General features: G+C 63.0%; 51 protein-coding genes and 1 pseudogene (2 of these 52 running past the window's edge). 21 read left to right on the forward strand and 31 right to left on the reverse strand.

What is annotated here, in order from left to right; genetic code table 11:
- The 4 genes in view from P9228_RS20140 to P9228_RS20155 are tightly spaced (each overlapping or abutting the next) and all read right to left on the reverse strand, a layout consistent with a single transcriptional unit that may run on beyond the window.
- Positions 1-44 carry the beginning of a hypothetical protein gene (locus tag P9228_RS20140; RefSeq protein ID WP_278055163.1) on the reverse strand. 190 nt of this gene lie to the left of the window's left edge, so 44 of the gene's 234 nt are visible here — the first part of the coding sequence; it begins with the start codon at positions 42-44; the stop codon falls past the left edge of the window.
- Positions 34-321, reverse strand: a complete 288-nt coding sequence (locus tag P9228_RS20145; protein ID WP_278055165.1) for a hypothetical protein — start codon at positions 319-321, stop codon at positions 34-36. Before P9228_RS20145 ends, P9228_RS20140 begins: the two co-directional genes overlap by 11 nt.
- Positions 299-586, reverse strand: a complete 288-nt coding sequence (locus tag P9228_RS20150) for a hypothetical protein (protein WP_278055166.1) — start codon at positions 584-586, stop codon at positions 299-301. The genes P9228_RS20145 and P9228_RS20150 overlap by 23 nt, the downstream gene beginning before the upstream one ends.
- Positions 583-831: a YdaS family helix-turn-helix protein gene (locus tag P9228_RS20155; protein WP_127216364.1), complete on the reverse strand. Its 249-nt coding sequence runs from the start codon at positions 829-831 to the stop codon at positions 583-585. The genes P9228_RS20150 and P9228_RS20155 overlap by 4 nt, the downstream gene beginning before the upstream one ends.
- Before the next feature lie 83 nt (positions 832-914).
- Here P9228_RS20155 and P9228_RS20160 point away from each other — a divergent pair, with 83 nt between their 5' ends.
- Complete coding sequence (locus P9228_RS20160) at positions 915-1,619, forward strand: helix-turn-helix domain-containing protein (RefSeq protein WP_127216365.1); 705 nt, start codon at positions 915-917, stop codon at positions 1,617-1,619.
- A 184-nt stretch (positions 1,620-1,803) separates the two neighbouring features.
- On the opposite strand, the gene P9228_RS20165 is transcribed toward P9228_RS20160, so the two are convergent.
- Genes P9228_RS20165 through P9228_RS20175 form a run of 3 tightly spaced genes read right to left on the reverse strand, consistent with a single transcriptional unit; the run spans position 1,804 to position 4,836 of the window.
- Positions 1,804-3,243 (reverse strand): P-loop NTPase fold protein, encoded by a 1,440-nt coding sequence (locus tag P9228_RS20165; protein WP_278055171.1) that lies wholly within the window; start codon positions 3,241-3,243, stop codon positions 1,804-1,806.
- A gap of 49 nt (positions 3,244-3,292) precedes the next feature.
- Positions 3,293-4,150 (reverse strand): thermonuclease family protein, encoded by an 858-nt coding sequence (locus P9228_RS20170; protein ID WP_278055173.1) that lies wholly within the window; start codon positions 4,148-4,150, stop codon positions 3,293-3,295.
- Positions 4,147-4,836, reverse strand: coding sequence for a hypothetical protein (locus P9228_RS20175; RefSeq protein ID WP_278055174.1), 690 nt, complete (start codon positions 4,834-4,836; stop codon positions 4,147-4,149). The genes P9228_RS20170 and P9228_RS20175 overlap by 4 nt, the downstream gene beginning before the upstream one ends.
- A 69-nt stretch (positions 4,837-4,905) precedes the next feature.
- On the opposite strand from P9228_RS20175, the gene P9228_RS20180 reads away from it, so the two are divergent.
- Entirely contained in the window at positions 4,906-5,625 is a 720-nt protein-coding gene (locus tag P9228_RS20180; protein WP_278055176.1) for an HNH endonuclease, read from the forward strand.
- 217 nt (positions 5,626-5,842) lie between these two features.
- Positions 5,843-6,490 carry an outer membrane beta-barrel protein gene (locus P9228_RS20185; RefSeq protein ID WP_278055178.1) on the forward strand — a complete coding sequence of 216 codons (648 nt, stop codon included), beginning with the start codon at positions 5,843-5,845 and terminating at the stop codon, positions 6,488-6,490.
- Between the two features lie 325 nt (positions 6,491-6,815).
- Here the strand turns inward: P9228_RS20185 and P9228_RS20190 are convergent, their stop codons facing one another.
- Both P9228_RS20190 and P9228_RS20195 read right to left on the reverse strand, forming a co-directional pair.
- A complete protein-coding gene (locus tag P9228_RS20190) occupies positions 6,816-7,673 on the reverse strand; it encodes a plasmid partitioning protein RepB C-terminal domain-containing protein (RefSeq protein ID WP_278055180.1) in 858 nt (285 codons plus the stop codon).
- Positions 7,670-9,235 (reverse strand): recombinase family protein, encoded by a 1,566-nt coding sequence (locus P9228_RS20195; protein ID WP_278055183.1) that lies wholly within the window; start codon positions 9,233-9,235, stop codon positions 7,670-7,672. Before P9228_RS20195 ends, P9228_RS20190 begins: the two co-directional genes overlap by 4 nt.
- Before the next feature lie 64 nt (positions 9,236-9,299).
- Here P9228_RS20195 and P9228_RS20200 point away from each other — a divergent pair.
- The 8 genes and pseudogenes from P9228_RS20200 to P9228_RS20235 form a co-directional block, all read left to right on the forward strand.
- A pseudogene (locus P9228_RS20200) lies at positions 9,300-9,495 on the forward strand (type II toxin-antitoxin system HicB family antitoxin); the annotation flags it as partial.
- A gap of 534 nt (positions 9,496-10,029) precedes the next feature.
- Positions 10,030-10,176, forward strand: a complete 147-nt coding sequence (locus tag P9228_RS20205) for a hypothetical protein (protein WP_278055184.1) — start codon at positions 10,030-10,032, stop codon at positions 10,174-10,176.
- A gap of 162 nt (positions 10,177-10,338) precedes the next feature.
- Positions 10,339-10,656, forward strand: coding sequence for a YMGG-like glycine zipper-containing protein (locus P9228_RS20210; protein ID WP_127246343.1), 318 nt, complete (start codon positions 10,339-10,341; stop codon positions 10,654-10,656).
- A gap of 112 nt (positions 10,657-10,768) precedes the next feature.
- Entirely contained in the window at positions 10,769-11,383 is a 615-nt protein-coding gene (locus tag P9228_RS20215; protein WP_278055186.1) for a methyltransferase domain-containing protein, read from the forward strand.
- 155 nt (positions 11,384-11,538) lie between these two features.
- Positions 11,539-12,783, forward strand: coding sequence for a diguanylate cyclase (locus tag P9228_RS20220; protein WP_278055471.1), 1,245 nt, complete (start codon positions 11,539-11,541; stop codon positions 12,781-12,783).
- Between the two features lie 622 nt (positions 12,784-13,405).
- Positions 13,406-14,941, forward strand: coding sequence for an ATPase domain-containing protein (locus tag P9228_RS20225; RefSeq protein WP_278055472.1), 1,536 nt, complete (start codon positions 13,406-13,408; stop codon positions 14,939-14,941).
- Between the two features lies 1 nt (position 14,942).
- On the forward strand, positions 14,943-16,397 hold the full coding sequence (locus tag P9228_RS20230) for a PAS domain S-box protein (RefSeq protein WP_164757255.1): 1,455 nt from the start codon (positions 14,943-14,945) through the stop codon (positions 16,395-16,397).
- On the forward strand, positions 16,394-16,762 hold the full coding sequence (locus tag P9228_RS20235) for a response regulator (protein WP_278055188.1): 369 nt from the start codon (positions 16,394-16,396) through the stop codon (positions 16,760-16,762). Before P9228_RS20230 ends, P9228_RS20235 begins: the two co-directional genes overlap by 4 nt.
- 11 nt (positions 16,763-16,773) lie before the next feature.
- Here the strand turns inward: P9228_RS20235 and P9228_RS20240 are convergent, their stop codons facing one another.
- Positions 16,774-17,025, reverse strand: a complete 252-nt coding sequence (locus P9228_RS20240; RefSeq protein WP_245459665.1) for a hypothetical protein — start codon at positions 17,023-17,025, stop codon at positions 16,774-16,776.
- A gap of 178 nt (positions 17,026-17,203) precedes the next feature.
- A complete protein-coding gene (locus P9228_RS20245) occupies positions 17,204-17,545 on the reverse strand; it encodes a hypothetical protein (RefSeq protein ID WP_278055192.1) in 342 nt (113 codons plus the stop codon).
- A gap of 154 nt (positions 17,546-17,699) precedes the next feature.
- Between P9228_RS20245 and P9228_RS20250 the strand changes: the two genes are divergently transcribed.
- The 3 genes from P9228_RS20250 (at position 17,700) to P9228_RS20260 (ending at position 20,427) form a co-directional block, all read left to right on the forward strand.
- Complete coding sequence (locus P9228_RS20250; protein WP_278055194.1) at positions 17,700-18,215, forward strand: hypothetical protein; 516 nt, start codon at positions 17,700-17,702, stop codon at positions 18,213-18,215.
- A 35-nt stretch (positions 18,216-18,250) separates the two neighbouring features.
- Complete coding sequence (locus tag P9228_RS20255; RefSeq protein WP_127403302.1) at positions 18,251-18,898, forward strand: hypothetical protein; 648 nt, start codon at positions 18,251-18,253, stop codon at positions 18,896-18,898.
- 233 nt (positions 18,899-19,131) lie between these two features.
- Positions 19,132-20,427 (forward strand): tyrosine-type recombinase/integrase, encoded by a 1,296-nt coding sequence (locus P9228_RS20260; RefSeq protein ID WP_278055195.1) that lies wholly within the window; start codon positions 19,132-19,134, stop codon positions 20,425-20,427.
- A 281-nt stretch (positions 20,428-20,708) separates the two neighbouring features.
- Here the strand turns inward: P9228_RS20260 and P9228_RS20265 are convergent, their stop codons facing one another.
- The 6 genes from P9228_RS20265 to P9228_RS20290 form a co-directional block, all read right to left on the reverse strand.
- Positions 20,709-22,499 carry an alpha/beta fold hydrolase gene (locus P9228_RS20265; RefSeq protein ID WP_127847777.1) on the reverse strand — a complete coding sequence of 597 codons (1,791 nt, stop codon included), beginning with the start codon at positions 22,497-22,499 and terminating at the stop codon, positions 20,709-20,711.
- Positions 22,500-22,548: 49 nt separating this feature from the next.
- Positions 22,549-25,032, reverse strand: coding sequence for a glycoside hydrolase family 2 protein (locus tag P9228_RS20270; protein ID WP_278055198.1), 2,484 nt, complete (start codon positions 25,030-25,032; stop codon positions 22,549-22,551).
- A gap of 37 nt (positions 25,033-25,069) precedes the next feature.
- Positions 25,070-26,068 (reverse strand): DUF1839 family protein, encoded by a 999-nt coding sequence (locus tag P9228_RS20275; protein WP_127246352.1) that lies wholly within the window; start codon positions 26,066-26,068, stop codon positions 25,070-25,072.
- A gap of 1 nt (position 26,069) precedes the next feature.
- Positions 26,070-26,993, reverse strand: coding sequence for an amino acid--[acyl-carrier-protein] ligase (locus tag P9228_RS20280; RefSeq protein WP_127246353.1), 924 nt, complete (start codon positions 26,991-26,993; stop codon positions 26,070-26,072).
- Position 26,994: 1 nt separating this feature from the next.
- Entirely contained in the window at positions 26,995-28,134 is a 1,140-nt protein-coding gene (locus P9228_RS20285) for an acyl-CoA dehydrogenase family protein (RefSeq protein WP_278055474.1), read from the reverse strand.
- Between the two features lie 68 nt (positions 28,135-28,202).
- On the reverse strand, positions 28,203-28,448 hold the full coding sequence (locus P9228_RS20290; RefSeq protein ID WP_066997751.1) for an acyl carrier protein: 246 nt from the start codon (positions 28,446-28,448) through the stop codon (positions 28,203-28,205).
- A gap of 351 nt (positions 28,449-28,799) precedes the next feature.
- Here P9228_RS20290 and P9228_RS20295 point away from each other — a divergent pair, with 351 nt between their 5' ends.
- A complete protein-coding gene (locus P9228_RS20295; RefSeq protein WP_066997754.1) occupies positions 28,800-29,123 on the forward strand; it encodes a hypothetical protein in 324 nt (107 codons plus the stop codon).
- A 27-nt stretch (positions 29,124-29,150) separates the two neighbouring features.
- On the opposite strand, the gene P9228_RS20300 is transcribed toward P9228_RS20295, so the two are convergent.
- The 4 genes from P9228_RS20300 to P9228_RS20315 form a co-directional block, all read right to left on the reverse strand.
- Positions 29,151-30,767 (reverse strand): ABC transporter ATP-binding protein, encoded by a 1,617-nt coding sequence (locus P9228_RS20300; RefSeq protein ID WP_278055203.1) that lies wholly within the window; start codon positions 30,765-30,767, stop codon positions 29,151-29,153.
- Positions 30,768-30,784: 17 nt separating this feature from the next.
- Positions 30,785-31,909, reverse strand: coding sequence for an ABC transporter permease subunit (locus tag P9228_RS20305; protein ID WP_067327929.1), 1,125 nt, complete (start codon positions 31,907-31,909; stop codon positions 30,785-30,787).
- A complete protein-coding gene (locus P9228_RS20310) occupies positions 31,902-32,825 on the reverse strand; it encodes an ABC transporter permease subunit (protein ID WP_066997760.1) in 924 nt (307 codons plus the stop codon). The genes P9228_RS20305 and P9228_RS20310 overlap by 8 nt, the downstream gene beginning before the upstream one ends.
- Positions 32,826-32,999: 174 nt before the next feature.
- Positions 33,000-34,592 carry a peptide ABC transporter substrate-binding protein gene (locus P9228_RS20315; protein WP_095800238.1) on the reverse strand — a complete coding sequence of 531 codons (1,593 nt, stop codon included), beginning with the start codon at positions 34,590-34,592 and terminating at the stop codon, positions 33,000-33,002.
- Positions 34,593-34,882: 290 nt separating this feature from the next.
- Between P9228_RS20315 and P9228_RS20320 the strand changes: the two genes are divergently transcribed.
- Together P9228_RS20320 and P9228_RS20325 are read left to right on the forward strand one after the other, a co-directional pair.
- The gene (locus tag P9228_RS20320) at positions 34,883-35,329 is read left to right on the forward strand and encodes a TadE/TadG family type IV pilus assembly protein (protein WP_082980554.1); all 447 of its coding nucleotides are present in this window, start codon (positions 34,883-34,885) and stop codon (positions 35,327-35,329) included.
- 23 nt (positions 35,330-35,352) lie between these two features.
- A complete protein-coding gene (locus tag P9228_RS20325) occupies positions 35,353-37,146 on the forward strand; it encodes a pilus assembly protein TadG-related protein (protein ID WP_245322290.1) in 1,794 nt (597 codons plus the stop codon).
- A gap of 6 nt (positions 37,147-37,152) precedes the next feature.
- Here P9228_RS20325 and P9228_RS20330 read toward each other — a convergent pair whose 3' ends face one another.
- From P9228_RS20330 to P9228_RS20375, 10 genes are all read right to left on the reverse strand, one after another.
- Entirely contained in the window at positions 37,153-38,796 is a 1,644-nt protein-coding gene (locus tag P9228_RS20330; RefSeq protein WP_095800239.1) for an alpha-glucosidase family protein, read from the reverse strand.
- The gene (gene glgX / locus P9228_RS20335; protein ID WP_278055207.1) at positions 38,796-40,796 is read right to left on the reverse strand and encodes a glycogen debranching protein GlgX; all 2,001 of its coding nucleotides are present in this window, start codon (positions 40,794-40,796) and stop codon (positions 38,796-38,798) included. The genes P9228_RS20330 and glgX overlap by 1 nt, the downstream gene beginning before the upstream one ends.
- A 196-nt stretch (positions 40,797-40,992) precedes the next feature.
- Positions 40,993-42,621: an alpha-D-glucose phosphate-specific phosphoglucomutase gene (locus tag P9228_RS20340; protein WP_278055208.1), complete on the reverse strand. Its 1,629-nt coding sequence runs from the start codon at positions 42,619-42,621 to the stop codon at positions 40,993-40,995.
- Between the two features lie 3 nt (positions 42,622-42,624).
- Positions 42,625-44,070 (reverse strand): glycogen synthase GlgA, encoded by a 1,446-nt coding sequence (gene glgA, locus P9228_RS20345; protein ID WP_067327923.1) that lies wholly within the window; start codon positions 44,068-44,070, stop codon positions 42,625-42,627.
- A 66-nt stretch (positions 44,071-44,136) separates the two neighbouring features.
- Positions 44,137-45,402, reverse strand: coding sequence for a glucose-1-phosphate adenylyltransferase (glgC, locus tag P9228_RS20350; protein WP_067327922.1), 1,266 nt, complete (start codon positions 45,400-45,402; stop codon positions 44,137-44,139).
- 14 nt (positions 45,403-45,416) lie between these two features.
- Positions 45,417-47,651, reverse strand: coding sequence for a 1,4-alpha-glucan branching protein GlgB (gene glgB, locus P9228_RS20355; protein ID WP_278055211.1), 2,235 nt, complete (start codon positions 47,649-47,651; stop codon positions 45,417-45,419).
- A 115-nt stretch (positions 47,652-47,766) separates the two neighbouring features.
- Positions 47,767-50,229 (reverse strand): glycogen/starch/alpha-glucan phosphorylase, encoded by a 2,463-nt coding sequence (locus P9228_RS20360; protein WP_278055213.1) that lies wholly within the window; start codon positions 50,227-50,229, stop codon positions 47,767-47,769.
- Between the two features lie 148 nt (positions 50,230-50,377).
- On the reverse strand, positions 50,378-51,160 hold the full coding sequence (locus tag P9228_RS20365; RefSeq protein WP_066997791.1) for an ATP-binding cassette domain-containing protein: 783 nt from the start codon (positions 51,158-51,160) through the stop codon (positions 50,378-50,380).
- Positions 51,161-51,162: 2 nt separating this feature from the next.
- Positions 51,163-52,227, reverse strand: coding sequence for an ABC transporter permease (locus P9228_RS20370; RefSeq protein ID WP_066997793.1), 1,065 nt, complete (start codon positions 52,225-52,227; stop codon positions 51,163-51,165).
- A gap of 161 nt (positions 52,228-52,388) precedes the next feature.
- Positions 52,389-53,423: a sugar ABC transporter substrate-binding protein gene (locus tag P9228_RS20375; RefSeq protein WP_066998169.1), complete on the reverse strand. Its 1,035-nt coding sequence runs from the start codon at positions 53,421-53,423 to the stop codon at positions 52,389-52,391.
- Between the two features lie 212 nt (positions 53,424-53,635).
- Here P9228_RS20375 and P9228_RS20380 point away from each other — a divergent pair, with 212 nt between their 5' ends.
- The 4 genes from P9228_RS20380 to P9228_RS20395 form a co-directional block, all read left to right on the forward strand.
- Positions 53,636-54,862 carry an ROK family transcriptional regulator gene (locus P9228_RS20380; protein WP_095781659.1) on the forward strand — a complete coding sequence of 409 codons (1,227 nt, stop codon included), beginning with the start codon at positions 53,636-53,638 and terminating at the stop codon, positions 54,860-54,862.
- Between the two features lie 2 nt (positions 54,863-54,864).
- A complete protein-coding gene (locus P9228_RS20385) occupies positions 54,865-55,311 on the forward strand; it encodes an RbsD/FucU domain-containing protein (RefSeq protein ID WP_067327918.1) in 447 nt (148 codons plus the stop codon).
- Positions 55,308-56,231, forward strand: coding sequence for a carbohydrate kinase (locus tag P9228_RS20390; RefSeq protein ID WP_278055217.1), 924 nt, complete (start codon positions 55,308-55,310; stop codon positions 56,229-56,231). The genes P9228_RS20385 and P9228_RS20390 overlap by 4 nt, the downstream gene beginning before the upstream one ends.
- Before the next feature lie 252 nt (positions 56,232-56,483).
- On the forward strand, positions 56,484-57,174 hold the 5' portion of the coding sequence (locus P9228_RS20395; RefSeq protein ID WP_095823761.1) for a DegT/DnrJ/EryC1/StrS aminotransferase family protein. The gene runs 452 nt beyond the window's last position; 691 of the gene's 1,143 nt are visible here — the first part of the coding sequence; the start codon lies at positions 56,484-56,486; its stop codon lies beyond the right edge, outside the window.

The raw sequence follows: 57,174 nt of genomic DNA on the forward strand, positions 1-57,174 counted from the left end.
CTGCCGGGCGTTCCGAAGATCGCTTTTGCAGGTCTATCCAGCATCGCAGGTGCTCCCCGTTTCAGTGCTCGTCCCGTGAAACATCGCGCCGGCATAACGTCGCGGCGGCAGATAGAAGGCGCGGAAGGAAAGCCTCAGCCAGTCGCACACCGCGATGACCTTGGGTGCCGAGACGCTCTGGCCGTTGCAGATGCGCGAAAGGTCGGAAGCGCTTACCCCGATGTCTGCGGCGCAGACGCGCCAGCCGCGGCCGTCCTCATTGAGCTTCGCCCGCAACAGCTTGCCGAGTTCGCGATAGTCATAGGCAGCGAGCCTGACCATGCCTGACCTCCTTTTTCAGAAACAGCGCCGGCTCCTCGCCGATCCAGGCGCAGAGCGCGAGGAACTCGTCGAGGCCAGGATCTCGGCCGCGCGCGGCGCGAAACACCGCATCGACCTCGACGTCGGCTTCCTTCGCCACACGCGTCGGCGACTTGCCGCGATGGATGCGCCGGGCTTCTAGGAACGCGAAGAGCGTGAAATCCACCGGCGCATTCCGGCTTTTGCGGCCATTCGCCGCCGCTTTGATCGAGGAGGCGCGGCTCATCGCGGCACCTCCTCGCCACTGCCGGTCCCGGCTTGGGAGGATGCGGGATCGGCAAGGATCTCGGGACCGAAGAGGTCCGGCCGCTGCGCATGGCGCGAGATGCCGGTGGCGCGCTCGATGTCAAGTACGCGTTCGGCCGGCACCCGCTTCCACGAGTAGAAAGCCTGGTGACGGATGCCGAGATGCAAGGCAAGCGCACCCAATCCGCCAACCTTGGCGGCTGCGATTCTGACGATTTCGATCATGGCCTGATGGTAGGTATTACCTACCTACTATGTCAACAGGCAATTGCTTGCAAAAAAGTAAGTAATAATTACTATGCTGCGGCATGATCGCGACCATACGCACCGACTCGACAACCCTCGGCCAGCGCCTGCGCCAGGCGCGGGAGGCTGCCGGCCTGACGCAGAACGACGTCGCTGACCATTTCGGCATCAAGCGGGTCTCGGTCACCCAATGGGAGGCGGACACCACCCGCCCCTCCATGGAGCGGCTGCCCGAGCTTGCCGCGCTGCTCAAGACCGATGTCGCCTGGCTGCTCGACGCCTCCGGCGCCGCACCTGTGCCGATTGTGCGCGAGCCGAAGCCGAGAGCGGCGCGAACGCCGATCATTCCCGGGGACGAGCTGGTCGGCGGTCGCGACCTGCCGATCTACGCCGCGGCGATGGGCGGCGAAGGCCACATGATCGTCACCTTCGAGGCGATCGACTGGGTGAAGCGGCCGGCGGTGCTGCAGAATGTTCGCGGCGGCTACGGCATCCTGGTGCGCGGCGAATCCATGATCCCGGCCTATTGGCCCGGCGACACCGCGCTGGTGAACCCTCATCTGCAGCCGGCGCGGGATTCCGACGCGGTGTTCTTCCACACGCCGCCCAAGGAGCGCGGCGATGAGGAAGCGATCATCAAACGCCTGCTCGGCATGAACGATCGCGAATGGACGCTGGAGCAATACCGGCCGGCGAAGACGTTTACCGAGAGCCGCGTCGACTGGCCGATCTGCCATCGGGTAGTCGGGAAGTACAATGCTCGGTGACGTGCGTCTGGCTTGCCGAGCAGGAAATACCCGAACAGACGCTGGCCGAGGCAAATAGCGGCCCAACCCCCAAAAATGCAACGATCAACGATCCCGCAATGCTGCAGCTATGGCTAGGGTAATCGTGCAGGGGTGATTTCGGTTTGATTGACGGAGAGCCCTCCATTGTGCTTACCGGCGCAACTCACTCACTAGGCGGTTTAATGCTGCCCGCATGCGCTACAAGCGCCACGAGCTCATCGTGAACTGTTCGCCAGCCCTGATTCATGACGCGATCCCAGTCATTATTAACAATACTTAGAACGTACCTGTCTTCCATACTGTTATTTTCTCTATCCATAAATGACTTGAAAGCGACTTTATCGCTGTTTATGTCGACAAATCTCGAAAATATATTTTCAACATTCAAAGTGTATGGTCGATTTCCATATCTGCGGTCACCGTCGATGTCGATCGACAGGTTGTCAGGAATGTTCGCCAGAGCGTCACGCCAACTAGGGTCACCGTCCTTGTAATATGAGATAGCTAGCGGCAGCAATATTGATAGGTCAATTGCCTGCTTGTGAGGCCAAGCGATAGCGGCATTTTCAACTAAGGTCAGAACTCTCTTGATATCTCTTGCTTTCAATTTGTAGGCGTCAAAGGTTAAATGCAAAAATCTTGCAACGTCGTCGCCTGGAGCGCGCAAATGATAATCCGTTATTGTCCGCGCATTGACCGCCACAAATTGCGAAATATCGGGATCCGACAACTGGTAAGTAATTTCAAAGAACCTCTTCAGGTATTTGAAGCCGTTGAATCCGGCACCATACATCCCCGCTATACTGTGCCTGAGTTGGTCGGAATTGGTGGCAAAAACGAAAGCGATGTTCGGCGCGCCGAACAAATGTTTCACCCGTTCCAGTAGTGCCACAGCGTATGATGGTCGGCACCGATCGAGCTCGTCAACGATGACATAGAAGGGCAAGGGCCTCTCGCTGCCGATTGCCGCGACAGCATTGGTCAAACGCGTCTGGAAGTCATCGGCGGCTTTGCGCTTTTCGTTAAATTGGTCGATCACCTTTTGCGTGCCTTGATCAATCACGCTCTCGATTTCGATTGTAACCTTCTCGGTGCCCGACCTAACGAGCTCTCCGATTAAATTTGGGGCGTCTGCATCTCCCCCAATCTCCGGATCGCTCTTCAAAAGTTCATCGATTTCTTCGCCGACGTATTTCCGGACGACCGTCTTTGCTACCCCCGATACAACTCGGCCAAGAACGGGAACAGCACCTCGTTTAACCCCCTTCCACGCGCTCTGAATCTCACTGTCTTTCTTGACGAAAGGGGCAATCGCCTCGTCGATTGCGGCTAGCACCGCGACGAAAGGATCATCAAGGTAATCATCCCGCCATGCATTGACCCTCGCAACCACGTGGCCGGAATTATGAAGTTGTTGCGCAAGGCGTTCCACGAAGAACGTCTTGCCCGCTCCCCAGTCGGCATCAATGTTGATCGCAAATGACCCGCGTGCACCTTCCTGCAATCTAGTTCGCACCTGCCCTGCTATGAACTTTTCCAAGAAATCAGCATCGCCTCGCCGATTAAGAAGATCCCGACTCCAGATCTCGTCCAGCTTGCTCAAAATCGTCCCCTTGTTGTTTGTATTGACTGACTTACCGACTTCGCTGTCGTTAGCGCTTCGATCTCCGCCATCCGGCTGCAGCAGCCTCCGCTTCCGAGCAGAACCACCTCTCGCCTTTCGCCTGGTTGATGATCGTCACGCTGTAATATTTCTGCCCGGGCAGATGGTAGATCCGCTCGCCTTCCGCCGAAATGTTACCCTTAATGGTGCAACCGGCGCTGCCGCTGCCGAGCGCGAATGTTGGCGTCGCCGGCGCCTGCGGGTCATCGCTGTGCTGCGCCCGCCAGTCCCAAGGCGACTGGAAGTTACCGACCCATAGGCCCAGCTTTGCAGCCTGTGCCTTGGCCTGCTGTGCCGCATAGGCGCCGTCGCTGTATTTCGGCCAGTCCAGCGACTGCCCGTGCTCGACCATCCAGGCAGCGACATCGGTCCCGTCAGCCCGTGTGCAATTGCCTACGAAGCGCCCATAGCGGTCCCAGGTCACAAATGCGCATTGCACCGGCCTGGAGGCCGCCAGGAATTTGTCCAGCGCCTCGGCGGAGCGGCGGCCGCAGGGATATTCAAAGCCTTTGGCATCGTCGCAATATTGCCGGCTCTCGGGCGCGTCGACGCCGTTGAGGCGTACGCGCTGGCCGTGGATCTCGATCGTGTCGCCGTCGATCACCGAGGCGATGCCGGCGACTGACACCGGCCGCGGCTTGAAGATGTTCTGCAGGTTGATTTCCGGCAGCGATCCGCTGTTGTGCATGACGAATTGCGTGACCAACGCAGAAAACGCAGCCACAGTCACGAGCACAAGACAAAGCGGCACGCTTGCCCATCGCCTGGCGCGCGAGCGCTTGGAGCCTGCGCGCCCTCGCCACTGGCTGGAGCGATTGTCGTGACGAGACTTGTCAATGCCGATCACGGCGCGCCGCCCGGGCGGCTCTCGGCCGAGCGGCCGCCGCAGCGCGACCCATCCGCCGCCCTGCTTTCGTCCGTCGGACAATTGCCAGTGTAGCCGCCTCCGCCTGATGCAGACGATCTATAGCGTTGGATCAGAGCCACGCTGCGTTGCCCGTCGCCTTCAATATGGGTGTTGTTGCTGTTCGGATTGAACGGATCGACCGTTTGCAGAAGCGAATTGGTGTTGTTTGCGTCGCCGGACGCAAGCGTCATCGTATCGTAATTGTTCAAATAGTCGGCAGCACAGCCTGACAACAGCACCACACTCGCTGCGGCAAAATACGATAGCAAATCCACTGAGGCATCCCCCGACACCGGCTGGCATAATGCTCCATGTGCATTTTGTTGTCGAATCCCGCTTTGACGGCTTGCCATTCGCGCCAGGCTAAGCAACGTTGGCAGCGGGTCGGACATATTGGGGGGACTATGAAGCGGTTTGCTTTGACCGTCGCTGCTTTCGTTTGCATCGCGGGCTGCGCCACGCCACCGGACAAAATAGCAGGCGTGCCGAATGCTGGCCCTTGCACTCAGGCGGACAAAGAGCGTCTGGCGGTTCTGACCAATCAGCAGAACAAGGCAGCAACCGGCGATGCTCTGGGTGTGTTCCTTATCGGCGTCCCGGTCTCGTCTATGTCTGGTGGCGACCACGAAACCGAAATAGCCGTTCTGAAGGGACGCTGCGGACCGCCTAAGACGTGATTGCGATGGAGCACCGAAATGCCTGTGACCAGCGGTTCAGGTAATCCGAAATGGACCCGTGACGAGACTTTGCTGGCCCTGGACTTGCTCTATCGCCACGGGAAGCCAATCGACAAAAACCATGCCGACGCTGCCGAGCTATCGCGGCTTCTGCGGGCGGCGCGCATCTACCCCGAAACAAATCGAAAGGAGAGTTTTCGCAACGCCGATGGCGTAGCGTTGAAAACTCAGAACTTGTTTTCTGCGCTCAATCCCGAGCGGAGGCTAAGTTCGTCCGATATGGATAGAAAAGTCGTTGTCGAGTTTCCAACTGTACGAAAGTTGGACCTAGCGCAGATAGCCAATGCAATTCGACAAGCGTTATCTGACGAGGCGGCGACTGTGCTCGTTCGAGATGACGAGTTTGAAGTTACTGAGGGTAAGGTGCTGGCCGCCCGCCATCGGCAGAGAGATGGAAGATTGCGAGAAAAGCTAATCGAAGCGCGCCGCGCAAACGGACTCAGATGCGAAATCTGCGACTTCGCCGTGAACGCAAATGCTCCTCGGGCCGCCGAAAGTCTTTTTGAGGGCCACCACACCATCCCACTGGCCGCGGCCGAGGGGGAGCGAACCACCCGCCTCTCGGACATGGCGCTTTTGTGCGCCTGCTGTCATCGCTTCATTCATCGGCTGATCGTAGATAACAAGCGTTGGGTGGGAATTCCGGAGGCGGCAGAGGCACGGAAAGCCTTGGTTTAGGTAACAAGGGAGTGCTGGTGAACTCCAAGGTGATCGGCAACGCGGCGCCTCCTTTGAGACAGGATAAAGGAGACATCGGGTCTAGAGACCGCCAGTTAACCTCCTCGGTTATCCACCGGCCGACTTCAGAACCACTGCACCGTGATGTTTTCGCAACAGCAATCCGGCGCGCTGTGCGGTATATATCGAGTCAACGTTAAATAGCGGTGGGACAAACATGAAATCTCTTTTGCTTGCTTGCGTATTCGGCCTTGCTGTCTGCGGCCCTGTTATGGCGGCCGATATCGTAGAACCGGCTGTGACAAGCGAATGGACATGGCAGGGCGCCTATGCCGGTGCCTTCGGAGCCGGAACGCTCGAGCACTATAACATCCGCGAGCCCGACATCGGCAGCGTGACGCACAACGTAGGCTCGCCGACGATCGGCGGTTTTGTCGGCTACAACTTCCAGTCGGGCAACATCGTCTACGGCGTTGAAGGCGAGTTGGGCTACCGGTTCAAGAAGGGCCACTTCCACGACGTGCCAGGCCCTGGCGACCTCGACGAGTCGCTCGGTCTCTTCGGCTCGCTCAAGGGCCGCGTGGGCATGGACCTGGGCGGATACCTGCCCTATCTGACGGCGGGTGTAACGGTGTCGGACTTGAAAACCGACGCGGTCGGCTTTGCGGAACGGGACGGAACGATCGTTGGCGGGATTGTCGGGGCCGGCATCGACGTGCCGCTGACCAACAACGTCTTCCTGCGCGGCGAGTACGACTTTTCCTTCTTCGGCAAGAAGAGCTTCGATTATTGCGGCGGCGGTTGCGTGCTGGAGCACAAGGTACAGGCTCACGACTTCCGCGTCGGCATCGGCCTGAAGTTCTAGCCGTAGCAAGCGAGTTGAGTTTAGAACGCCGGCATCGCCCGGCGTTCTTCGTTTTAACGGCCCGGGCTCAAGTGGCTTGGCCGTCGCGGCCGCTAATCGATCAGCTTCACAAGGCTCGCCGGACAACGTGAAATACGAATACACGGTCATCGACAATCGGATCGTGGTCGTGGACCTCGAAAGCTATACGATCGTCAAAGTTCTCGACTGACGGGTGCATCCTGGCGGGAGCGCCGCTCCGGTGCCCCGTCAGCGCAAGAGGACGGTTCTCAGCGAGCTGAAAACGTCTGACAAGAGAAGCGGGTCCTCGCGGGGATTGGAGAGCTCAAATCCACGCGCTTTGTTCAGCGATAGGTGCACGTTTCTGAAACCCACTTTCGCGAAAGTCGAGCAATTCCTGATACACCTCAAGGTGCCCGGCAAAATTGCGCGCCATAAACCGCACTAGCGCGGGGTTGTTCAGCAATTTGTCAATATAACCGATAACGGCGATCAGGTTGAGCACTGTTGCGCCATGGGTGCTGGCGGCGCTCAGATATTCATGGCTGACCTTGGCCAGGTCAGTTTGCATGTCAGCCAATTGCGTCGGGGAGATGCCCTCATATTGCTTTCTGGGCGCAAAGGGATCGGTGAGCTGCGATCGTGGTGTGAGCGCGATCAACACTCTCGCCACCCGAAATTGCACCCGGTCCAACGCTAGCATGAGACGCACGATTTCAACCTGCCGGCTCGGCACGACCTCTCGCAACAAGGGGAAAATCTTCAAGGGGGCGCCGAAATCGTTCAGGAGGTCGAGAGCCTCGAGACAGACACCGCCGACAAGCTGCGGCTCGGCTGTGCACAACGAGGCTTGCTGATCCTCAGAACGGGAATTCGGTCCGCCGCTTGGCGAACCGTGCGTCAAGATAGAAGGCAGCGTTGCGAGATCATGCGCCTGCAGCAAGGCGCGGAACGACGCGTTGGCCAGGATCTGACCGGTGGCATTGACGACGACTTGCAGTTGATGCCGCGCTGCGACGGCTTCTCTGATGAAATCCTGCATCCGATCGAATTGGCGTTCATAGGTCCGCAAGAATGCCGGGCCACGCAATGGATTCTGCGGCGCCTGCAAATTGCTCGTCAGACGGGTGGCATGCCGGTTGTTCTCGACGACGCGATGAAGCTCGGCCCTGGTTACTGTCACGGGATCGCCGAGATCGATTTTCGTCTCGCCATCTCCACGACAGGATCGAGCGAAGCGAAGAGGAAGGCATCAAGGCGCACGCCGTTGTTCGCGTTGAGCATGCGAAGGGCGGATTGCGCTTGATGCGCGGGCGCAATGAGGAAGTCACGAACAGTTTGATGATCAGGCTCCATTCTGATCAAAATCGTCACATCTGGCCCCACGAGACCGCGATTCCAAAATATCCAGCGTGGATAACCGGTGACGATAATCCGATAGCGCGCGATCCATATCGCGATGGAGAATTCGTCATTGACGCGCAAAAGCTTTGTTTTGGGATCGTACAGTGCCGAACCACCGACCTTGTCAATGTTCGACATCAATTCCTCGACGACTTGCTGCCGGATCTGTTTGAGCCGGTTGCTGACATCGAGTTTCCGATAGTTCGCCGAGGCGTCGTATCCGATCAACTGGTAGGCGGCCTTCATGCTTCCAAATCGGTGCGCGTAGATGGAGGCTGAATGACAGAAGGGGGCGGCGTCGATGATTGGGCTCGACAGCTTCCCCCGCTCTTTCAAGAGCTTGGTCAGATCGGCAAGCAGCTCCTCATCGGGCTTAAGGTAAGCGCGCGCGCGCCTGATAGCTTGCGCACGATCGAAAAGCGCCCGGGTCACGAGCGGCTCGATGACAGCGTCGGCGCGAACAAATGCGCTTGGCCGATTTCTTACCCGGTCGTGTAGAAGCCTATGGGATATTCGATTCCAGACATTGTTGCCGATGTACTTCTCGCTCGTCAGTATCGTGCCCACGCATGCTTTGGTCCATGGTCGGCCGCGTTCAGTAACCAGGCCGCGAGCGTTCAATGCGGTCGCAATTTCGGCTTCCGTTTTTCCCTTCGTCACGAATTGATTGAACATCCATCGTACGGTGGAGACCTCCTCTTTCGGCCCCGGCACTAGAATGACGCGATCGCTTGCCAGCCCTTTTCGCTCGTTGCGATGAAGCATCGCCTTGGGATTTCCGGAGCCATCAACAAGAAGGCGCCTGAAGCCATAGCCGGCGGGGCCACCGCCGCTGAAACCCAGTTTGACGATGCGGCTTTGACCGGCGAAGACCCTGTTCGACAGCATGCGGCTGTACTCCGCGGCCATGCTGCGTTTGATCGCCTTCAGAACGTCGGACCCGATGCTCCCATCGTTGATGAATAGCTCGGCGCAGAACTCGATCCGCACTCCGGCTATCTGGCACCGGTACTCATAGGTGGCGCTTTCATCGGTATTCTGGAAGCGCCCCCAACGGCTCACATCGTAGACAACGACGGTTTCGAAGTCGGCTCGCCGGCTTTCCACATCTTCCAACAGTTGCTGCAAGCCTGGGCGTCCCACGAGGCTGAGGCCACTTCGCCCGGGATCTTCATAGGTCGCAACAATGTCATAACCCATGACGCTCGCATAATTGCGGATCGCATCTCTCTGGTTGTCGATCGAGTAGATCTGCCTGTCTGTGGACATGCGCAGATACTGGGCCGCACGGATCCTTGGCCTCCCTGCAGGAGGCCTGTCAGTGGCCGGAAACTTGTCCATCGCCTTGCACCGTCGTGCGGGTGTTCTAAGCTAGGGGCCGGCCGCCGCGCGGCAAGAGGAAACGATGCGCCAGTACATCGGGTTGATCCACAAAGAAGACGCCAGCGATTACGGAGTGTCCTTTCCTGACTTCCCCGGCGTCGTCACCGGCCGGCAGGACAATTGCCGGAGTGCGTCGGCTCGCCGAGGAGGCGCTCGCCTTTCACATCGAGGGGCTCATAGAAGACGGCGTATCGATTCCGGAGCCGACGCCGCTCGAACAGGTAGCGAAAACCGACGTACTCGCCACTTTCTCGGTGCCTCTGAAGCCTGCGACACGGTCAGCAGGTCGGCCGAGAAGAAGGTCGCATGTCTCTCGGCTTCGCTGAGCCCGTCCCGTCGCACTGCACGCAACGCACGCTCACGCCGGGACATCTGTGTTGATGCGTTCCTGCCGGGCAGCAATGGCCGTTCGAGCTGCGCCATCTCGGACATTCGAACATCGTGCCGGTGCCGCCGCACCCTTGGCACTCGCCTTCGCAAAACGCCAGTTCCATGTTACCCGACCCACCGGCGTTGCAACGCCGCAAACCCAGTCGGCTGGCCCCCGCTAGCCGTCTGCAAACATTACGATAGGGCAATTAAGGTTTTTCTAAAGCAGGGGTGGCTTACAGCCATTGTCTGCCCGCTGGGTTGACCGACACTGGCACGTCGCCCGACGCGCGGATGCAAATGTCACCGCGGCCTTGCCATTATCTTAGTGATTGCTAAATTCATCACGGCTAAACTTCCATTTCTCTGTCCGGGATCGTCGGATGAATTTCCTGAGTCATGTTTTCTCCGGCCTGTGGGCAGCCGGAGTGTCGGCGATGGTCTGGCAGGTATGGAAGCGCCCGTCGCCGCCGCTTTCCGAAACCGAGCAGGAACGCGATTTGCGGGAATGGCTGGAAGGGCAAATGTAGCTCCCGCATCTTTCCTGTTTGGAAAGCATCCTGTTCAACAGCCGGGAAACCATGACTCAGTTCGTGAGCGGGCTCCGCCGCGGTTCCGCCGCAATGCGAGCCCACTTCGGCCAGGTACGCCCCTGTTTTAGTTGGTCTTTGGGGCTTGAAGGAGTTCTGGAGATGATGATCAAGAAGGTTTTTGTGGCGGTGCTGATGACCGCGGCACTTGCCGGATGCGAGACCCAAACGGAGGGCCAGCAGCGTGCCACCACCGGCGCGCTGATCGGCGGCGCCGGCGGCGCGCTCGTCGGCCAGGCAATCGGCGGCAACACCAAGTCGACGGTGATCGGTGCGGCGAGCGGAGCGCTGCTCGGCGCCGTCGTCGGCAGCGCCACGACCCCGCAGCGCCGCGGCGAGCAGCTCTGCCGCTATCGGGACCGCTACGGCCAGATCTACACCGCGCCCTGCGACGATCGCTATTACAACGGCGACTATTGATCCTTTGAGTGACTGGGAGACGGCGTTTTCTGCGCCGGCTCCCCCCCCGTCATCCTTTTGTACGCTTCTCGATGTAAAATCGTCTCTGCGGCGGGCTGCAGAGGAGGTCGAGATGACGACGACCCTTGCCGGCGCGCTGAAGGACCGTGGCAAGCGCGCGGTGAAACGGCTGATCGGCTACGATTCCCGCAACTGGTTGCGCATTCGCCAAATCGAGGCTTTTACCGCCTTCCTCGAAGCGGCCAATCGCAAATCCCGCGACGTCATCGAAATCTCACCGGGCTGGAACCGCTACTGGCGGGCGATGTGCCCGAACTACCGCTCGGTCGATTTTCCCGAGTTCGACATCTGCCGCGACCGCACCGACGAGCAATTTTCGATTGTCATTGCCGACCAGGTGCTCGAGCACGTGCGGCGGCCGCTCGCGGCCGCCGCCAACATCCATTCAATGACCAAACAGGGCGGCTGGGCAATGGTGGCGACACCGTTCCTGTTCCGGGTGCATGCACGCCCGCATGACTACAACCGCTGGACGCCAGCGGGATTGAAGCAGGTCATGATCGAGGGCGGCTTCGCAGAAGACGACGTGCAGGCCTTCGGCTGGGGCAACAAGGCCTGTGCGAGGGCGCATATCGGCGGGCCGGTGCGGGCCTACGGCCTGTGGCGGGATCTCAGCAACGACGAGGAATACCCGCTGATGGTGTGGGCATTCGCGAAGAAGGCATGAGCAGATCGCGGCTCAGGAGCTGATTGCAGTGCTATCGCCGCTGGAAATCAAATCTTCATCTTAACCAGGCATGCTAACGGGTTCTTAGCGACCCAATGGGTCAGACGAGTTCGACGAGGAAGGCTGTCTAGAGCATAGCGACCGTGTCAGATCCGATGCACCTCGAGGGACTTGAAAACCCTGCCCTCGCCGCCGAAGTCGACCGGCTTCTGGCACGCCGCACGCGCGACATCCGCCTAAACGGGGAGATAAGGAACCGCTTTCGGGCACGTGTCTGGCCGCAAACGGCGAAAATCATTCGCGCTTGGATGACCTGGGTCGCCTTGCTGGACGTGCTAACCCTGGCACTCAACATGCTGATGCTGCCTAGGTCTGTCGCGCACTCCATGCTGCTGCCGGGCGCCATCGTCCCGCCCGTGGCAGTGGCGGTTGTTTTCGCGTGGCGAAAACCGCAGTCGGCCTGGCTGCAAGGAACCTCCCTGATTGCGGGCATGTTCCTCATCCTGCTGTCCGTCGCATTGGTCGGCGTAAGCGCCGGTGGCGAGTTCTATGAACGGCAATTGAATGTCATGCTGTTCGTTGCCATTACCGCCATCATCATCTTCGGTATCCCGCTGGCCTGGACGGTTGCCGTCGCCGGGCTGGCGCTCGGGCTGTATCTTGTGTTTCAGCTGCAGAACCCGGCCATCGGCTTGGGGAGCGCCGTCGCTGCGACACTGTTCTTCGCCAGTGGTATCTTCGCAACCGTCGCCGCGCGACGCATCATGACAATTCTGGCTCAGAAGACCTTCCTGTTTGAACTTCGCGATCGGCGCCGGGTCGCCGAACTGGCCAAAGCGAACCATCGGTTGGAAATGCTGGCAAGGACCGATCCGCTCACCGGCATCGCCAACCGGCGCTGGATGACGGAAACGCTCGGCCGCATCTGGGGAAGCGACAAACGCTGCCTGGACGGTGCCGCAATGCTCATGTGCGACATCGACCACTTCAAGAAACTCAACGATCACCTCGGCCATGCAGAAGGCGACCGCTGTCTGGTCGAGGTCGCCCGCATTATCCAGGAAAACGTCAGGCGCGATCACGATCTCCTGGCCCGCTACGGCGGCGAAGAGTTCCTCGTGCTTTTGCCCGGGGTGACCGAGGAAGAGGCGACCTCGGTGGCCGATCGCATTCGAAAGAGCATTGAGGCCGCAGCCATTCCTAACCCAGGCTCTCGCGTTCGCCGCGTTACCCTCAGCATTGGAGTAGCGGTTCAGAGCGCGGACCAGGCCATCTCACCGGAGCAGCTACAGCGTCACGCCGACGCAGCGCTCTATCTGGCCAAGCAAGCGGGCCGTAACCAGGTGCAACTCCACACGACGGAGTCAACCGGGCACCATACCATTCGGGTCGCACGCTAATTGGCTGCCGCCACGGTCGCCCAAGTGCCGTAGGGCAGTACTGAGGCGCAAGATCATCTGGACGGGGGGAAACGTGATCACGCCCGCTCCGGCGTTGTACGCGCTGCTGGCGTTAGCGACAGCAGCTTTCTGGATCGCTCGATTTGTCTGGCGCTGTTGGCAATAGTGCCCGCGTTCGGTCGATAAGATCTCCGTTGCGCACCTCCCTATGGCGCTTCAGTGAACGCCGGGTATCGTTCCCCTTCATTGTCTTCCCTTGTCGGTTTCCCTTCCTGGTCATCCGGGGTCGACATCATCTCGAGAAGAACGGACCTTTGCCTTCTGCATTGTGAGCGGCAAGAAACACGGCTGCATTTACCTTTGAGGTTCGCGCCTCCAGGAACGACGTGATTTTGGGCTCATCCGGCTCGGGCCAAGCCGCTGTTCTTGAGCTGGTCAGCCGCCAATGTCTGTTCTTGAGCTGGTCAGCCGCCAATGTCCCAAGATAAGCTTCATTGGCTGACGCGACCACTTGGCGGACCCGGCCGCTCTTTCGCCCGGGCGGTGGACAGAGGAGCGTCGGGAACCCGAGCTCCGTTTTGCCGTTATTTCCGGTTCGGCGGGCCAGCTTTTCCCGCTTGCATTGAGGGACGAAGTCGCTGAGGGGGACTTCTTCCGGGCGGAGGAGACAGGCACCGAGCGGGTATCCACGGGCAGCGAAGGCCTCGACGACATCTTAGGGGGCGGACTCGATCCCGATAGGATGTATCTCTACGAAGGCCGCCCCGGCACCGGCAAAACGACAATCGCGCTACAATTCCTTCTCCAGGGCGTACGGCTTGGCGAGCGCGTCCTCTACGTCACCCTGTCAGAGACGCGGCGCGAGTTGGCGCTGGTCGCCAAGAGGCATGGCTGGAACCTGGACGGAATCGAGGTTTTCGAGCTGGTCCCGCCCGAGACGTCTCTCGATCCCGAACGGGAACTGACGATTCTCCATCCGGCCGAAGTCGAGCTTAGCGAAACGACAAACCTTGTGTTCGAGAAGGTTGCGGCGCTGAATCCCTCGCGGGTAGTCTTTGACAGCCTTTCGGAGTTGCGTCTGCTGGCACAGAACTCGTTGCGGTATCGACGCCAGGTTCTTGCCCTCAAACACTTTTTCACCGCGCGACGCTGCACGGTAGTGCTGCTGGACGACCTATCATCGGCGGACACCGATCTGCAGCTTCACTCGATCTGCCATGGCGTGATCAACCTTGAGCAGCTCGCCTTGGATTATGGGGCCGAGCGCCGTCGCATCCGCGTTATGAAAATGCGCGGTATTCAGTTCCGCGGCGGCTTCCATGACTTCACGATCGTCAAGGGCGGACTCAGAATCTTCCCGCGGCTCATTGCAGCCGAGCACCACAGCAAGTTTGCGGGAGATGCTACTCCGAGCGGCAACGCCGAACTCGACAACCTGCTTGGCGGTGGAATTGAGCGGGGAACCAATGCCCTGTTCATCGGCGCCGCCGGGGTGGGGAAATCGTCACTGGCTTTGACATTCGCGCTGGCTGCGGCGGGCCGTGGCGAGCACGCGGTCTACTTTGCTTTTGATGAGGGCCGGGGCACAATAGAGGCGCGAGCGCAAACGTTGGGGATGCCGCTGGATGAGGCTCTGGCCGCCGGAAATATACGGCTCCAACAGATCGACCCGGCTGAGCTGTCCCCGGGCGAATTCGCCGCGGGCGTACGGGCGAGCGTCGAGCGCGACGGTGCCCGGATAATCGTGATCGACAGCTTGAACGGCTATCTCAATGCGATGCCCGATGAGCGGTTCTTGATCCTGCAGATGCACGAGTTGCTGACCTATCTCGGACAGCAGGGGGTAACGACCATCTTGATACTTGCTCAGCATGGCCTGGTTGGCCCGATGGATACTCCCCTCGACATTAGCTATCTCAGCGACGCGGTGCTCATGCTGCGCTATTTCGAATTCGGCGGGTCGGTCCGGCGGGCACTTTCGGTGGTCAAAAAGCGGAGCGGCAATCACGAGCATACCATCCGTGAGTTCCAGCTGACTCCGGCGGGCATTGCGCTCGGTCCGCCGCTGACGCAATTCTCCGGTATTTTCTCGGGCACACCGATCTACAATAGCGATCAGGAGCTGCCAACGGTGCGCGCTGCCAGGGATGACGCCTAGTATGGAGGGCAGCGTCGTGCTTGTGCTGGCTCCGATCGGGCGAGATGGCCCTGCAGCAGTCGAAATTCTATCGCGCATCGGAATTGCAGCGATCGTGTGTGCCGACTTTACCTCGTTGGTCACACGTTTAGGACCGCAATGCCTTGCCGTGATCGCCACAGAGGAAGGCCTGTTTGGCCGGGACATTGCCAAGTTGATCAGCTGGACAAAGAACCAGCCTGTCTGGTCAGACCTGCCTTTCATCATTCTCACGAGCCACCTGGCTCACCAACGGGCCGCCACTTGGCGAGCCGAACTTGTTTCATCGCTCGGCAATGTTACGCTGCTGGAACGCCCTGTCGAGACGATTACTCTCACGAGTTCCACGCGAGCAGCGCTGCGCGGGCGTCAGCGCCAGTATGACCTTCGAAGGCTGCTAAGCGAACTGGAGCATGGAAATGAACGCTTCCGGTTGATCGTGGAAAACGCCCGCGACTATGCGATCATTCTCAGCGATCCGGACGACACCATCACCGACTGGCTGCCGGGCGCGGCGGCCGTGTTCGGCTGGAGCGCAGAAGAAATGATTGGCAGGCCAACCTCCTCCATCTTTACGCCCGAGGACCAGGCAAATGGCGTGCCGGAGCATGAACTCAGCCGCGCTCGCTCCGAGGGCGTCGCTCCCAATATCCGTTGGCATAAGAGCAAGAGTGGGGGGCGCGTTTTTCTTGACGGCCAGACGGTAGCCCTTCGCAATGAGGACGGGACCATCCGAGGGTTTCTGAAGATCGGAAAGGATATAACCGAGCGCAAGCGCAACGAGGAGCGCCAGGCCGTGCTGACCGCCGAGCTACAACATCGCGTCCGCAATGTTCTGGCGACGGTCGCCTCCCTCGTGAAGAGGGGCGACACCGGGGGGACAACGCAGGAGTTTCGAGAGCGGTTAAGCGGTCGGATTGCCGCGTTAGCGCGCACTCAGACCCTGCTTACACGCTGGGCCGGAGAAGGTGTCGTTCTGGATAGCATCGTGCGCGACGAACTGCTGGCACAAGCCGCCGATTCCTCGCGAATTTCGATCGAGGGGCCGCACGTCCTGCTCATGCCCAAAGCCGCTGAAGTGCTGACATTGGCAATCCACGAACTCGCCACAAATGCTGCGAAATATGGCGCTATTGGCGCACCCGGTGGCCAAATCGACGTGCGTTGGGAGCGCAGAGAGCGAAAAGGCCAGGACTGGCTGCAGTTCCACTGGAAAGAAAGCGGTTTGGAGATCTCAACGCGTGGAAACATCCGAAAGGGATTCGGAACAGAGCTGATCACGCGTCGGGTCCCGTTTGAGTTGAAGGGCACGGGCGAGATGCGCCTGACCGCCGGCGGTCTTCATTGCCGCATTGCCCTCCCGCTCAAGCCGAGCGAAAGCGTCCTGCAAACTGACGTGCCGGCCGACCTCCTCAGCGCCAGCGGGAAGAGTCCATGATCGTCGAACTTCTCGCCGGCCGTACAGTGCTGATCGTCGAGGATGATTTTTACTTGGCCGACGATGCACAGCAGATCCTCGAGAATGCCGGGGCGTGCGTCTCCGGTCCCGTTAGCACCGCCCAGGACGCCCGTGCACTCTTGGAAGAAAAGCGACCTGACTGTGCACTGCTGGATGTGAACCTCGGCAGCGGACCCAGCTTCGAATTGGCCTTCGCTTTGAAAGCGAGGAACATACCTTTTGTCTTCCTGACCGGTTACGACGCGGCGATGATTCCGGAAGAGTTCGCAAGCATTCCATGCCTGCAGAAGCCGGTTGAGCCCGCGAAGCTTCTTGCTGCTGTTGCCGCTCTCGGCTCTGAATAGCCCCCCGCGCTTCAACACGCAATGGGGAGTTCAGGCTCGAGGAGCGGCACTGCCCCGTTGGCGTACAGGACAACGGCATCCTCGAACTCTCCGGTGGAAGGATCGCCGGTCCGGCTGAACGCAACCACGCCTGCAGAGCTCGCCGCAAGCTTTTGTGCCAGGCGCAGAGCATGCTCGACGTCCTGGACCTCCACCGCTTCTCCGGGCGTGATTGCCCCTTTAGGCGTCAGCCTGAAACTCTGAACCACAAAATACGTCAGCAATGCCGCCTCCTTAGCCGCGTCAATCTGACTCGGCCTTGAGAACAAAACAAGTACAAACTGAGCGAGCCAGTGCGACAAATCCACAGCCCAAGGCTGCAGCAACCACCTACCTGAGACTTGACAATGTAGGTAGGCAATACCTACTATCCCGTCATTACGAATGGAGAAGGACGTGGAATCAGTCTCTAAAGCGCAGCAGTCCCGCGATCTTTCCGCTCGGCCCGTAGAGCATCAGCACTGCCGCGCAGGCGAGGTCTTCGCTTTTGCCCTCCCAAGCCCGGACGGTTTCTTTGACCTTGCTCCGAATGACCGCGGCAACCGTCGGGTCGTCGAGCTTGACGTCCTCGGCGGCCAGCATCAGCGCCATGGCGCCTTCGTTGATTTCCAGTTTCGGACAGATCCTGGTGCCGGCGATTGCCTGCCCGACATGGGACATAACCGCCATTTGCCCATCGCTGTACGCAAAGGCCGGACCGGGCATGACGAACAGCAACGCAGCAGCTCGCACCAGATTTTTCATCCAATCCCCCCTGCCCGTAGCGCACGGTTTGAACGCTATCACAAGGATGAAGCCGTCGCGAAGCGGCTCGCTGCTATTGCCTTCATTGCCGCCACCCTGTTCTGCGCCGCTGTCACCGTCGGCGCCCTCTGATTTCCGTCCAAGGAGACCCGTCTTGCTCGATAAAGTTCAACGTTCATCGCAAACCCGCCGCGAGTTTCCGGAAGCCGGGTTCGACACCCATCCGCGCTGCTTGGAAATGTCAGAGGCTATGCGCGATCTGTTCGCTGTCGGCGGCGGCGTTCGGCTTGAAGACTTGGTCGGGGCCGGCTTCACCAGCGCCGAAATCATCGAATTTCAGGACAGCGCCGCACGTCTGGCTTTGCTCGCCAGCACCAAGCAGATCACCATCCGCCCGGATCTGCTTGCGGACATGATTGAGAAGGCCCGGCACGCCGCGCCCAATCGGCCACCGCTGCCCGGCGACGCGCAGCCTACACAGAGCCTCATCCTGGCCTGGGGCCAGTATTGTGCGGCTCACGGCGCCCTGCTGCTCGACCCCTGGTCGGGTCAACGCGAACGCTGCATTTCGGTGCTGTCGGGCTATCTCGACCGGCTGCCGATCTTCCCGGCCATTCGCTCGAGCGTTATCAACGCCGTCGAAGCAGCCATGCCGCAGGTGCACCAATGAGGCCCGCAAGCAAGGCGCTTGGCGGCAGACCCGCCATGATCCCAACGTTCAAGCCGGATGGGTCGGCCTTCGACCTCCTCGAACCGAAGGCGTCCGACATCAGCTTCGCCGATATGGCCAACACACTGTCCAAGCTCGCGCGGTTCAATGGTCTCTATCGCTGCCCGGCCTACTCCGTGGCGCAGCATTGCGTGATGGGTGCCGACGCGCTGTTCCGCGAAACCGGCGACGGCTTGGCCGCCGGCTATTTCCTTCTTCATGACGGGCATGAATACGCGCTCGGCGACATCACCAGGCCGGCAGTCGATCTGATCCAGCATCACATCTGCCGACTGGCGACCGACGCGGGATTGGCTGCAGATTTCATCGACCAGCTCGCCCACCGCGCGATCGCGTCGGTCAAGCGCAGCATCGACGTTGCGATCTACGAGGCGGCTGAATTGCCCAACATCGACACAGTGCCGTCCTATGGGCGTCAGATCCGCGACATGGATAATCGCATGCTGGTTGCCGAGGCCGCGGCCCTGTTCGGAGCCAGGCCGAACAGCGCTTGTCTGCCGCGCGTTTCGCTGCCTCCGCCAAAGCTTGTCGGCGCGATCGAGCCATGGGGCGCCATGAAAGCAGAGCATGCCTTCATCGACCGCCTGCAGCGCTATCTTGGTATCGCGGCGCGGAAGTGCTGAACGTACAATTTTCGCCATGAACACCAGCGGCAACGGCACTCCATGAACGGGTCCGATGAGTACACGGAAAACGCGCCGCTGCGGCTGGACATCGCGGCTCGGATTGCTTTTCCTGATGGCTCCATGGGCCCAGCCGGCTTGCGCAAGGAGCGCGACCGCGGGCGGTTAGAGACGGAAATCATCGCCGGCAAGGAATATACCACACTCGCAGCAATCGGGAGAATGAGAAAACTATGCCGCGTCCAAGCAAGGGAATTCGACTCGTCTGGCGGTCCGAGAGCCGAAAGGCCGACGGCAGCCTGCGCAGCAAGGCCGGCTGGTACATCGAGGACGCCGGAAGACGACATCCCACTGGCTGCGGCAAGAGCGAGCTTGTTGAAGCTCAAAGGCAGCTCGCCGACTACGTCAGCGAAAAGCATCAGCCGACGCGCCAGCGCAACCGCGACCCGGACCAAGTAAAGATCGCCGACGTCATCAACGTCTATGCCGAGGACGTCGTCGCGCTCAATCCGTCGCAGAGCTATCGCAAGGAAACGGCCGCGCGCCTGCTCGCCATTCTGACATTCTTCACCGGCACAGTCGCCGACATCTCAGGCGCACTCTGCCGCGAATATGTCAACGGCCCGGCCAAGAAGGGCCGGATCCTGCCGACGCCGGCGATGGCACGCCGGCAGCTGGAGGATCTGCGCGCGGCCATCAACCACTATCACGCCGAAAAATACATCACGGCCGTGCCGAAGATCGTGTTGCCGGCGCGATCGGAGAAGGCCAAGCGCGCGCTGACGCGATCTGAGGCGGCGAGGCTGCTCTGGGCAGCTTGGCAGATGCGGCAGACGTGGAAGGGGCAAGAGAGCGATCGCCGGACCGGCCGGCACGTGGCGCGCTTCATCCTGACCGGGCTCTACACCGGCACGCGATCCGCCGCCATCTGCGGCGCCGCGACACGGCCCACAATGGGGCGCGGCTTCGTCGACCTTGAGCGCGGCGTCTTCTTCAGGCGAGCCGCCGACATGGTCGAGACCAGGAAGCGACAGCCGCCGGTCAGGCTGCCGGACCGGCTGCTGGCGCACATGCGCCGCTGGGCGCGCACCCCGGTTGACATCAAGACCAAGGGACGCGGCAAAAGCCGCACGATCGGCCGCATGATCGCGCACGACTTCATCGTCGAATGGGAAGGCGGGCCGGTTCGATCGGTGCGCAAGGCCTTCAAGTCGGCCTGCGAGAGCGCTGGCCTCGGCTGGTACGAGGCGCGGATCGTCAAAGGCGTCGAGACGCAAGTCTTCGTCACAGATGTCACCCCGCACACGCTGCGCCATACCGCTGCGACATGGCTGATGCAGAACGGGGTCGAGCTTTCCAAGGCCGCCGACTTCTGCGGCATGACGGAAGCCGTGCTGCGCAAGCACTACTACCACCATCACCCCGATTTCCAGGCCGACGCCGCCGCCGCGATCACCGCCAAGGCGCCGGCGCCGCGCCAGAAGAGCAACATCGTCCGATCGGGCGTCTCCCACCTGAAACCCACCTGAAACCCCGGAAACAAACGTGAACAAAGGCCCCAAAAACGGCCGATCATTAGTCGCAAAAGCCCGGAATTCCGGGCTTTTTTCTGGCAAGACAGCTTGTTCGGGACGATGGGGTCGCAGGTTCAAATCCTGCCACTCCGACCAGAACGAAATCTCCCGAAAGTCTTTAGTTTCCCTGATTATTCAAACCTTTCGGCTTCGCGCAGAGAACCGTATCGCTGCGTGATGCTTCAAGACGCGACGCGCTTGCCGCATATCAATGCTCAAGCCGAACTGATGATCGCCTACGGCGCCAGGAAGGAAGGGCTTGCCGTCGCGCGCACCGGCTCGGAACGAGCATAACCGTCACGCCTGATGCCGCCATGGTCGATCAGGCGAGCGATCACGGCGCGCCGTGCGTGATACGGCGTCAGCGTGTGGTCGGCATTCGGCAGCGAGACCCTGGTCACGCCGCGAATGCTATCGAGCCGCTCTTCCTCCGAGCCAAAATGGCGGGCGATCTCCTTGAGGCTCAGATCGCCTTCCGAGGTTACGAGGAGGACCCGCACGCCGCGGCCGCATAGGTCGCGCATCCAGCGTTCCACCCGCCGCTGTCCAAGCAGCGCGGCCGGATGCAGCATCGACAATGTGGACTTGATCGCCTCCAGCCCGCGCCGGATGATCAGCCGGGCGCATCGCGAAACGATCCCGCGCCATGCGGGGGCGGCCGGCTCGCGGCTCTCCTGCATGGCGCCAGCGTTCTGCCCGAGCACGGCCTTGGAGGTCTCGTAAGTCTTCCAGACCGCCATCTCCAGCGCGTAGGAACTGTTCCAGGCGAAGCAGAGCGGGTTGATCATGGTCAGCATCCGTACCCGCCGATCGGCCCGCGCGGCGTGAAAAGCCTGAAACGCGCCGGCGCAGGTGCCGACCAGGCCGACCCCGGGGTAGCCGGCTCGCTCCATCCAGTTGATCGCACGACTTACATCATGGCGCGTGCGCCGGTCATAAAGGAACAGGCGCCCTTCCTCGGTCGGATCGCTGAGGCCAAGTCCGGGCAGGTCGACGCGCAGCGAGGCTACGCCTTCCGCCGCCAGGGCTCGCGCCGCTTCCACCGTGCCGCGCGCCCAGCCGACATGCGGCACGCCACCGGCATTGAGGAAGATCACCGGCTCGGCCTCGGTCTGGCGTTCGCGCGGTCGGCAAAGCACACCGCAGATCATCGGCGCCGGTCCGATCAGCACCGGGCTTTCCGTGTAATGCGGACCGTCCAGGATCTGCGACACATCGCGCGGCATGGCCTTTCCCGCTGCCGCTTTGCCGGGCTGGTCGGCGATCCAGGCGGCGCAGCGATCGAGAGCGGCGGCCGGAATCCGGTTGGCGGTCGGGTCGCACATCAAGAGAGGATAGCCATCGAACTCGGCCGTCGCGATCTCCGCAGCGCCCGCCGTGTCGCCGCCGACCTCTTCGGCAGCCAGCGGCTTGCCGTTTGTAAGCACCAGCATCGGCAGGGATGGAAGGCCAGCCGCGGCATGCCGCCAATCGAGCGCCGAGAGATCGGCCAGCGTTTCATGCGAAATTCGGAACCCGGCGGCCTCGCGCCCCTCGGTGAAAACCCCTTCGCCCGCCGAACGGCTGGCCAGCGGCGCGTCGATCATGCGCGACATGGCTGTGACCTCGCGAACATAGGCCTTGCCGGAGGACGGCGGCGCGAGCAGCACGAGACCCGCCACGTCGTCGCGTCCGGCCGCCGCCAGCGGGGCCAGCAGGGCACCAAGCCGGAAGCCGACCAAAATGACGTCCGCCACGCCGCAATCCTGCTTCAGCCGATCGATCGCCGCGCCTATGCTCGCCGTCCACCGTTGCACCTGACCGGGCGTTGAATGATCCTCGGCGGCATTGCCGCAGCCGGGATAGTCGAATTGCAGCGCCGGCAGACCGTTTTCGGCCACCTTGTCAGCCAGAAGCCGCAGGAAACGCCGGCTGCACAGGTCCTCGTGGCCATGGGCCCCGGCGATCACGACACCCCGGCCGCGTCGCCCGGTTCCCCTGCCTTCATGAAGCCAGCCGATCGTGTCGGCGAAGACGACCCCCTTCATGCCACGCTCCCGGCAGGCCGCAACGAACGCATGATCTCCGCCCTGGTCTCTACATTGTCGGCTTGGGCGCATCGTAGGCCACCTCGCGATCGCCATTCAGCGCCGTCACGACGCCGGCCGGAGTGGCAGAGGCCGGCCCATCCAGGCCAATTTCCTTCACCGCGCCCGGCATCAGGTGGAAGCCGTTCTCGCGCGGGAAGAACAGCCCATCCTTGATGGCGACGTGATAGGCGGCGCGCTTGCAAGCGAGCCGCAGGCGCCAGCCGTCTCTGCCGCGCATCAGCCCTGCCGACAGGCCGACATCGCGTCGCGCGGTCATGACGCCGGGAAGCACATGAAAGGCTTCGGCCAGGATCTCGCCGTCGCGGTCTTCCAGCCTTGCCACGGTTACCTCGTGCCCCGCTGGGCCGAAGCGATAGGCATAAGACAGATCAAAGAAGGCGCCGAGCAGCGAGAATGCCGCAAGCGACTGCGTCCCGCGCGCCTGCAGAGTGACCGGCCGGCGCGCCGCCACCACCGGGGTGACGCCGTCGCGCAGGCAGGCAAGCGATAGCGTCGCCTCGACTGCCCTTGCCGTGTCATTGACGAGATGGACGCTCAGCCCGTTGACGCCCTCATCGCTCAGCGTCAGCCGGAGCGGCGCGAAGGCGCGTCTCAGCGCATGCCAGACCGATTTCGGCCGACCGGCAGAATCGACGACGCCCCACCCTGCTCCCGGGAGCAGATCCTTCCAGAAGAACACCAGCGCGCCCGCCGTCGGGGAGGCCGGTCTGCGCCATTCGTCGATCGTGCGCTCAACCACCTCGGCAATGACGGCGCGCGAGAGGTCGAGGTAGCGCGCCGGATCCTCCATGCGCAGCCGGCGAGCGTCGACACCGAACAGCGTCTCCAGATAATGCTCGCGCACGTCCTCGAAATCCCACGACGCACCTGCATCGCGCGGCACGCCGGCCTTCCAGCGCGGATCGTGGCCGGGCGGAACGGGCAGATGCTCATCGAGCGTCGCCTGTTCCGGCACGTTGGCGAAGGCGAGGCATTCGCTGGCGAAACGCACCTCCGCGCGGCGCGCGTCCTCCAGCGGCCGGCAATAGGCGCCGACGCCATAGTAGTGCGTCGGGCCGCCATCCGCGGCAAAGGGCAGGCTGCCGCCGGAGGGCGAGGAGGACACCAGCGCCAGATCGGGCAGGATCGCCTGCGCGGCCGGACGCACGACATCGTTGAACCAGGGTGTCGGATCCATCGCCACCGGCATGCCGAGCATCGCCGCCTGCTGCGCCACCTCGCTGCCGCCGCACAGCACCGCCAGCGACGGCGAATGCCGAAGCCGCCCCAACAGGTTCTCCACCTCGCGCGACAGCGCCGGCCGCCAGGCCTCGCTCTTCGCCGGATAGTCGAAATTGGCGAGCATCAAGTCCTGCCAGACCAGAATGCCCATCTCATCGCACAGCTCGTGGAAGGCATCGCTTTCATAGGCGAAGGTGCCGCCGACCCGCAGCATGTTGACGCCGGCTTGGCGCACGAGATCGAGATCGGGCTGGATTTCGCCTCGCTCGCAGGGCAGTCGCACGGGATCGGAGGGCGTCCAGACCGCGCCGCGGCAGAACACCGGCACACCGTTGACGACCAGGCGAAAATCGCGTCCGTCGGCGCCGCGATCGATCTCGATGCGGCGGAATCCGACCCGGCCCAGCCGGCTGCGCACCGTGCCGAGCGTCGCTATCGCTTCGTGCAGCGCCGGCTCGCCATGACTGTTCGGCCACCATGGGGCGACATCGGCAATGGCCAATTCCGCCGTCAGCCGGGTGGGTGTCTCGAACTTGAGGGGCGCGCGCACTCCGGCACAGCTGACATGCGCCGTTTGCGCATTGTCGAAGGGTTCGGCGAGGGTGATCGCAACCGCAAGATGCCCGGTCGTGCCGTCGAGCCTGGCGCGCATGTCGGCATCGAGGATGCGCTGCCCGCCATTTTCGTGGATCAGCTTGACGGGACGCCACGGCCCGACGACATCGAAGCTCGGGCACCAGCCCGGCATATGGCCGATCAGGGTCGTGCGCACCAGCCGCAGCCGCTGATCGTCGATCATGCGAGGGCGCCAGCGGGCGCGCGGACCGATCGCCGTTTCCAGATGGCGGTCGAGACTGCGAAAGACAATGGCGAGCTGCTCGCCCCCTGAAAGGCTTACCGCAGCCTCATGGCGCTCGAACATCGAGGTCGAGGTGAGCAGCAGCCGCTCGCCAAGCCAGACCTCGGCGACAGTCGCCAGCCCCTCGAACACCAGCCGCACCGGACCGGTCGCGTCGAGCCTGCGGCTGTACCAGACATCGCGGTCGTGCAGTCGGGTTGGCTGCTTGCGGTCCCAGCGGCCATGCTTTTCCAGCGTGGCGGCCGCCGTGCCGGGACAGGCCGCGTCCAGCCATTCGGCATTTGCGTCGATGTCATTCGGCGAAGCCCAGGCACCTGCCGCCGAGATGGCCATCCGCCAACCCCGATCCAGCAATCCGGCAGTGCCGGCGATCGACACCGTGGCGTCCATTCCCCCACCCATCATCAAATGCGCCTCGGCCGGCCCGCTAGGCCGCCTTGGAGGCGACACCGGCCATGCGGGCGTCCAGCACGTCCATCACCGTTTCGTAGGCCTGCGCCATCGGCGCGATTGCTTCGGTCAAGCCGTCGAAGCGCTGCCGCGCCATCGCACGGGCGAGCTTGAACTGCATGACCTTGGCGCCCTCGGCAATGTTACCGGCGGCTTGCACCGCCTCTGCCAGACAGGTTTCGCCGTGCTGCCCCAGCCATTCGAGATGACTGCCAAGAAGTTCGAAATTCGCGCCGACCTGCCGCAGCGTGTTGAAGGCATAGGTGTGGAAATAGGCAGGCGACTTCGTCGCCAGCCTTTCAGCGTGGCGGCCGAACGCGGCCGCATAGGCGTCGAGCGGATTGCGCTTCGGCCGCCGCTTCAGGTGATGCGCGAGCAGCGCCGCTGCGGTCCCGACCGCGTCGCGGGCCGGGCGCGTGGCGTCGAGCTTCACGAATTCCGCGTAAGGAAACAGCGGCAGGTCGCCCGCCGACACACCATCCCATTGGCCGAAGATGCCGTCATAGTCTTGGCCCTCGAGCGCGAAGTAGCCGTCATTGTGGAAGTAGCGCATCTGCCGCGACTCGGGATCGAGCGCATTGATGCCGACCGTGGTCTTGGAATGGCCGCTGCGGTAGGTGAGGCCTTTGGTGTCGGGCAGGTAGAAGGCATCAACCTCGACCAGCGGCAGCCGGCCGAGCTCGACTTGCGTCAGCACATGCGTCTCCAGCCGGTCGAAGACCGCCAGCTCTTGGATGTCCAGCCCCGCCAGCCTCTGCAGGTCGGCGGTCGGGAACTTGAAGAACGTGAACTGATCACCTTCGAAATCCTGCGCCGCGGTGAAACCGAGCGCCGCGACCGGATCGTGCCCGGTCGCGTGCAGAACCTCGATCAGAAGGTCGACATAGCAGTTGGTCTGCGGCCACCGCCTTTGCGGATCGTGCAGCCAGTGCGGCCGGTAGCTGGCCGGATCGAGGCCGGCGATAGCCCTCAGCATCTCACACGCTCCAGAGCACGTCGCGGACCGCCGCCGGCCAGGCTTCCGTGTCCGGCCCATGGTGGCGGAACAGCGCCAGCGCCACGCGCTCCAGCCCGAAGCCGACGCAGGCCGAATGGCAGAACTCCCCGTCGGCGAACTTCAGGCCCCAGGTCTGGCCAAAATGGTCCTGGTGATAATTGAAGCTCAAGCAGGCGGTCGGCTTCTCGATGCTGGTCACCGGAATCAGCAGCTCGAATTTCAAGCCCTGATCGCGCTGGTTGTTGGCCATCATCCTGCCGCCACGGCCGAAGAACGGATCGTTGGCAAGATCGACCTCGCAAGGCAGGTCGAGCGACTCGATCATGGCCCTGCCGCGCTTCAGCCAGCTTTCGCGGAACGAGCGCACCTGCTCGGCCGTGCCGATCTTGACGAACTCGCGCATGCGGAAAAGCTGCATGCGCGCCGGATCTTTCGACGGCTCGTGGCGGAAGCAGTAGGAGGAGAGTTCGAAAAGCAGGCCCTGCGCCGGCACCGGGCCGCGCGCGGCGATGGTGGGATAGAGCGGATAGCAGGCGGCAGGCGTCAGCGCGAGGTCCGTCGCCTTCTGCAGCTCCGTCCAGTCTCCGCCGTCAGCCATCATGCCGAGCAGCTGCGCATGCTCCCGCTCGCCGCCCATGAAGGAATGCACGCAGCCGGCAAGCTGCGGGAAGCTCTTCATGTAGCCGCTCTTCTCCAGCGTCGCGCGGCTCATGCCCGGCGGAAAATGGATGCGGGTGGCCTTGTCGGGCGCGCCGTGGCGGGTGACGAGACGCTCGAACCGCTCGATCACGTCCTCGAATGCGCCCGAACGGCCATAAAGGCCGTCGACGCCGGATTCGAACAGGATGCCGTTCTCGAACAGGCTGTCGAGCAGCGACTTGGAGTCGAATGTCTTGGCGTCCATCTCAGCTTCCCAGGCCGGTGTCGAAGCGGCTCATCAGCATGAGCGTCGCGGTATTGGAAAGGATGCGGTCGTTGGAGATCATCACCGGCGCCGAGGTCACATCGCGCAGGTGCCGGCCGACGCTGAACGGGGTGCCGTTCTTGTAGCCAAGAATGCCGTTGACCAGCATGGCGAGACGCACCACGGCGCCGGCTTTCTCGCTGGCCGCGAGCTTCAGCGCGTTGATCTCGGCGGCGAAGCCGATCGAAGACAGCGCGTCGTCGTCGCCCGCGGCCGCTTCGAAGCGGTGGATGGCGGCCGCAAGGTGGCCTTTCATCTCCTGCAAAAGGGCGGCCGCTTCGGACAGCCTCAGCGCGCCCGGCGGCATGGAGTCGGGCTGCTTGCGCGCCGCCGCCTTGACGAAGGCCTGCGCCCGATTGAAGGCGTCGGCGGCGATGCCGAACCAGGTCGCCGCCCAGAAGATGTGCGAGCTGGCCAGCATCGACTGGGCCGCGATCTCGGAGAACGGCTTCGGGAATATCTGCGCCGCGTCACCCGTGGCGACCAGATGAAAGCCGTCGGAGCAGGTGCCGCGCATGCCGAGCGTGTCCCACACCGACGTGCGCTCAAGCGTGCGGTTGCCGTCGGCCGGGATCACCACCATCACCTGATCGGAGCTGGCCGCATCGGGGGCGCGACGCGCCGTGGCGAGGATGGCGTCGGCATAGTTGCCATAGGAGATGACGGTGGCTTCCTTGGTCAACGCGAAGCGACCGCCGGCGACCTCGACCGCACAGATCGAGTTGCGCAAATTGCCGCCGATGCCGGCCTCCGTAGTCGCCGAAGCCATCAGAAGCTGCTCGTCGGCGATGCGCCGCATATAAGCGCGGTGCCAATCGCTGGCGCCTCCGTGAGTGACAAAGCTCGACGTCTTGATCTGATGCATGGCATAGATCATCGCGCTCGAGCCGCAGGCCTGGCCGAGCTGCACGATGAGGTCGGCGATCTGCAACGTGCCGAGCCCCTCGCCGCCATGCTCGATCGGGATCGCCACGCCGAGCAGGCGCTCGCGCTTCAGCGCCTCGATCGTCTCCGCCGGGAAACGCCCCTCCTTGTCGACGGGGTCGGCATGGCCGGCGGCGATCTCGGCGACGCGGCGCATGCGCTCGGTCGCGGCTACGGGCGCCTCCGTGAGCGAGGCCGCCTCTATCTTTCTCAACACGTTCATGGCTACGCCGCCTTGCGCGTCAACTGCGAAACCGCATCCGCGATGCTGGCCAGCGAAGAGAAGGTGCGCCGCGTCAGCATCGTCTCGGGGAATTCGATGTCGAACTCCTCTTCGAGCGCCAGCATCATCTGCACTGAGGCGAAGGAGGTCAGCCCCGCGTCATAGAGATTGGCGTCGTCGGCGAGCGCGCCGAAATTCAGCGGAATCATCGGATGCTGCTCGAGCAGCGAGCGTATCTGGTCAATCATGGAGGCCCCACCTTGCGTTGTGCAGCCGGCAATATCGCAGACGCAGCGCAACCGTGGCGTTAACGCCGCAGAGCAGTTTCAGCCATGCCTAAGGATCGGTAACGGACCGCAATACAATTTTACGGCTCTCGATTCGGAGGGACCTCTGTCCGGGATTTTTTGTGGCTGCGTGTCCGCATCGATATCACGCCACGGCCCCTCCGCCGCCGCCGCGACCTGGCAAAAGCCTGCCGTCAATCAATCGATCAGATAAATGGTCGACAATAGGCCCTCACTTTGGCCTAATGGTTGCCGCTATCCCATTCGAGAGCTGCTGGACGATTTTTGGAACGGCGAGACCGGGGTAAGAGTATGAAGTTCACGCTGCGGGCTCTCTTGCCGTTGACCTTGATCGCAGGCTGCTCGTCGAGTGTTGCGTCGATCAATCCGGCGAAATACGACGGGATGAGCTGCGCCGAGCTCAACAGCGCGCTCGGCGACACCGCCACCGATATTTCGCGGACGGCGATCAGCCGCGGCAAGGTCGCCAATACCAGCGTGCCGACTTGGCTGCTCGGCGGCGAGCGCGTGAAGACGGTCGTGGCCAATCGCGATACCGCCAGGATCGAGCGGCTGCAGCAACAGCAGCAGGCGATCATCGCGGCCAGGAAGAGCCGCTGCCCGTCCTCGCAGTGACCAGGGCGTCGCCGAGCAGCGGAAGTCTCAAGCGCTGATGCGGAACCTGGTCGTATCGATCGCCGCCTTCATCAGTGTCTGCGTGTAGGCTTCCCGCGGATTGCCGAAGATCTCCTCGGCCGGCCCTTCCTCGACGATTTTTCCCTGCTTCATGACGATGATGTAGTCAGCCATGGCGCGCACCACTGCGAGGTCGTGGCTGATGAAGAGGTAGGACAGTCCGTGGTCCGCCTGCAGCTTGCGCAATAGCTCGACGATCTGCTTCTGCACCGAGCGGTCGAGCGCCGAGGTCGGCTCATCAAGCACCACCACTTTCGGCTTCAGGATCATAGCGCGGGCAATGGCGATGCGCTGGCGCTGGCCGCCGGAGAACTCATGCGGGTAGCGGTTGCGCGCGTTGGGGTCGAGGCCGACCTCGCGCAACGCCAAGACGGCACGCTGGTCGCGCTGTTTGCCCGTCAGCGAAGGCTCGTGCACCAAAAGCCCTTCGGTGATGACCTGGCCAACCGTCATGCGCGGCGACAGCGAGCCGAACGGATCCTGGAAGACGAGCTGCAATTCGCGCCGCAGCGGCCGCATCGCGTGGCGGTCGGCCTCTGAGATGTCGCGGTCGCCAAAGCGGATGACGCCGTCGCTGGGGAGCAGCCGCAGCAGCGCGCGGCCGAGCGTCGATTTGCCGGAGCCGGACTCGCCGACGATGCCGATCGTCTGGTTGCGCTTCAGCCGGATCGATATCTTGTCGACGGCCCGCAACATCAGCGGCTCGCCGCCGAGAAAACCACCGCCGATCTTGAAGACGACCTCGACGTTGCGGCCCTCGAGCAGCACGGGCGAATTGGCGGGCGCGGCCGCCTTGGTGCCGGTCGGCTCGGCGGCGAGCAGCATCTTGGTGTAGGCGTGCTGCGGATTGGCGAAAAGCGCTTCCGCCTCGCCCTCCTCCACCACCTCGCCCTGGCGCATGACATAGACGCGGTCGGCGAAACGGCGGACGATGCCGAGATCATGGGTGATGAAGACGATCGCCATGCCGAGCTTGCGCTGCAGTTCGGCAAGCAGCATCAGGATCTGCGCCTGAATGGTGACGTCGAGCGCCGTCGTCGGCTCGTCGGCGATCAGGATGTCGGGATCGTTCGCCAAAGCCATAGCGATCATAACGCGCTGGCGCTGGCCGCCCGACATTTCGTGCGGATAGGATTTCATCCGCCGCTCGGGATCGGGGATGTGCACCAGTCTCAACAGCTTCAGCGCCTCTTCACGCGCGGCCTGGGCGCTCAGGCCGCGATGGCGGCGGATCGGCTCGATGAGCTGGTTGCCGATGGTGTAGAGCGGATCGAGCGAGGTCATCGGCTCCTGGAAGATCATGCTGATCTTGCGGCCGCGAACCTTGTTGAGCTCGCTCTTGGTCATCTCCAGCAGGTTGCGGCCGCGGTAATCGACCTGGCCGGTCGCTTCGCCATTGGAGGAAAGCAGGCTCATCGCCGCCATCATCGTCTGGCTCTTGCCGGATCCGGATTCGCCGACGACGGCGACGGTCTCGCCGGCATTGACCTTTATGCTGATGCCCTTCACCGCCTCGACCGTGCCGTCGAGGGTCTGGAAGCGGACGCGCAGGTCCTTGACGCTGAGGATCGTTTCGGAAGCCATGTCAGCGATCCCCATCCTTATCGATCTTTGGGGTCGAGCGCGTCGCGCAGGCCGTCGCCGACAAAGTTCAGCGCGAACAGCGTCGAAACCAGGAAGAAGGCCGGGAACAACAGCAGCCAGTTGGCATAGCCGATGTTCTTGGCACCGACCGAAATCAGCACGCCCCAACTGGTCATCGGCTCCTGCACGCCAAGCCCGAGGAAGGACAGGAAGCTTTCCAGGATGATGACCTGCGGCACCAGCAGCGTCATGTAGATCACCACCGGCCCGAGCAGGTTGGGGATGACGTGGCGCACGAGGATGCCGCGCTGGCCGACGCCCATCGCTTCCGCCGCCTGAACGTATTCTTGCCTGCGGATCGACAGCGCCTGGCCGCGCACGATCCGCGCCATGTCGAGCCACAGCACCGCCCCCACCGCCAGGAACATCAGCACGAAGTTGCGGCCGAAGAACACCACAAGCATGATGACGAAGAAGATGAAGGGCAGCGAGTAAAGCACGTCGACGATGCGCATCATCACCTCGTCGACCCTGCCGCCGGCAAAGCCGGCCGTCGCGCCGTAGATCACGCCGATGACGCCGGCGACGACACCGGCAAGCAGGCCGATCGCGAGCGAAATGCGCCCGGCCATCAGCGTGCGAGACAAGAGATCGCGCCCGGTGTTGTCGGTGCCGAAGAAGAAATATTGCTGCTTGACGGCCGAGCTCATGGTCATTTCGAGCCCATCGGGCGACTTGCTCTCGATCTTCGTGTCGTCGAAGGCGTCGGAGCGGTCGAGATAGCGGATATTGCGGTCGTCGATCGGCTTCTTGGAGGTGACGGTGACGACGACGCGGCTGCCGTCCTGGTGCCACTCCTTGATGTCGACGCGCATGCGTTTGATCGCGTCGCTCAGCGCGCCCTGGATCATGTCGGGCTTCGGATAGGCCGACAGGCTCGGCGGCGTGCGCACATAGTCGCCGTAGATGGTCGTGTATTCATGCGGCACGACCATAGGGCCGAACACGCTGATGACGGCAATGAATGCCAGATAGTAGAGGCTGAACATGGCGGCGCGGTTGCGCTTCAGCCGCGCCCAAGCATTGCCCCAGAGCGAGCGGCCGACGATCGGCTCCGGAGCGGCTACGGCAAGCTCAGTCATAGCGCACCCTCGGATCGACGACCGCATAGAGAAGATCGACGATCAGGTTGAAGACGATGGTGAAGAGCGCGATCACCACCACAGTTCCCATGACCAGCGTGTAGTCGCGGTTGAGCGCGGCGTCGACGAAGTAGCGGCCGACACCTGGAATGGAGAAGATGGTCTCGACGATGATCGAGCCGGTGAGCAGCGCCGCCGCCGCCGGACCGGTGAAGGAGACGATCGGCAGCACGGCGCCGCGCAGCGCGTGCTTGACCACCACCGACCAGTCGGAGAGGCCGAGCGCGCGGGCGGTGCGGATGTGGTGCGAGCGCAGGCTCTCGATCATCGAGCCGCGCATCAGGCGGGCGACGATGGCGATCTGCGGCAGGGCAAGCGTCAGCACCGGCCCGACCTTGTTGATTAAGGCGCCGTCGCCCCAGCCGCCGATCGGCAACAGCTTCCAGGAAAGGCCGAAGACGAGCTGGATCACCGGCGCGGTGACGAAGGTGGGGATGGTGCTGCCGGCGGTGGCTAGAGCGATCACCGAATAGTCGGCTATTTTATTCTGGTTGAGCGCGGCGATCGTGCCGAGGATCGAGCCGAGCAGCAGCGCCAGCACCAGCGCCGAGGTACCGATCTGCACCGAGATCGGCAGGCCCTTGGCGAAGAGTTCGGTGACGGTGAAATCCGGCAGGTTGTAGCTCGGTCCGAAACTGCCGCGCAAAAGATTGCCGAGATAGTGGAGATATTGCAGCCAGAGCGGATCGTCGAGGCCGAACTGGGCTTCGAGATTGGCCCTGATCTCGGGGCTCAAGCCCCGCTCCTGGTTGAACGGGCCGCCTGGCGCGACGCGGATCAGGAAGAACGCCACCGTCACGATGACGAACAGCGTCGGGATGGCGGTCAATAGCCGCCGGAAGACATAACGCAGCATCGGCGCCCCGCTTCAGCCAGGGCGACGGCTCTCCAGACGAGATCGTGGCGCGCTGGCATCTCTGATCTTCGCACCGCGATCGCCGAAAATCCAATGCGACTTTCGGCCCGGCACGACGACAGACCGCGGCCGCCGCTCCCTAAAAGAGAGCGGCGGCACGGCCAAGGTTCCTTGTCAGTCCTTGGAGATGAAGCGAGACGGATGAATGTCCATCACATTGTCCTCGAAGCCATGCAGCTTGGAGGAAACGATGTCGTGGTAGCTGTAGTAGAGCAGCGGGATTTGGCCGACATCGTCGACGAGGATGCGCTCCGCTGCGGCGAGGTCCTTCATGCGCTCCTCAGGCTTGCCGCCGGCGGCGGCTGCCTTGTCCATGGCGGCTTCATAGGCAGGGCTGTTATAGTTCGAGTAGTTGTTGCCGCTCGCCTTGCGCGAGATGCCGAGGAAGGTCTCCGGATCCTTGTAGTCGGCGATCCAGGCGGCGCGGGCGACGTCGTAGTTGCCCTTCTGCTCGAGGAAGCCATAGTGGGTCTTGGTGTCGGTGTTGAGCAGCGTCACCTCGATGCCGAGCGGCTTCAGCTGTTCCTGGATGGCGACCGCGGTGTTCTTGTGGTTCTCCGAGGTGTTGTAGCGGATCTCCATCTTCAACGGATGCTCGGGTGTATAGCCAAGCTTTTCCAGCACTTTCTTGGCCGCATCCTCGCGGTCGATCTGAGACATGTCGGCGTATTTGGCCAGTGCCGGCGTGTAGCCCTCGATGCCCGGAGGCACCATCGAATAGCCGGGCAGCATCGAGTTCTGCCAGACCTTCTCGGCGAGGAAGTCGCGATCGATCGCCATCGAGATGGCGTTGCGCAGCTCGACGTTGTCCCAAGGCGCCTTATCGGTCTTGACCGCATAATAATAGGTGCCGAGATATGGCCCCACACGGATCTGGTCACCGAATTTGGTTTTGAGATCGGCGAGCTGTTCGGTCGGCAGGTCGCCATAGCTGTCGAGTTCGCCGGCCTCGAAGCGCTTCATCGCGGACGAGCGATCCTCGGTCGGGATGTAGTTGACCACGTCGAGCTTGACGCTCGCGGCGTCCCAGAACTTCGGGTTCTTGACCAGTTTCATGTGGTCGTTGGGAATCCACTCCGCCAGCGTATAGGCGCCGTTGGAGACCAGCTTGCCCGGTTTGATCCAGTCCGCGCCGAGCTTGTCGATCGAAGCCTTGTTAACCGGATAGGTCGCCTGGTGGGTCAGCATCTCCAGGAAGTAGGGCGTCGGAGCCTTCAGCGTGACTTGCAGAGTGTTGGCGTCGATCGCCTTCACGCCCATATCCTCAGCCTTGCCTTTCTTCGTGTTGAAGTCCTCGGCGCCTTTCACCGGATAGAGCATCGAGGCGTATTCTGCAGCGGTGGCCGGGTCTTCCAGCCGATGGAACGAGTAGACGAAGTCGTCCGCCGTCACCGGGCTGCCATCCGACCACAGGCCGTCCTTGCGCAGCTTGAAGGTGTAGACAGTGCCGTCGTCGGACACCGTCCAGCTTTCGGCGGCGCCCGGAATGAGGTTCGTCTTCGGGTCATGCATGACGAGGCCCTGGAACAGGTCGCGTATAATATCGGCCTCGTAGACCGTCGACGTCTTGTGCGGATCGACCGTCTCCGCCTCGGCAGCGGATCCGCGATTGTAGACGGTCTCGGCAAAGGCGGGCGTGTAGAAAGCACCGGTCGCCAAGGCCATCGTGGTGGCGAACACGGTCGCCTTCAGCAGGTTTTTGAGCATGAAGTCTCTCCCTTGTTGGCGCGGCCCCTCAACCACGCCTTGAGTGTTGACGCCCCGGAACCGTCAACGGGTCCCTTTTGAGCGCGCCCCGGTTCCCTTCCGGCGGCTGGTGGCGGGAGACTAGACAGAGGAATATCTTATTTCAACTGCCCGCTGCTTGACGTTGAGTGAGCAGCGTTTCGCTAAAACAGCGATATCTAAAGCTTAGGCGTCCCGTTCAACTGTGTGCACCTTTCGGTTGTCCCAGCCGTTTTCTGTTTTTGCAAGCAGGTTTTGGCATTCTCCGGCCCATGCTGAAGAACCGAAATTTCCTTGCTCCTTGGTTCCGTTTCCGGGCTGACGCCGCGGGCACGTCTGCGGTCGAATTCGCCATGCTGGCGCCGATCTTCATCCTGCTATTGCTCGGAATGGTTGCATACGGAATCTATTTCGGCGCCAGCCATTCGGTCCAGCAGATCGCCGCCGACGCGGCGCGAACGGCGATCGCCGGCCTCAACCAGACGGAGCGCCAGGCGCTGGTCACCGATTTCATCAGCCATGACGTCGCCGGCTATGCTTTTGTCGACCCGAAAAAGCTGACGGTCGACGCCAAGGACAGTACCGTCGACGGCAGCCAGTTCATCGTCTCAGTCAGCTATGACGCGCGCGACCTGCCGATCTGGAGCCTGTTCCGGACGCTGCCGTTGCCGGGCACCACGATCCAGCGCCAGTCGACGATCCGGGTCGGAGGCATATGATGCGCTACTCCGCGGGGAGAGTGATGGACGCTGCGCGACGGCTGATCGCCGACCGGCGCGCCAATTTCGCGGTTATGACCGCGCTCTGCACGCCAGTGGCGCTGACGCTGACCGCGTTCGCGATCGATGAGGGCTCGCTTTATAACGAACGCCGCGCCGCGCAGTCGATCGTCGACCTCGCCGCGATCACCGCCGCCGCCAACATCAACAAAGCCCAGCAAGCCGTGCTGACGACGCTGAGGGACAACGGAATCACGTCCGTCGCCGTGCAGCAGCAGGGCACCAAAATCGAGCCGACCGGCAGCAAGGCGGTCGTGGAGGTCGTGCCCGGACGCTATTCGGGGGTCAGTTCCATCGCGGCCGGCAGCCGCTTCGAAGCGGGCAAGCTGCCCTATAATGCCGTCCAGGTGTCGATGAAGAAGCTCGGCACGCTCTATTTCGCCGCTTCGGTGATGGCCCCGCCGGTGATCGGCACGACAGCCACCGCAAGCGCCCAGCCCGCAGCAGCATTCTCGGTCGGATCGCGGCTCGCCAGCGTCAATGGCGGCATCCTCAATGCGCTGCTCGGCGCGCTTCTGGGCGGCAACCTCTCACTCAGCGTGATGGACTACAATTCGCTGATCTCGGCCGATGTCGACGTGCTCTCCTTCACCGATGCGCTGGCGACGCAGCTGCGTCTGACCGGCGGTACCTATTCGGATGTGCTCGGCTCGAAGGCAACGGTCGGCCAGATCACCACCGCGATGGCCAACGTGCCCGGGCTCGACCGCACCGCCAAGCTCGCGCTGCAGACCATGGCCTCGAGCGCCACCAACTCGGTCAAGATCCCGCTTGGCCATCTCGTCGACCTCGGTTCGGTGGGCAGTCTGGGGCTCGGACAGAAGCCCGCCGGGCTTTCGGTCAGCGCCAGCGCCATGAGCATGGTGAGCGCAGCCGCGGCGCTCGCCAACGGCACGAACCAGGTTACGGTCGACCTCGGGGCGACGATACCGGGACTGACATCGACTACGCTCCAGGTCGCCATCGGCGAACCCATGCAGTCCTCGCCATGGCTGGCGGTGGGAGAATTGGGCACAGTGGTGCGCACGGCGCAGACGCGCATCAAGCTCAATCCCAGCGTCGGGATTGGAAACGGGAACAACGGCAATGGCTTTGGCAACGGCACCGGAAATGGCACAGCCGGCATGAAGCTGGGCGGCGGCGTCAAGCTGCTTGCCGTCAACCTGCCGCTCAATATCGAGGTCGCCTATGCCGAAGCCAAGCTGACCGACATCAGCTGCCCGACCGGGCCCTCCAGCATCAAGGTCTCCATCGCCGCGCAGCCGGGCGTCGTCGCGGCCCATCTCGCCGACAGCAACGCCAGCGGCTTCGCAGACTTCGGCAAGCCGCAATCCTTCAGCGACGCCGACATCGCCGACGTCAGCCTCAAGATGCTGCTGGCCAACCTCAATCTCCTGCAGATCAAGGGATCGTCGGCCTTCTCGGTCACCAGCATGGCGCCGACGAACCTGACCTTCAGCGCCACCGAGATCGCCAACAAGGCGATCAAGACAGTGTCGACCAAGAACCTGACGCAGTCGCTCACCACCTCGCTGGTGAACAACCTGTCGCTGACGGTCAACGCGCTCGGCCTCGGTCTCGACGCGACCACCCTGCTCGGCACGGTGAAGCCGGCGGTGACGACGCTGCTCAACGGCGTCACCGCGCCGGTCGACAACCTCGTCTACAATGTGCTTGCGGTGCTTGGCGTGCATGTCGGCGAGGCCGATGTGCGGGTCACCGGCGCGACTTGCGGACGCTCGGTGCTGGTGCAGTAGCGACCGTCAGCCAATTCTCCCGACGAAGCACCCTACAGGCGGCAGCGCCAGCGCAATTTCTCCGAGAACACCGCCAAGCACGCCGGCGACGTCTACGGCAAGAACCGTTATCTCGACATCGCTGATCTCGGCCGGCAGCGTCCAGTTCGCCGGCTCACCAGCGAAGTTGAAGACGCATAGCAAGTTCTCGTTTTCGTGCTGACGGATGAAAGCAAGCACATCGCCCTCAGCCTCTAGGAACCGGATCGAGCCGGCGATCAGCGCCGGATGGCGCTTGCGCAAGGCCAGCATCGAGCGATAGGCGGCAAGGACAGAACCGTCCTCGCCCTCCTGCACATCGACCGCGCGGGCGCGATGCGACGGCGGTACCGGCAGCCAGGGCTTGCCCGCGGAGAAGCCACCAATTTCGGCCCCGGCCTCCCACACCATCGGGGTGCGGCAGCCGTCCCTGCCCTTCACGCCCGGCCAAAAACGGACGCCCAGCGGATCGCGCAGGTCCTCATAGGCAAGCTCGGCTTCCTCCAGCCCAAGCTCCTCGCCCTGGTAGAGGCAGATCGAGCCGCGCAGGCAGGACAGCAGCGCGATCGCGAATTTCGCCACCGCATCAGGATTTTCGCCCGGCTGCGTCCAGCGGCTGACATGGCGCATGACGTCGTGGTTGGAGAAGGCCCAGCAGACCCAGCCGTCGGCAACCGCGTTCTCGAACGCCTCGACGCAGCCGCGCACATGGGCGGCCGAGAATTGCGGGCCGAGCAGGTCGAAGGTGTAGCACATCTGCAATTTGTCGCCGCCGGAGGTGTAGGCGGCGAGCGTCTGCAGCGAGCGCTCCTCATCGCCCACTTCGCCGACGGCGGCACGGTCCGGATATTCGTCGAGCAACACGCGGAAGCGCTTCAGGAAATCGAGATTCTCGGGGCGCGTCTTGTCGAAGAGATGCTCTTGGAAGGCGTAGGTGGTTGAGGCGACGTTGGTGCCGGCGACGCTTGAAGCCAGCGGCGGGTTGTCGCGCAGCCAGCGGTCGTGGACATAGTAGTTAACGGTATCCAGCCGGAACCCGTCAACGCCGCGCTCCAGCCAGAAGCGCACGGTGTCAAGCACCGCATCCTGCACCTCCGGATTGTGGAAATTCAGATCCGGCTGCGCGGCCAGAAAATTGTGCATGTAGTATTGCCGGCGGGTGGCGTCCCACTCCCAGGCCGGCCCGCCGAACAGCGACTGCCAGTTGTTGGGCGCACTGCCATCCGGCTTGGCGTCGGCCCAGACATACCAGTCCGCCTTGGCGTTGTCACGGCTGGCGCGGCTCTCGACAAACCATTCGTGCTTGTCGGACGAATGCGAGATCACCTGGTCGATGATGAGCTTGAGGCCGAGCCGGTGCGCCTCGGCGACCAGCGCGTCGAAATCCTCCAGTGTGCCGAACATCGGATCGACATCGCGATAGTCCGACACGTCATAGCCCATGTCGGCCATCGGCGACTTGAAGAAGGGCGAGAGCCAGACGGCGTCGACGCCGAGCGAAGCGACATGGGCAAGACGCGACGTTACCCCCTTGAGATCGCCGCTGCCGTCGCCGGTCGTATCCTGGAAGGAGCGCGGATAGATCTGGTAGACCACGCAGCCGCGCCACCATTCGGCATTCCCACCAGCCATTACGGACCCTTCCCGGCGTGGGCGTTTCCGGCCGCCCTGCGCTCGATCATGAAATTGACGGTGCGGCCGGGCAGCGGCCGCGCCAGGTCGATCGCCTGCGTGTCGATCGCCGAACGCCACTCGTAGCCATGTCGCAGCGGCAAGGTGAAGACGCATTGGCGGCGGTCGCCATTGACCATGACGGCAAGGCGACCGCGCTGGCTATCGCCGAGGATCATGACGAGGCGGTGTCGGCCGGGGTCGTTCCAGTCGGCCTCGCCGAGCGGCACGCCGGTTTCGGTCAACCACTCGACGTCCGGGATTTCCATTCCGTCTGCAGCTTTGCCGGTCAGGAAATTCGTGTCGGATAACGGCGGAAAGGCACGGCGCAGTTGCGCAAGCGCTGCTGTGTACCGCTCCAGCGCCCGGTCGCGGCCGGCCCAGTCGAGCCAGGTGATGGCGTTGTCCTGCGCATAGGCGTTGTTGTTGCCCTTCTGTGTGCGGCCGAACTCGTCGCCGGCGGTCAGCATGATGGTGCCGCGCGAGGCAAAGAGCGTCGCAAGCAGCGCGCGCTGGTCACCGAAGCGGGCCTTGGCGATTTCGGCGTCATCGGTCTCGCCCTCGACACCGTTGTTCCACGACAGATTGTCATTGTGGCCGTCGCGATTGTGCTCGCCGTTGGCCGCATTGTGCTTCTTCTCATAGGCAACGATGTCGGCCAGCGTCATGCCGTCATGCGCGGCGATGAAATTGACGCTGCGGCTCACCGGCTGGCCCGCCCTGCCGAAGACATCGGAGGAGCCGGCAAGCCGCGTGGCTAAAGCGCCGATCGCGCCCGCGTCGCCGCGCCAAAAGCGCCGGACGTCATCGCGATAGCGGTCGTTCCATTCAAGGTATGGCGGCCGGAAATTGCCGAGCTGGTAGCCGGTCGCGCCAATATCCCATGGCTCGGCGATCAGCACGCGGTCGGCGAGCACGGGGTCGCCGGCGATGGCTTCGAGAAGCGGCGCCTCCGGATCGAACGTGCCGTCAACGCGGCCGAGCACCGGCGCCAGATCGAAGCGGAAGCCGTCGACGCCGGCATGGCGGACGAAATGGCGCAGCGTGTCGAGCACCATCCTCTGCACGACCGGGTGGTCGCAGGCGACGGTGTTGCCGGTGCCGGTGTCATTGGCCAGTCGGCCGTCCGGCATGTGCCGGTAATAGGTCCGGGCGTCGAGGCCGCGCAGCGACAGTGTCGGCCCGAGCCGGTCGCTTTCGCCGGTGTGGTTGAAGACGAGGTCGAGGATCGTGCCGATACCCGCTTCAGTCAGCGCCGCGACGGTATCGCGCAATTCGCTCAGGCCGCCCGGTGCCAGGCGGGGATCGAGCGCCATGAAGGTGACGGGGTTGTAGCCCCAGGCATTGTTCAGCCCCAGCGGCGGCAAATGGCGCTCGTCGATCGAGGCCGTGATCGGCATCAACTCGACGGCGGAAACGCCGAGACGCTTCAGATGCTCGACGACAGCCGGATGGGCAAGCGCCGCGATGGTGCCGCGCTGGGCCTCGGGGACGTCCGGATGCAGCATGGTGAAGGAGCGGACGTTGAGTTCGTAAATCAGGCCGCCGGGCCGGAACAGCGGCGGCTGGGGCGGCTGCGGTTTGGGCAGGGAATGAGCAATTGCCTTTGGCATGAGCGAGGACGTGTCGGCGCCTTCATTGCGTTTGGCGGCCAGCCTCCAGTGATATTGGTATGGACGATCGACCTCGACGGCATACGGATCGATGAGAAGCTTGTTCGGATCGAACCAGAGGCCGCGCTCCGGCGCATAGTCGCCGTCGGCGCGAAAACCGTAACGCGTGCCGTTCCCAAGGCCGGGGACAAGGAGTGCATGCACGCCCTCGCCTTCCGGGTTGAGTTCCAGCCGGTCGATCTCGCGCGCGCCGCTATCGTCGAAGAGCGAGACCCAAAGACGTCTGGCCGATGAGGAGCAAACGGCAAAGCGGATGCCTTCGGGAGTGATGCTGGCGCCGAGGGTCATGCGGGCCTCTCCCCTTCTCCCCTTGTGGGAGAACGTGGATCGGCGCGCAGCGCCGAGACGGATGAGGGGCGTTGGAAGGAAAGAGGCGTCGATGTTCTGGACACGGGTTTGCGCCAAGCTGGAGCACCCCTCAACCGTCCGAACTTCGCTCGGCCACCTTCTCCCACAAGGGGAGAAGGGGAAATCCTCACCACTTTCAAGTAATCACGCTCGGCTTGTTGCGACCGGTGTGGCTCTTGATGCCGGCGATGTCGTCGGCGGCGGCGATGAGGTCGGCGAGCGCTTCCTGCGTGTCGAGGTCATGCCTCGCCTTGTCGGGCTCGTAACGCTCGATATAGACGCGCAGCGTGGCGCCGGAAGTGCCGGTGCCGGAGAGCCGGAGCACGACGCGCGAGCCGCCCTCGAACAGGATCCTGATGCCCTGGTTTTTGCTCACCGAGCCGTCGACCGGGTCGTGATAGGCGAAGTCGTCGGCGCTGGCGATCTTCATGCCGCGCACGCTGGTGCCGGGCAGCGAGCCGAGCTTGGCGCGCAATACGTCGACCAGTGCGTTGGCGCGGTCTGTCTCGACCTCCTCATAGTCGTGGCGCGAATAATAGTTGCGGCCGTAGCTTTCCCAGTGCTTGGTGACGATGTCCTTGCAGCTCTCGCCCCGCACAGCGAGGATGTTGAGCCACAGAAGCACGGCCCACAGCCCGTCCTTCTCGCGCACATGGTTGGAACCGGTGCCGGCGCTTTCCTCGCCGCAGATCGTCGCCATGCCGGCGTCGAGCAGATTGCCGAAAAACTTCCAGCCGGTCGGCGTCTCGTAGATGCCGACGCCGAGCTTCTCGGCGACGCGATCGGCCGCTCGGCTGGTCGGCATCGAGCGGGCGATGCCCTTCAGGCCTTCCTTGTAGCCGGGCGCCAGATGCGCATTGGCGGCCAGCATCGCCAGAGAATCCGAGGGCGTTACGAAGATGCCCTTGCCGATGATCAGGTTGCGGTCGCCGTCACCGTCGGAAGCGGCGCCGAAATCCGGCGCGTCCGGCCCCATCATCTCGTCATAGAGATGTTTGGCATGGACCAGGTTCGGATCGGGGTGATGGCCGCCGAAATCGGGCAGCGGCTTGAAATTGCGGCAGGTCCCGGCCGGGGCGCCGAGCCTACGCTCGAGGATCTCCTTGGCATAGGGGCCGGTCACCGCGTGCATGGCGTCGAAGCGCATGCGGAAGCCATATTTGAAATTCGCGCGGATGGCGTCGAAGTCGAACAGGCTCTCCATCAGCTCGGCATAGTCTTTGACCGGGTCGAACACCTCGACCGTCATGCCGCCGGCTTGGAAGGTGCCGATCGTGTCGATGTCGACGGTGCCGATGTCGGCGATCTTGAAGCTCGAGATCGTCTTGGACTTTTCGAAGATCGCGTCGGTGATCTTCTCCGGCGCAGGGCCGCCGTTGCCGGCATTGTATTTGATGCCGAAGTCCTCGTGCGGGCCACCCGGATTGTGGCTGGCCGACAGGATGATGCCGCCAAAGGTCTTGTATTTGCGGATGATGTTGGACGCGGCCGGCGTCGACAGGATGCCGCCCTGCCCGACCATCACCTTGCCGAAGCCGTTCGCAGCGGCCATGGCGATGGCCGTCTGGATGACCTCGCGGTTGTAGAAACGGCCGTCGCCGCCGATCACCAGCGTCTTGCCCTGAAAACCTTCCAGCGCGTCGAAGATCGACTGGATGAAGTTCTCGGCATAGTGCTCCTGCTGGAAGACGGGCACCTTCTTGCGCAGGCCGGAGGTGCCGGGCTTCTGGTCGGTATAGGGTTTGGTAGGGACGGTTTTGATCATGCCTCAGGCAGCCCTTTTTGAAAGCAGCAAGCGATAGAGTTCGACATATTTCTCGGCGCTCTTGTCCCAGGAAACGTCGGCCTTCATGCCCTGGCGCTGGATCGAGGCCCAGGCGGCGGGTCTGGCATGCGCTTCGACCAGGCGGCGGATGGCGTGCAGGAGGGCGCCGCCATTGTTCGGCGCGAATTGGAAACCGGTGGCGACGCCTGCCGAAAGCGCCGCCTCGTTGGCGTCGATGATGGTGTCGGCGAGGCCGCCGGTGCGGGCGACGACCGGCACGCAGCCATAGCGCAATCCATAGAGCTGGGTCAGCCCGCAAGGCTCGAAGCGTGAAGGGATGACGATCGCGTCGCAACCGCCCTGCATGATGTGGGAGAGCGCCTCATCATAGCCGATGACGACGCCGACGCGGCCGCGATGCCGCGCGGCCCCGGCAAGCAGCGAGCCTTCGAGGCCGGCATCGCCCGAGCCCAGAACCGCCAGTCGTGCTCCGCGCTGAACGACGCCGTCGACCACGGCAGCCAAAATGTCCATGCCCTTCTGCCAGGTCAGACGGCTGACCACGCAGACGATCGGGCTGTCGTCAGGCTCGAGGCTGAAGCGGTCCTCCACGGCCTTGCGGTTCAGGTCGCGCGCTTCCAGCGTCTCGGCCGAATAGTTGGCGACCAGGTGCTTGTCGGTCGCCGGGTTCCAGATGTCGACATCGATGCCATTGACGATGCCGTAGAGGTCGACGGCGCGCATGTTGATCAGGCCGTCGAGGCCCATGCCGAATTCCGGCGAGCGGATTTCCTGCGCGTAGGTCGGGCTCACCGTGGTGATCGCCCAGGCGGCCTGCAGGCCGGCCTTGAGGAAGCCGACGCCGCCATAATATTCGACGCCATCGAGCTGCATCGCCACGCCCGGCAGGCCGAGCTCGCCGAAAATGCCGGAGCCGAACTGTCCCTGAAAAGCAAGGTTGTGCACGGTGATCAGCGACGGCACGCCGATCGCGTTGCCGTAGCGCATATAGGCGAGCGTCATTGCCGACTGCCAGTCATGGGCATGCACGAGGTCTGGCTGGTAGCCGGAGATCGCGCCGCCGGCGATGTCGCCGCCGACCTGGCTCAGCGCCGCGAAGCGCCGCCAGTTGTCGGGCCAGTCGGAGCCCGAGGCGGTACCGTAAGGCCCGCCCTGGCGGTCGAAAAGATGCGGCGCGTCGAGCACGAAGAGCTCGAGCTCGCCGATCTTGACGGCGTGAACCGAAGCCTTGCCGCCCTGCAGCAGCGGGTACTGATAGACGGCCTTCTTTTTCTTGAAAGCGTCCATCACCACCGGGTAGCCGGGGATGAGCGTGCGCATCGCCACGCCCTTGCTGGCGAGCGCGATCGGCAGGGCACCGGTCACGTCGGCAAGCCCGCCGGTCTTGATCAGCGGGAAGATTTCGGGCGTGACGGACAGAACCTGCATGCGCCTAAGATCCACGGCTAAAGTGACAGCTTGTTGATCAGACTGACAACTTGCCGATCAACCCTATCAGGTTGACAGCTTGTTGATCATATCCTGAGTGATCAGGCAGATGCCCTTTTCCGAAACGCGGAAGCGCTTGGCGTCGAGTGCCGCATCCTCGCCGACCACCAGCCCCTCCGGTATGTGGACGCCATGGTCGATGACGACGCGCTTGAGGCGCGCGTTGCGCCCAACCTGAACGTCGGGCAGCATCACCACTTCCTCGAGCTTCGCATAGGAATTGATGCGCGCGCCGGTGAAGATCAGGCTGCGGCGCAGCGATGCGCCGGAAACGATGCAGTCGCCGGACACCAGCGAGGAGATCGCCTCGCCGCGACGGCCGTCCTCGTCATGCACGAATTTGGCCGGCGGCTTCAATTCGGCATAGGTCCAGATCGGCCAATCCCGGTCGTAGAGATCGAGTTCGGGCGTGACATCGGTCAGGTCGATATTGGCTTCCCAATAGGCGTCCACCGTCCCGACGTCGCGCCAGTAAGGCTCCGACTCGTGCGAGGAGCGGACGCAGGATTTGGCGAAGCGGTGGGCGATCGCCTTACCGTGCTGGACGATGTAGGGGATGATGTCCTTGCCGAAGTCGCGGCTGGATCCTGGCTCGGCCGCGTCGCGGCGCAACTGCTCCATCAGGAACTTGGTCTTGAAGACATAGATGCCCATCGAGGCCAGCGCATGGTCCGGCTTGTCCGGTATGCCGGGCGGGTCGGCGGGTTTCTCGATGAAGGAGATGATGGTGTCCTTCTTGTCGACATGCATGACGCCGAAGCCGGTCGCCTCCATGCGCGGCACTTCGAGGCAGCCGACGGTGACATCGGCGCCGGCATCGACGTGCTGGCGCAGCATCAGCTCGTAATCCATCTTGTAGATGTGGTCGCCGGCTAGGATGACCATGTATTCGGGGCCATAGGCCTCGATGATATCGATGTTCTGGTAGACCGCATCCGCCGTGCCCTCGTACCACTGCGTTTCCGAGACGCGCTGCGAGGCGGGCAGGATGTCGAAGCTCTCGTTTCGTTCGGGGCGCAGGAAGTTCCAGCCACGCTGCAGGTGGCGGATCAGCGAGTGCGCCTTGTATTGGGTGGCGACGCCGAGACGGCGAATGCCGGAGTTGAGCGCATTGGACAGCGCAAAATCGATGATGCGCGTCTTGCCGCCGAAATAGACGGCGGGCTTGGCGCGCCGGTCGGTCAGCTCCTTGAGGCGGCTGCCGCGGCCGCCGGCCAGCACATAGGCCATGGCATCGCGCGCCAGCGGCTGGGTTCTCTTGATCTCTGCCATCGTTTGCCTCCCTCCTAAGCTGTCCGGACCTTTGCTTCATCCGCGACGAATTCCAGCATGATCGTCGACAGCGGCGGCAAGAGCATCGTCGCCGACGTGCCGCCCCCTTCCCCGCTCGCCACGATCATGCCGCCATTGCCCATGCCGGAGCCGCCATACTCGGCGGCGTCAGTGTTGATGATCTCGCGCCACTCGCCCGCCTTCGGCAGCGGCACGCGATAGTTCTCGCGCGGCACCGGCGTGAAATTGGAAATGACGGCGATCGGGTTGCCGTCCGGCGCGCTGCGCAGCCAGGCAAAGACCGAATTGTCGCGATCGTCGACGATCAGCCAGGAGAAGCCTTCCGGCTCGCAGTCGCGCGCATGCAGCGCCGGGCGCGAACGATAGAGGTAGTTCAAGTCCCGCACCGCCTGCCGGACGCCGCGGTGCGGGGCGTGCTCCAGCAGATTCCAGTCGAGCGCGCGTTCCTCGCTCCACTCGCGGCGCTGGGCGAATTCCTGGCCCATGAACAGGAGCTTCTTGCCCGGATAACCCCACATGAAGGCGTAGTAAGCGCGCAGAGTGGCGAATTTCTGCCAGTCGTCGCCTGCCATCTTGTGGAGCAGCGTGCCCTTGCCGTGCACGACCTCGTCATGAGAGAGCGGCAGCACGAAATTCTCGGAAAAAGCGTAGACCAGGCCGAAGGTGATGTCGTTGTGATGGTGCTTGCGGTAGATCGGCTCCTTGGAGAAATACTCCAGCGTGTCGTGCATGAAGCCCATGTTCCATTTGAAGCCGAAGCCGAGTCCACCTTCATGCACCGGCTGCGATACCTTCGGCCATGAGGTCGATTCTTCGGCGATCGTCATCACCCCGGGATGATGGCCGTAAAGCTCCTTGTTCATCTTCTGCAGGAAGCTGACCGCCTGCAAATTCTCGCGCCCACCTTTCTCGTTGGGAATCCACTCGCCCGACCTGCGCGAATAGTCGAGGTAGAGCATCGAGGCGACAGCGTCGACGCGCAAACCGTCGACATGGTATTTTTCGGCCCAGAACAGCGCGTTGTTGACGAGGAACGACACCACCTCGCGGCGGCCGAAATTGTAGATGGCGGTATTCCAGTCGGGGTGAAAACCCTGGCGCGGGTCGGCATGCTCGTAGAGCGCGGTGCCGTCGAACTTCACCAGCCCATGCTCGTCGACGGGGAAATGCGCCGGCACCCAGTCGAGGATGACGCCGACGCCGGCACGATGCGCGCCGTCGACGAAGCGGGCGAAGCCGTCGGGATCGCCGAAGCGCGCGGTCGGCGCATAAAGGCCGGTCGTCTGGTAGCCCCAGGACGGATCGTAGGGGTGCTCCGAGATCGGCAGGAACTCGATATGGGTGAAGCCGGTTTCGACCACGTAAGGAATCAGCTGCGCGGCGAGCTCGTCCCAGGTGAGAAAGGTGCCGTCATCGCGGCGCTGCCACGAGCCGGCATGGACCTCGTAGATCGAGATCGCCTCGCGCCGCGGATCGGCCTTCTGCCAGAAGCTGCGATGGGCCTCGTCGCCCCATTGATGCGCGATCGGCGGCGCCGTCACCGAAGCGGTCGCCGGGCGCAGCTCGGACTCGAAGGCGAACGGATCGGCCTTGAGGGGCAGGCGCACGCCGTCGGGACCGATGATCTCGAACTTGTAAGGCTGGCCGGCGCCGAGGTCCGGAATGAACAGCTCCCAGATGCCGGTGTCCTTGCGGTCGCGCATGGTGTGCCGGCGGCCGTCCCAGTCGTTGAAGGCGCCGACCACCGAGACGCGCCGGGCGTTGGGAGCCCATACCGCGAAATGCACGCCGGTGGTCCCCTCATGCTCGATGATATGGGCGCCGAGCTTGTCGAAGAGCCTCAGGTGTGAGCCCTCCGCCATGTAGTAGTCGTCCATCGGGCCCAGCACCGGGCCGAAGGAATAAGGGTCGGTCAGCCACCAGTCGCCGCCGGCATTCCTCGCGTGATAGCGCAACGGCTGACGCTTGCGGATCGAAAGCTTGCCCTCGAAGAAGCCGGCATCGTTGCTGCGCACGAGTTCCCCGGCTTCCTTGCCGGTGAGCGCATAGGCGGTGACGCATTCGGCATTGGGTACGAAGCAGCGGGCGACAAAGCCCTTGCCGGCGGCGTGCACACCCAGAATTGCAAAGGGATCGCCATGCGTTCCGGCGACAATGGCCGCGACATCGCCGGCTGGCGCCAGTCCGTCCGGCCCGCTTGTTGCAGCGGTCGCGCGCGGCTTCCTCATCAGGCGGCGTCCCTCCCTGGGAACTATTCTGGTTTGTGCATATGTTGGCCCAAAACGGCTAGGCACTTTTGGGCGACATGCACGTCCACGTTGTCGGCGACCTCATGCAATCACATCAGACAGGTACGTTCCAGATTTCTTTCGCGTATTGGCGAATGGTGCGATCGGACGAGAACCAGCCGACGCGGGCGACATTGCGGATGGCGCGCGCGTACCAGTCGGGACTGTTGCGCCAGACATCGTCGACCTCGCGCTGGCAGGCGGCGTAGGAGTCGAAATCGGCCGCCACCATGAACCAGTCGCTCTGATAAAGGCCGTTCATGAGGTCGCGGTAGCGGTTGGGATCGTCAGGCGAGAAGACGCCGGAGGAGATCGCCGACACCGCCTGCGACAACTCCGGCGAGGACGCGATCACGCCGCGCGGATTGTAGCCGTTGTCGCGGCGTTCGGCGACCTCGGCGGTGGTGAGGCCGAAGATGAAGATGTTGTCGTCGCCGACGCGCTCCTTGATCTCGACATTGGCGCCATCGAGCGTGCCGATGGTCAAGGCGCCGTTGAGGGCAAACTTCATGTTGCCGGTGCCGGAAGCCTCCATGCCGGCGGTCGAGATCTGCTCGGAAAGATCGGCCGCCGGCATCATCACCTCGGCGAGGCTGACATTGTAGTTCGGCACAAACACAACCTTGAGCAGGCCGCGCGTCGAGGGATCGCCGTTGATCACCCGGGCGACGTCGTTGGCCAGTTTGATGATGAGCTTGGCGTTGTGGTAGCTCGGCGCCGCCTTGCCGCCGAAGAATTTAACCCGCGGCATCCAGTCCCGCTCGGGATGCGAGCGGATCTGGTCGTAGAGCGCGATCGCCTCCAGAATGTTGAGCAATTGGCGCTTGTATTCGTGGATGCGCTTGACCTGGATGTCGAACAGCGCTGAAGGATCGAGCCTGATGCCGAGCCGGTCGGCGACTAGGTTTGCAAGCCTCACCTTGTTCTGGCGCTTCACGGCGGCAAACTTCTCGCGGAAAGCGGAGTCGCCGGCAAGAGGATCGAGGTCCTTGATCGCTTCGATGTCGTCCATGAAGCGGTTCCCGATCGCTTCGCGGGCAAGCGCGGTCAGGCCCGGATTGCACTGGATCAGCCAGCGCCTGGGCGTGATGCCGTTGGTCTTGTTGTTGATGCGGTCGGGATAGAGCTTGTGGAGATCGGCAAATACCGTCTCCTTCATCAGATCGGTGTGCAGCGCCGAGACGCCGTTGATCGAATGCGAGCCGACGAAAGCGAGATTGCCCATGCGCACGCGGCGGTCGCCATTTTCCTGGATCAGCGAGATGCGGGCGATCTGCTCGCCCGAGAATTTTCCGGTGGCCCGCGCCTCCAGGAGAACCTGGGCATTGATGGCGTAGACGATCTGCATGTGGCGCGGCAACAGACGCTCGAACAGCGGCACCGGCCAGCTTTCCAACGCCTCCGGTAGCAGCGTGTGGTTGGTGTAGGCGAAGGTGCGCTTGGTGATGTCCCAGGCAAGGTCGAAATCCATGCCGTGAACGTCCATCAGAAGCCGCATCAGCTCCGGCACGGCGACGGCCGGATGGGTGTCGTTCAGGTGGATCGCGGCCTTGTCGGGCAACGATCTCAGGTCGCCGTACTGGCTGAGATGCCGCTGGACGATGTCCTGCAGCGAAGCAGTCGAGAAGAAATATTCCTGGCGCAGCCGGAGCTCCTGCCCGGCCATGTGCGAGTCGGCCGGATAGAGAACGCGCGACAGCGCGTCCGCCTTGTTGCTTTCGGCGAGCGCGCCGATGTGGTCGCCGGCATTGAACTTGTCGAGCAGAATCGGGTCGATCGGCATGCCGGACCAGAGCCGCAGCGTGTTGACGCGCTTGGCGCGCCAGCCCGCCACCGGCGTGTCATAGGCGACTGCCAGCACATGCTCATTGGGCCTCCAGACATGGCGCTCCAGGCGGCCGTCCTTTGAGGTGATCGATTCCACGGAGCCGCCGAAGCCGACCTCGAAGGAACGTTCGCGCCGCTCGAACTCCCACGGGTTGCCGTGGTCGAGCCAGGTCTCCGGCAGCTCGACCTGCCAGCCGTCATGGATCTCCTGCCGGAACATGCCGTTGGCGTAGCGGATGCCGTAGCCGTGGGCGGGAATATCGACCGTTGCCATGCTTTCCATGAAGCAGGCGGCGAGCCGGCCGAGACCGCCATTGCCGAGGGCTGCGTCCGGTTCAAGGCCGGCGATCAAGTCGAGATCCACGCCGAGCGATGCCAGCGCCTCGCGCATGTTCTCCATCAGGCCGAGATTGGAGAAGGCGTCGCGCATCAGGCGCCCGATGAGGAATTCGAGCGAGAGATAGTAGACGCGCTTTTCCTGCTGGTCGTAGGCTTCCTTGGTCGCCTGGATCCAGTGATCGACGACGCGGTCGCGCACCACCTTGATCGAGGCGGTCAGCCAGTCATAGGGCGTTGCGACGGTGGTGTCCTTGCCGACCCGGTACTTGAGCGACATCAGGACTTCCTCGGCGAGCGTCCTGGGATCGGGGTGGTCGAGAGCGGGGGCTTCGATCGTCATGGCGGGTTTCATATCGCCTCTCGTTCGGTTGGCCTGATCATAGCGGCTTTCACCGTTTCTCCTACCCAGTTTGCCGCGCTGCAGCATATAATGTTAAATCGATTTAGGGCGGAGTGTCCATCCGATGCACCTGCGGCTAATTACCATGGTGGGGCGGAGATCAGGCCGCCAGCGCGTCCTCCGGCGGCTTCTTGGCGCCGGTCATGAGCGCGACGGCATCCGACATCGAAATCTGCTTCGGATCGACGACGCATAGACGCCGTCCAAGCCGGTGGATGTGGATGCGATCGGCAACCTCGAAGACATGCGGCATGTTGTGCGAGATGAGCACGATCGGCAGGCCGCGCTTCTTGACGTCGAGGATCAGCTCGAGGACGCGGCGACTTTCCTTGACACCGAGCGCCGCCGTCGGTTCGTCCATGATCACCACCTTCGATCCGAAGGCGGCGGCGCGAGCCACGGCGACGCCTTGGCGCTGGCCGCCCGAAAGCGTCTCCACCGCCTGGCTGATGTTCTGGATGGTCATCAGGCCGAGTTCGGTCAGCTTGTCGCGGGCGCGCTTTTCCATCGCCGGACGATCCAGCATGCGGAACCAGCTGCCGAGCGGACCCGGTTTGCGGATCTCGCGGCCGAGAAACATGTTGTCGGCGATCGACAGCGCCGGCGACAATGCCAGGTTCTGGTAGACGGTCTCGATCCCCGCCTCGCGGGCCTCGATGGGCGATTTGAACTGGACCTGCTTGCCGTCCAGCTCAATCACCCCTTCATCGGGATGCACGGCGCCGGAGATCGCCTTGATGAGCGTCGACTTGCCGGCGCCGTTGTCGCCGATCACGGCCAGGATTTCTCCCGGGTAGAGATCGAAGTCGCAGTTGTTGAGCGCGGTCACGCGGCCGTAGCGCTTGGTCAGACCGCGCGCGGTGAGAACAGCCTGCTGGGTCATGGTTACACCGAAACCTTTCTGATCCACTGGTCGATCGCCACGGCGCCGATAATCAGGACACCGGTGAGCAGCACTTTCCATTGCGGGTCAGCGCCCAGCATGTTGAGGCCCATCGAGACGACGCCGACGATCATGGCGCCGAACAGCGTGCCGAGGATGGAGCCGCGGCCGCCAAAGAGCGAGATGCCCCCGATCACGGTCGCGGTGATCGCTTGCAGATTGTAGTCGGTGACGGCGGCGGACGGCGAGATCGAGCCGTTGCGGCCGATCGACACCCAGGCAGCGAAGGCGGCGATCAGACCGGCAAGCGTATAGACGGCCATCAGCACAGACTTGGTCTGGATACCGGAGAGTTTCGCCGCTTCCGGGTCGTCGCCGACGGCATAGACATGGCGGCCCCACGCCGTGTGGTTCAGCACATACCACAAGAGCAGCACCAACAGGACCATGGCGATGACGCCGGCCGTCAGCACGGCGGAGCCGACCCTGAAGCTGAGCGCGAAGAGATGCAGCAGCGGCGCCTGAGCGTCGACATCGGCGTCGCGGATCGTCTCATTGGCCGAGTAGATGAAATTGGTGGCCATGACGATGTTCCAGGTGCCCAGTGTCACGATGAAGGGCGGCAATTTCATATAGGCGACCAACAAGCCGTTGAGCATGCCGCAAACCGCGCCTGCGCCAAGCCCAAGCACCACGGCCAGGATTGTCGGCATGCCGTAGGTGATGGCGCAGTTGCCCATGACCACCGCCGAGATGACCATCACCACGCCGATCGAAAGATCGATGCCGGCGGTCAGGATGACCAGCGTCTGGGCAGCCCCCAGGATGCCGACGATGGCGATCTGCTGCAGGATCAGCGTCAGCGTGTAGGACGAAAAGAAGCGGCCGCCGATGGCAACGCCGAAGATGATGACCGACAGCACCAGCACGATCAGCGGCACCGCCGCCGGCGTGGAGTGCAGGAAATGCTGGGCGCGCTTGACGAACGACTTGCCGTGCTCGTCGAAGGCCGCGACGCTGGAGTCGCTGCCCGAAAGTACCTTCTCGAATTCCTGAATCTGAGACATGTATCCTCCCGTATGCGCACAGCCTTCTCATTGCTGCGCGCGCCGTCGACGCCTCTTCCGGTCTGCCGCCAGGATTGTCCGCGCTTGACGAAGGCGCATCGTCCACCCGATGCGGCCGGGGATCAAGCCCCCAGCCGCAAGCTTTGTGAACCGTCAGAGCGTCAGCCCCAGCACTTGGCGAGGCCTTCCTTGGTGTCGATCGACTTGACGCCGTTGGCCGGCTTGTCGGTGACGAGATTGACGCCGGTGTCGAAGAAGTTCTTCCCTTCGGTCGGCTTCGGCTTCGTTCCGTCCTTGGCAAATTTGGCGATCGCCTCGATGCCGAGCGCCGCCATCTGCAGCGGGTACTGCTGCGAGGTGGCGCCGATAACGCCCTCGGCAACCGACTTGACGCCCGGGCAGCCGCCGTCGACCGAAACGATCAGCACCTGCTTTTCCAGACCGACGGCCTTGAGCGCCTGGTAGGCACCGACTGCGGCCGGCTCGTTGATGGTGTGGATGACGTTGATGGTGTTGTCCTTTTGCAGGAGGTTTTCCATCGCCTTGCGGCCGCCTTCCTCGTTGCCGTTGGTCACGTCGTGGCCGACGATGCGCGGATCGTCTTCGTCGCCGATCTTGTTGGGATCCTTCACGTCGATGCCGTAGCCCATCATGAAGCCCTGGTCGCGCAGAACGTCGACGGTCGGCTGCGAGGGAGTGAGGTCGAGGAAGCCGATCTTGGCGTCCTTGGCCTTGTCGCCGAGCGTGGCGGCGGCCCAGGCGCCGATCAGCTTGCCGGCCTCCAGATTGTCGGTGGCGAAGGTCGCATCGGCAGCGTCGATCGGATCGAGCGGGGTGTCGAGGGCGATCACCAGCAGGCCGGCGTCACGCGCCTTCTTCACCGTCGGCACGATGCCCTTGGTGTCAGAGGCGGTGATCAGGATGCCCTTGGCGCCGTCGGCGATGCAGCTCTCGATCGCCGCGACCTGGCTCTCGCTGTCGCCATCGATCTTGCCGGCATAGGTCTTCAGGTCGACGCCGAGTTCCTTGGCCTTGGCGGTGGCGCCTTCCTTCATCTTCACGAAGAAGGGATTGGTGTCGGTCTTGGTGATCAGGCAGGCGCCGACGCCCGCAGCCGATGCGGACGAGGCGAATGCGAGCAGGCCCAGCCCGGCCGCCGCGAATACGGTGGACTTCAGCAGCGATTTCTTGGTCACGATTTCCTCCCAATGGAACCATTCCGGACGCCGGCCAACCCGGCGCCTCGAGCGCATCCAACCATTTTTCCCAGCGTGGACGCCACCCCAAAAGACACCAGTCCGCATCATCTGTCAATAATTAAATCACTCTTATTTATTATTGACAGACTTGCGCTGTTCACTCATTCTGAACGAAAAGCCAGTGTGGGGAAACCGACGGGAGGAACAGGGTGGAGACCGGCATTGCGAGGCACGGTTCGCCCGAGGCTCTGGAGAGCCGGCTGCATCGCGGCACGAACCAGAGCGGCATGCGCGACCACAATGAAAGGCTGGTTCTGTCACTGGTGCGCCAGCATGGCAGCCTCGCCAAATCCGACATCGCGCGCATGACCGGGCTGTCGGCCCAGACGGTATCCGTCATCATGCGGGAGCTGGAAGAGGACAAGCTGCTCGTGCGCCAGGCGCCGCTGCGCGGCAAGATCGGCCAGCCGTCGATCCCGATGGCGCTCAATCCGGAAGGAGCTTTCTTCATCGGTCTCAAGATCGGCCGCCGCAGCGCCGAGCTGGTGCTGATCGACTTCCTCGGCAATGTGCGATCGATGCTGCAGAATTCCTATCGTTATCCGGCGCCGCGCGAGACGGTGGAGTTCGTCGGCGCTGGGATCAAACAAATGCGCGGCGAGCTGACACCGGCGCAGGACAAGCGCATCGCCGGGCTCGGGATCGCCATGCCGTTCGAGCTTTGGAGCTGGGCCGACACAGCCGGCGCGCCGCGCGAGATCATGGATGAATGGCGCCATCGCGACATCCGCGCCGACATCCAGTCCCAATGCGACTTTCCGGTCTATCTGCAGAACGATGCCACGTCCGCTTGCGGGGCAGAGCTCGTCTTCGGCCAGGCAGGCGCGGCGCGCGACTTCGTCTATTTCTATATCGGTGCCTTTGCCGGCGGCGGCATCGTGCTCAACGGCCGCCTGTTCGGCGGGCCGACCGGCAATGCCGGCGCCCTGGGTTCGATGCCGGTGCCCGGGCCGGACGGCAAGCCGACACAGCTTATCGATGTCGCCTCGATCGCCATGCTGGAAAAGGCGCTGAGCGCCAAGGGCATCGACGGCTCCTATCTGTGGACCTCGCCGCAGGAATGGGGCGAGATCGGCGCCGAGCTCGACGACTGGATCGCAAGTGCTGCACAAGCGCTGGCCTATGCGATCGTTGCCGCCTCGTCGGTCATCGATTTCGAGGCCGCGGTGATCGACGGCTGGATGCCCCTCGACGTGCGGCGGAGGCTTGTCGATGCGGTGACGGACGCGATCACCGGTATCGACGCCGAGGGGCTGAAGCTGCCGGTCGTACGCGAAGGAACAGTCGGCATCCATGCGCGGGCGCTTGGCGGCGCCAGCCTGCCGCTTTCCGAACGCTTCCTGATCGGACCGACGACGATTTCCAGGAGCGCCTGACCATGCTGATCGGCATTCCGTCGCTGCTCGGCCCGCAGCTTCTGGCGACGCTCAGGGCCATGGGCCATGGCGACGAGATCGCCATCGTCGACGGCAATTATCCGGCCGAGGAACAGGCGCGCAGGCTGATCCGCGCCGACGGCCATGCCGTCATTCCGGTGCTGGACGCCGTTTTGAGCGTGCTGCCGGTGGATGCGGCGGTGCCGGAGGCCCTGTTCCGCGCCTCGGTCAAAGGCGATCCGGCGCTCGCCGATCCCGTGCATCACGAGATGGAAGCGGTCTGCGCCAAACGCGCGCCGGGGCACAAGGTGATTGCGCTGGCGGGGGCCGACTTCTATGCACGCGTCAAGGCCGCGCATGCGATCGTCGCGACCAGCGAACCCAGGCTTTATGCCAACATCATCATCCGTAAGGGCGTGATCCATCCGCCGGAGACCGAGACACAATGATCCTCTGCTGTGGCGAAGCCCTGATCGACATGCTGCCGCGCACGACAGCGGAAGGCGAAGCGGCCTTCGCGCCTTATGTCGGCGGAGCGGTGTTCAACACGGCGGTCGCGCTCGGACGGCTGGGCGCTCCGGCAGGCTTCTTCTCAGGTCTCTCCTCCGACCTGTTCGGCGGCCAGCTCCGCGAGGCGCTGGGAGCCAGCAAGGTGAGCTCGACCTATGCGCACACCTCGCCCAAGCCGACCACGCTCGCCTTCGTGCGGCTCACCGATGGCCAGGCGAGCTATACGTTCTACGACGAGAACACCGCCGGGCGCATGCTCGCCATCGAGGACCTGCCGAAGCTCGGCGCCGAGATCGAGGCGATGCTGTTCGGCGCGATCAGCCTGATCTCGGAACCGGCGGGATCGGCCTATGAGGAGTTCATGCGGCGCGAGCGCAACAGCCGGGTGATGATGCTCGACCCCAACATCCGGCCGAACTTCATTCCGGACAAGGCCAAGCATCTGAGGCGCATCCGCGAGATGATGGCGATGGCCGACATCGTCAAACTGTCGGACGAAGACCTCAACTGGTTCGACGAAGCGGGCTCGCACGAGGAGGTCGTGCGCAACTGGCTTGACCGCGGTCCCAGCCTGATCGTCGTCACCCATGGCAGCGAAGGCGCCGTCGGCTACAGCAGGGAGCACAAGGTCACGGTGGTGCCGCGGAAAGTGAAGGTGGTCGACACCGTCGGCGCGGGCGACACCTTCAATGCCGGCATCCTTGCCTCGCTGCACGAGCAGGGTCTGCTCACCAAAGCAGCGATCGGCGGCCTCTCGGAGGAAGCCATCCGCAGCGCGCTGGAGCTTGGCGCCAAGGCGGCCGCCGTGACGGTATCTCGGGCCGGCGCCAACCCGCCATGGCGGCACGAAATCGCCTGATCGGCTGACCGGTCCCGCCGGCGATCCGTGCCCGAGCGATCACTTTATGTTTCGAAGGGCCGGAACAGCGCGACAAGAGCCGCTTCGAATACGCTTGGAAGCCCGGATTTCCGGCTTCTTCTGGCAATGCGCAGGCAAAAAACGGTAACAGGCTGCGACACTTGCGCAATTCGCCCTGGCCATGGGCGGCTTTTTCAGCCGTGGCAAGTCTGGTACCAGCGGGCCGGTTTACTGGCAGCTTCTGAGGCCGACATGCAGTTCATCGATCTTGGCGCGCAGCGCGAACGAATCCGCGACCGGCTGAAGGCCGCGATCGACACGGTGGTCGAAGACGGCCGTTACATCCTCGGCCCGCAAGTCGCAGAATTCGAGAACAAGCTCGCGGCTTACATCGGCGTCAAGCATGTGGTGGCCTGCGCCAACGGCACCGATGCGCTGCTTCTGCCGCTGTTTGCGGCCGGCATCGGTCCGGGCGATGCCGTGTTCGTGCCAAGCTTCACCTTCGCCGCGACGGCCGAAGTGGTGGCGCTCGCCAAGGCCGAGCCTGTCTTCGTCGACGTCGATCCCGACACCTACAACATCGATATCGCCAGCCTCGAGGCGGCGATCGACATGATCAAGAAGCAAGGAAGGCTGAAGCCGAAGGCGATCATCCCGGTCGACCTGTTCGGACTTGCCGCCGACTACGAGGCGATCATGGCGATCGCAAAGCGCGAGAGCCTGCTGGTGATCGAGGACGCCGCCCAGTCGATGGGCGGCTCGGCCGACGGCACGATGTGCGGCGCCTTCGGCCATGTCGGCTCGACCAGCTTCTATCCGGCCAAGCCGCTCGGCTGCTACGGCGATGGCGGCGCGATGTTCACCAACGATGCTGCGCTCGCCGACAAGCTGCGCTCCTTCGCCTTCCACGGCAAGGGCGAGACGCAGTACGACAACATCCGCG

The organism is Mesorhizobium sp. WSM4898 (genome assembly GCF_029625845.1).
GTDB lineage: Bacteria > Pseudomonadota > Alphaproteobacteria > Rhizobiales > Rhizobiaceae > Mesorhizobium.

Excerpts from the sequence above, each read along its gene's own strand:
- P9228_RS20360 (WP_278055213.1), bottom strand. The coding sequence starts at position 50,229 with ATGAAACCCGCCATGACGATCGAAGCCCCCGCTCTCGACCACCCCGAT.
- P9228_RS20145 (WP_278055165.1), bottom strand. The coding sequence starts at position 321 with ATGGTCAGGCTCGCTGCCTATGACTATCGCGAACTCGGCAAGCTGTTG.
- glgC (WP_067327922.1), bottom strand. The coding sequence starts at position 45,402 with ATGGCAGAGATCAAGAGAACCCAGCCGCTGGCGCGCGATGCCATGGCC.
- P9228_RS20180 (WP_278055176.1), top strand. The coding sequence starts at position 4,906 with ATGCCTGTGACCAGCGGTTCAGGTAATCCGAAATGGACCCGTGACGAG.
- P9228_RS20320 (WP_082980554.1), top strand. The coding sequence starts at position 34,883 with ATGCTGAAGAACCGAAATTTCCTTGCTCCTTGGTTCCGTTTCCGGGCT.
- P9228_RS20230 (WP_164757255.1), top strand. The coding sequence starts at position 14,943 with ATGGAGGGCAGCGTCGTGCTTGTGCTGGCTCCGATCGGGCGAGATGGC.
- P9228_RS20280 (WP_127246353.1), bottom strand. The coding sequence starts at position 26,993 with ATGGACGCCAAGACATTCGACTCCAAGTCGCTGCTCGACAGCCTGTTC.
- P9228_RS20330 (WP_095800239.1), bottom strand. The coding sequence starts at position 38,796 with ATGGCTGGTGGGAATGCCGAATGGTGGCGCGGCTGCGTGGTCTACCAG.
- P9228_RS20185 (WP_278055178.1), top strand. The coding sequence starts at position 5,843 with ATGAAATCTCTTTTGCTTGCTTGCGTATTCGGCCTTGCTGTCTGCGGC.
- glgB (WP_278055211.1), bottom strand. The coding sequence starts at position 47,651 with ATGAGGAAGCCGCGCGCGACCGCTGCAACAAGCGGGCCGGACGGACTG.
- glgA (WP_067327923.1), bottom strand. The coding sequence starts at position 44,070 with ATGCAGGTTCTGTCCGTCACGCCCGAAATCTTCCCGCTGATCAAGACC.
- P9228_RS20290 (WP_066997751.1), bottom strand. The coding sequence starts at position 28,448 with ATGATTGACCAGATACGCTCGCTGCTCGAGCAGCATCCGATGATTCCG.
- P9228_RS20310 (WP_066997760.1), bottom strand. The coding sequence starts at position 32,825 with ATGCTGCGTTATGTCTTCCGGCGGCTATTGACCGCCATCCCGACGCTG.
- P9228_RS20275 (WP_127246352.1), bottom strand. The coding sequence starts at position 26,068 with ATGCTGAGGGCTATCGCCGGCCTCGATCCGGCCAGCTACCGGCCGCAC.
- P9228_RS20160 (WP_127216365.1), top strand. The coding sequence starts at position 915 with ATGATCGCGACCATACGCACCGACTCGACAACCCTCGGCCAGCGCCTG.
- P9228_RS20235 (WP_278055188.1), top strand. The coding sequence starts at position 16,394 with ATGATCGTCGAACTTCTCGCCGGCCGTACAGTGCTGATCGTCGAGGAT.
- P9228_RS20210 (WP_127246343.1), top strand. The coding sequence starts at position 10,339 with ATGATGATCAAGAAGGTTTTTGTGGCGGTGCTGATGACCGCGGCACTT.
- P9228_RS20325 (WP_245322290.1), top strand. The coding sequence starts at position 35,353 with ATGGACGCTGCGCGACGGCTGATCGCCGACCGGCGCGCCAATTTCGCG.
- P9228_RS20220 (WP_278055471.1), top strand. The coding sequence starts at position 11,539 with ATGCACCTCGAGGGACTTGAAAACCCTGCCCTCGCCGCCGAAGTCGAC.
- P9228_RS20255 (WP_127403302.1), top strand. The coding sequence starts at position 18,251 with ATGATCCCAACGTTCAAGCCGGATGGGTCGGCCTTCGACCTCCTCGAA.
- P9228_RS20195 (WP_278055183.1), bottom strand. The coding sequence starts at position 9,235 with ATGGACAAGTTTCCGGCCACTGACAGGCCTCCTGCAGGGAGGCCAAGG.
- P9228_RS20365 (WP_066997791.1), bottom strand. The coding sequence starts at position 51,160 with ATGACCCAGCAGGCTGTTCTCACCGCGCGCGGTCTGACCAAGCGCTAC.
- P9228_RS20295 (WP_066997754.1), top strand. The coding sequence starts at position 28,800 with ATGAAGTTCACGCTGCGGGCTCTCTTGCCGTTGACCTTGATCGCAGGC.
- P9228_RS20215 (WP_278055186.1), top strand. The coding sequence starts at position 10,769 with ATGACGACGACCCTTGCCGGCGCGCTGAAGGACCGTGGCAAGCGCGCG.
- P9228_RS20245 (WP_278055192.1), bottom strand. The coding sequence starts at position 17,545 with ATGAAAAATCTGGTGCGAGCTGCTGCGTTGCTGTTCGTCATGCCCGGT.
- P9228_RS20305 (WP_067327929.1), bottom strand. The coding sequence starts at position 31,909 with ATGACTGAGCTTGCCGTAGCCGCTCCGGAGCCGATCGTCGGCCGCTCG.
- P9228_RS20260 (WP_278055195.1), top strand. The coding sequence starts at position 19,132 with ATGCCGCGTCCAAGCAAGGGAATTCGACTCGTCTGGCGGTCCGAGAGC.
- P9228_RS20385 (WP_067327918.1), top strand. The coding sequence starts at position 54,865 with ATGCTGATCGGCATTCCGTCGCTGCTCGGCCCGCAGCTTCTGGCGACG.
- glgX (WP_278055207.1), bottom strand. The coding sequence starts at position 40,796 with ATGACCCTCGGCGCCAGCATCACTCCCGAAGGCATCCGCTTTGCCGTT.
- P9228_RS20155 (WP_127216364.1), bottom strand. The coding sequence starts at position 831 with ATGATCGAAATCGTCAGAATCGCAGCCGCCAAGGTTGGCGGATTGGGT.
- P9228_RS20285 (WP_278055474.1), bottom strand. The coding sequence starts at position 28,134 with ATGCGCCGCGTCGCCGAGATCGCCGCCGGCCATGCCGACCCCGTCGAC.
- P9228_RS20265 (WP_127847777.1), bottom strand. The coding sequence starts at position 22,499 with ATGAAGGGGGTCGTCTTCGCCGACACGATCGGCTGGCTTCATGAAGGC.
- P9228_RS20150 (WP_278055166.1), bottom strand. The coding sequence starts at position 586 with ATGAGCCGCGCCTCCTCGATCAAAGCGGCGGCGAATGGCCGCAAAAGC.
- P9228_RS20370 (WP_066997793.1), bottom strand. The coding sequence starts at position 52,227 with ATGTCTCAGATTCAGGAATTCGAGAAGGTACTTTCGGGCAGCGACTCC.
- P9228_RS20390 (WP_278055217.1), top strand. The coding sequence starts at position 55,308 with ATGATCCTCTGCTGTGGCGAAGCCCTGATCGACATGCTGCCGCGCACG.
- P9228_RS20270 (WP_278055198.1), bottom strand. The coding sequence starts at position 25,032 with ATGGACGCCACGGTGTCGATCGCCGGCACTGCCGGATTGCTGGATCGG.
- P9228_RS20315 (WP_095800238.1), bottom strand. The coding sequence starts at position 34,592 with ATGCTCAAAAACCTGCTGAAGGCGACCGTGTTCGCCACCACGATGGCC.
- P9228_RS20205 (WP_278055184.1), top strand. The coding sequence starts at position 10,030 with ATGAATTTCCTGAGTCATGTTTTCTCCGGCCTGTGGGCAGCCGGAGTG.
- P9228_RS20340 (WP_278055208.1), bottom strand. The coding sequence starts at position 42,621 with ATGATCAAAACCGTCCCTACCAAACCCTATACCGACCAGAAGCCCGGC.
- P9228_RS20300 (WP_278055203.1), bottom strand. The coding sequence starts at position 30,767 with ATGGCTTCCGAAACGATCCTCAGCGTCAAGGACCTGCGCGTCCGCTTC.